Source organism: uncultured Aggregatibacter sp. (genome assembly GCF_938046485.1).
Classification (GTDB): Bacteria; Pseudomonadota; Gammaproteobacteria; order Enterobacterales; family Pasteurellaceae; genus Aggregatibacter.
This window is the reverse complement of sequence record NZ_CALIWN010000054.1, coordinates 1-50,281: the sequence shown is the minus strand read 5'-3', so window position 1 is coordinate 50,281 and position 50,281 is coordinate 1. Positions and strand designations below refer to the sequence as shown.

Here is a 50,281-nt window from a genome sequence, read left to right as displayed (position 1 = left end):
ATTTGGCTCCTCCTGCGGGACTCGAACCTGCGACATATGGATTAACAGTCCACCGTTCTACCGACTGAACTAAGGAGGAATAGTGGTGCCTCGAGGCGGAATCGAACCACCGACACGGGGATTTTCAATCCCCTGCTCTACCGACTGAGCTATCGAGGCAACTCATCAGTGGTGCGTATTAAACGTTTTTTTCGATTTCAAGTCAACACCTATTTTAAAAAAATGTGAAATAATTAATTCATTTGCACGTTTAACAAACAAAATGTATATAAATTATACACTTATGCGTTTTTTATGATCATAAAAATGCCCACAGCACATTTATTCTGTGGGCATTAACATTTTATACTTGTGAAAATTCTTTAACGTCTAACACGATAACTTTTTTGAGCTTTATCGACTTTCAATAAATAATTACGCGCCTGCGCAGAGGGGTGGCTTGTCGTCAACATGCGATAAACCTGCTCCGGATACAGTTGATTAATTTGCATAATCGCAGCATCTTTATCGTCATTGAATACGCGCAATACCGCACCGGCACCGCTGTTATAGGCTGAAATCATGGCAAAGCGTTTTGATGTCGGGTTTGTAATGCCATCTAAATATTTATTTTGTAGCAACCACAAATAAGCCGCGCCGGCATCAATATTCTTCTCAGGATCAAACAAATAGTTTTTACTTGGTTGACCACTCATGCCTTTCATTTGGAACACATCGCGTCCTGCAGTATGCGGTACGACTTGCATTAAGCCCATGGCGTTCGCATAACTAATCGCATACGGGTTAAAACTCGATTCTGTTTGCATAATCCCAAGGATCAAGCTCTCATCCAATCCATAACGACGTGCCACTTTACGCACAATCGGAATATATTTCTGCGCACGCACTTCCACGTGGTTGGCAATCATTGGAATAACAACCAACTGTACTTGGTTACCATTCGCTAAACGGCGGGTTTGTAACTTATTTTGAATCAAATACGTAGCAAAGTTACTCGCCGTCAGCTGATCGGCAATTGGACCACCAAGATGATCAATCACCTGCCCCATCAAAAAGGGACGAGAACTGATCGGCACATCACCAGAAGCAAATAAATCAATGCCATTCGCATCCGATCCCATCAATAATGTATGCACAATCGCATTATGTAAACGGTTTAAATCTGCCTGCGTTTCGATAGTAATCAAACCTTCATCAAAACTTACATGGCTACGGGTAAAGTAACGATCCGTATATTTCACATAGTCCTTACGACTGGCAACCAACAGCTCATTCACCCCCCAAATGCGGTCGATATTATTGGCAAATTGCCCGGTTAAAATATCTAAACCGCGGGTATCTTTCGCAAAGGCTTCATCAAAGTCTAGCCCGCGATGATGTGAACCTCCGCCGCCACACGCATACAAAAAGGGAATTAATGCCAGAATTAAATACTTCTTCATTTTACTTCGCTTCAGGTGGAGTATAGCCTTCAATGTGTACGTCTTTACCTTCAAACAGGAAATTCACCATTTCCTGCTCCAATAACTTACGATGTTCCGCATTCATCATGTTTAATTTTTTCTCATTCACCAACATGGTTTGTTTTTTCATCCACTCTCCCCACGCTTGTTTGCTAATGGAATCAAAAATACGTTTACCCAATTCTCCCGGATATAGTTGAAAATCCAAGCCTTCCGCTTCTTGTTTTAAACGTTCACAAAATACCATTCTTGCCATAACGATTCCTTACATACTGAGTTAATAAATTTTTCACCGGCGTCGCAAGGCCGATGGATCCGAGATTTTGCGGATCATACCAATATTTGACCGCACTTAATAGCGCAGATTCATTTGGATTTTTCTTTTCCGCGACTTTTATCCACGAGGAACGATTTGCCTCAGATGACGCAGAGATGTCATCAACTCGTGCATAAATGGGATAAATCTCCAAATGAAAATGGCTGAATGTATGACGAAATGCCGGCCATGGCTGATAGTGCCGAATACCATTTGCGTCCAAATACGCCAGCAATTCTTCTTTATCGGTAAATTGCGGAAAACAATATAATCCGCCCCACAAACCGCTATTTTCCCGTTGCTCTAATGCAACTTTACCGTCTTTTTCCAACAGCAAAAAATAACCTTCCCGCACCGGCAATACTTTCTTCGGCTTTTTCCCCGGATACGCCTGCCAATTTTGTTCAGCATTGGCTCGACAAGTTAACTGTAACGGACAAAGGCTACATTTGGGTTTAGAACGGGTGCACACCATTGCCCCAAGATCCATCATTGCCTGATTAAAATCCGCCACCTGTTCCGTTGGTGTCACCTGTGCTGTCAATTTCCACAAGCGATCTTCTGTTTTCTTCTCGCCCGGCCAACCGTCCACGGCAAAATAACGGGATAACACCCGCTTCACGTTACCGTCCAAAATGGGATAAGGCGCATTTAAACAAGAGGACAAAATCGCTCCTGCCGTACTTCGCCCTACGCCGGGCAACGCCAACACCTGTTCAAATTCTGTCGGAAATATGCCGCCGTATTGATCACGCATGATTTGCGCGGCTTTATGCAAATTTCGCGCCCGCGCGTAATAACCCAAGCCCGTCCACAAATGCAGCACCTCATCTAACAGAGCATCAGCAAGTGCGGTCAAATTAGGAAACGTTTTAACAAAACGCTCAAAATACGGAATGACCGTTGCCACCTGCGTTTGCTGCAGCATCACTTCTGACAACCAAACGCCGTATAAGGTTTTATTTTGTTGCCACGGCAAATTTTTCCGCCCGAACTTGGCATACCATGTTAATACAGACTGCGCAAAAGGCGCATGGGGAGTGGATTGAGCCAGCATAACGTTCTAATTATTCAATACCGAATTATGTAATAAAAGTGCGGTGGATTTTGTCAGTTTTTTCCAAATTACACCACATGAAAATGCCAAAGTTTAACATAAAGCCAAGGGCTTGTTGATTCCCGGTGCCGAAATTGCCAAGGGTAAGGAAACCGCCTATAATCAGCAGCGACTTTTTAGGACATTCTATTTTCGTTATCCCATAAATCACAAAATTTCATGTTAGACACACAATCTCAAGAACAACTTCCAACGACTTTTGCTGATCAAAAACGCAAAACCGTTGAATCCGCCGAATTTACCTCCGATGGTCGTTACAAAAGAAAAGTACGCAGTTTTGTGCTACGCACAGGTCGCTTAAGCGATTATCAAAAAAACGCCATGAACCAAAACTGGGCGGCATTCGGTTTGGATTATCAACCACAGCCATTTGATTTTAAACGTATTTATGGAAATGAGAATCCTGTTATTTTGGAAATCGGCTTTGGTATGGGCAGTTCCCTTGTGGAGATGGCAGCACAAAATCCCGACAAAAACTACCTCGGTATTGAAGTGCATACGCCGGGCGTTGGCGCTTGCATTGCCTATGCGGTGGAAAAAGGCGTAACGAACCTACGCGTCATTTGTCACGATGCCACCGAAATTCTACGTGACAGCATTGCCGACCAAAGCCTTGGCGGTTTGCAATTGTTCTTTCCGGATCCGTGGCACAAAGCCAGACACCACAAACGCCGTATCGTACAACCGCACTTTATTGACCACTTATTAACTAAATTGCAAGCCGGCGCATTCATTCACATGGCAACTGACTGGCAAGATTATGCTGAACAGATGTTGGCGGTGTTGCAGCAATATCCGCAGTTGCGTAACACCTCTGCCAGCAACGACTATATTCCACGTCCTGATTTTCGTCCGTTGACCAAGTTTGAACAACGCGGTCAACGCCTAGGACATGGCGTGTGGGATTTATATTTCATCAAACCGTAACATAAAGGAAACACATCATGGCGATCAAACGTAACCAAAGACAACGCAAAAAAATGCACCTTGCCGAATTCCAAGAATTAGGCTTTTTAGTGAAGTGGCAATTTGCCGAAGGCACCTCTGTAGAACAAATCGACAGCACTGTTGACCGCTTCATCGCTGAAGTTATTCAACCGAATGGATTGGCCTATGAAGGCAGTGGCTATTTACACTGGGAAGGCTTGGTTTGCTTAGAAAAAATCGGTAAATGTGATGCCAAGCATCAAGAATTAGTGAAAAATTGGTTAAGCCAAAATGGTTTACAACAAATTGAAATCAGCGAACTATTCGATATTTGGTGGGATTACCCGACAAATGCATAACTCATCTAAAGCGCCCCCGTCCCTCAATGGGGGCGTTTGTTATGCGGAAATGACCATATAGGCAAACACGGAGAAAAGCATGGAAAAACCGGTCATACAAGTTGCTGCCGGCATTATTCGTAACGAATTCGGACAAATTTATCTCACCCGACGATTAGAAGGTCAAGACTTTGCGCAATCGCTGGAGTTTCCCGGCGGAAAAGTCGCACCCAATGAAACGCCGGAACAAGCGTTAAAACGAGAATTAGAGGAAGAAGTCGGTATTTTGGTTTCTCATGCCACATTGTTTGAACGTTTTACCTTTGAATATCCAACAAAAATTCTGAATTTTTATTTCTACTTAGTGGATGAATGGCTAGGCGAACCTTTTGGCCGTGAAGGACAAGAAGGTTTTTGGCTGGAACAAGAGGAATTGGATATGGAACAATTTCCGCCGGCAAATACAAAACTCATCCAACGCTTGCTCGCTGAAAATAAAAATTCGGCCTCACACGGCTAATCGCAACAACACCAACACTTCATAATGCGCGGTATGTGGAAACATATCGAACAGTTGAATTTTTTCCAGTTGATAATGGGTCAAAGATCGCAAGTCTTTACCCATGGTTTCGGCGTTACAGCTGGAATACAAAATAAAGTGCGGTCGCATTTCATTGAGAAATTCGGCGAGTGTCTTGCCTATACCACGACGGGGCGGGTTAACAATGACCAAATCCGGTTTGTCTGCTTGAGCCAAGGCAAAATTTGCCGCATCTAACGACTGAAAATGAACTTGCTTGTCCAATCCGAGTTGCTGTGCCGATAATTTCGCGGCGGCGATAGCTGAGGCGGAAATTTCAATGCCGGTGAGGTGAATTGGTTGTTCCGGGTTCTGCATTTGCAACGCTTTCAAGCAATGTAGCCCGAAACCGCCCACACCACAGAATAAATCCCAAAGTTGACGAATAGGCAGGTCTTTTATCCATTGTTGTGCCGTGCCGTATAACCCTTCAGCAACCTGCGGGTTGGTTTGAAAGAACCCCTGCGGGCGAATAAAAAGTGGAATGCCATTAAAAGTCTCAGGCAACGTGTGTTGCTCCGTCAGGAAAATCTCTTTTTCTCCCTCGAGAATCGCGGCATTTTGCGGTTGGATATTGACGCTAATGACAGCAAGTTGCGGCAATTTTTGACGTAATCCCGCCAGTTCCCGTTGAATCAACGGCAATTTGGCTTCCGAACGTAACACAAAGCGCAACATGAGTTGGTGGCTGTGTTGGCTTTCTGTCAATAAAAGATGTTTCAATTCGCCTTTTTGTTTTGCTACGTTGTACGGCACAAGGCCTGCGCGTGCGATGAAATCTTTAAGAAGAGGAAAGATAGCTTGAAAACGTTGTGGATAAAGTGGGCAATCGCATAAATCCACCGCACTTTGCGGATCTCGCAGATCCGGTAGAATCCCCAAAATGGGGCGTTCAACTGCGCCACTGACAACCATTTTGGCTTTGTTGCGAAACCCTTCTTGGGCTGATTGAAAGGGGGCAAACCAAATCAAATGAGACGTTTCTAACCCCTGCAACTGCTGTTGCAAGTGTGCTGTTTTCTGTTCCAGTTGAGCGGCATAGGGCAATTCCAACCATTGACAAGAACGACAATCGCCTCGTTGATAATGTTCACATTGCATCATATTAATTTTTCGCTGCCAGCCATTGCTGTTGAAGTGCGGTCAGTTTTTGACGATTTTCCAACCAACGGGGCGCGCGTTCCAGTTCCGACCAAGTCAGTTTTTTACGTTTGAAGAGACTTTGTAAGCGTTGTTGCTGCAACAAGAAGCACGATTGTTTTTCTAAGAGTTTTAGGTTATCCAACACTTGAATCACCCCGTCCCGTTCATTACAAAGCAACAACAGATCACAACCGGCATTTAAGGCTTGTTCGCTACGCGCCACAAAATCCCCCATGAATCCCGCCCCTTTCATGCCGAGATCATCAGAGAAAATGGCACCGTTGAAATTCAGTTGAACACGCAAAATGTCTTGTAACCAATATTTAGAGCCACTCGCCGGTTGGTTGTCACATTGCGAATAAATCACATGGGCCGGCATAATGGCTTGTAGCAGATTTTGTTCGATAAGTTGCTGGAACGGCTGAATATCCTGACTGAAAATAGTTTCCTGACTACGATCGTCATAAGGTGTCTCTAAATGAGAATCAGCAATCACATGGCCATGCCCCGGAAAGTGTTTTCCCGTTGCCGCCATGCCGGCTTGGTGCATACCGCGAATAAAATTGCCGGCTAAATCCACCGCACTTTTTACTTCGCAACCAAAACTGCGATCGCCGATGGCTTTGCATTGGTGTCCTAGATCCAACACCGGTGCAAAACTCAAATCGATATCAAGTGCGGTCATTTCTGCCGCCATTTGCCAGCCGGCTTCAAATGCCATCTTCCGTTGTTCAATAGGATCTTCAATCAGTGCGGAAAATGCCTGCATTGCAGGAAGTTGGGTGAAGCCGTCACGAAAACGCTGTACTCTGCCACCTTCTTGATCCACTGTAATCAACAAGGGCTTTTTCACCTTTTGTCGCACAGATTGAATCAATGTTTGTAATTGCGCACGGTCGTGAAAATTACGCGTAAAGAGGATCAATCCCGCCACGAGCGGGTGTTCCAATAATTCAATTTCTTCTTGTTCCAGCTCGTAACCGGCTAAGTCAATAAATAGTGTAGACATTTTAGTTCAAGCGAAGATATAAGCGGTAATTGACGCTATCCGCCGTTGGTCGAGCCAATGTGAGCGGTTGTTTTTGTAGCGGTTGCAATGCCAACCTATGCCAAATAGCAGGCTCTTCAGCCGTCACGGTCACCCCGTGTTTGTCATACCAAAACAAGCGATAAGCCAAGTTGACCGGCTGTTCGGTTTTATTTTTGATCCACGCACTGTCGCTCTCCACGCCCGCTTCCAGCCTTTCTGCTGCTGGGGCTTCAATGTTTAAAATCGGGCTTTGCGTATTTAATAAGGTTGGCACCTTTGCGCTACATCCCGCTAAAAGTGCGGTCGCAAAAAAAAGGGAAATAGACTTTTTCATTATTTATCCAACATTTTTCCTAAAGGCTCACCGCCAACGAGATGCATATGTAAATGGAACACTTCTTGTCCGCCGTGTTTGTTGCAGTTGACAATCAAACGATAACCGTCTTGCGCAATGCCTTCTTGTGCAGCAAGTTTAGCGGCAACCGTGAACAGACGACCTAAGGTCACTTCATCTTGTTCGGTCACATCGTTTACAGTTGGAATGAGCTTGTTTGGAATGATTAAAATATGGGTTTTTGCTTGCGGTGCAATATCGCGAAATGCGGTGACAAGTTCATCTTGATACACGATATTCGCAGGAATTTCTTTGCGGATAATTTTGCTGAAAATGGTTTCTGCTGCCATGATTTTCTCCTTAAAAAATATTGCGTTTTGTGACCGCACTTTTTAACAGAAAACCGCTAAAATAGCAATTTATCAGGCCATCTTTGATGTTGTCGAGAAAGGTTTTTTATTACACCGATCTAATTATTGACAAAGAACAATATTTTTGCATTAAAAAGGAGAAATATTTTTACTTTACGGGGAAAAGAAAATATAATTAACAAAAATTATAAATTTTCAAATTTTTTTAAGTTTCTAGGTCTTTTCTTGTAATACAGCGTTGTGAACGGCGATATTTAGGGGTCAAATAATGAAAGGGAATTCTGAAATGAATACCGAAACGTCCAAAACAACGTGTATGGTCTCTCCGGCGGGAATGAGCCAAATTGGCGAAGATGTCGGCGTTTATAAGGCCACTAAGAAACAGATTTTATCCTTTTTCTCTGCCATTCCGGCGGGCGCGTTTATTGCTTTAGCGTTTGTTTTTTACACCACAACACAAACAGGAAATGTTGGTGCTTCGTGGGGGTTAACCAAACTGGTCGGCGGAATTGTATTCTCTCTTGGCGTGATTATGGTCGTGGTTTGCGGCTCTGAATTATTCACCTCATCAACCATGACAACTGTCGCCCGTGCAAGCGGACGAATTAATACTTTTCAAATGCTGCGAAATTGGATTGTGGTTTATTTCGGCAATTTTGTCGGCGCACTTTTTATTGTTTTTCTTATTTGGTTTGCAGGTCAGACAATGGCTGCCAATGGGCAGTGGGGACTCACCATTTTAGCGACCGCTCAACATAAAATTCACCACACATGGTTTGAAGCTTTTTGTTTGGGGATATTGTGTAATGTAATGGTGTGTATTGCCATTTGGATGAGCTACGCAGGAAAAACATTAACAGATAAAGCATTTATTATGATTTTACCGATTGCTTTGTTTGTTGCGTCAGGATTCGAGCACAGTGTGGCGAATATGTTTATGATCCCAATGGGTATCGTTACTGCGCACTTTAGCGTCCCGGAATTTTGGCAAGCCATTAATATGGATTCTCAGCAGTTCACAGATTTAAATCTTTATCATTTTATCGTGAAAAATTTGATTCCGGTGACATTGGGGAACATTGTTGGCGGTGGTTGTTGTATTGGATTGGCCTTATGGTCAATCAACCAACCTCATTAATCGGTTCACAAAAGGAAGGAAACCTAAGTCGTTCGTTTCCCTCCTAAACAGGTTTATTTTTATCAATAATCTAAAAGAGGAATGTTATGACTCAATTAACAGAAGCTCAACAAAAGGCTTGGGAAGGTTTTGTCGGTGGTGATTGGCAAAATGAAGTCAACGTGCGTGACTTTATCCAAAAAAACTATACACCGTATGAAGGTGATGAATCTTTCTTAGCTGATGCAACCCCTGCAACAACTGCGTTGTGGGATAAAGTCATGGAAGGCATCAAAATCGAAAACAAAACGCACGAGCCGTTAGATTTTGACACAGACAACCCATCAACCATCACTTCTCACAAACCTGGCTATATCAACAAAGAATTAGAAAAAATCGTTGGTCTTCAAACTGATGCTCCATTAAAACGTGCCATTATGCCATACGGCGGTATCAAAATGGTTAAAGGGTCTTGTGAAGTTTATGGCCGTCAATTAGATCCTGAAGTAGAACATATTTTCACTGAATATCGTAAAACCCATAACCAAGGCGTATTTGATGTATATACACCGGATATCCTTCGTTGCCGTAAATCAGGCGTGTTAACCGGTTTGCCGGATGCTTACGGTCGTGGTCGTATTATCGGTGACTATCGTCGTTTAGCCGTTTACGGTATCGACTATTTAATGGCCGATAAGAAAAAACAATTCGACTCACTCCAAGCAAGATTAGAACGGGGTGAAGACATTCAAGCGACTATTCAGTTGCGTGAAGAAATTGCTGAACAACATCGTGCATTAGGCAAAATGAAAGAAATGGCTGCCTCTTATGGTTTCGATATTTCTAACCCGGCGACTAACGCACAAGAAGCGGTTCAATGGACTTACTTTGCTTACTTAGCCGCGGTGAAATCACAAAACGGTGCGGCAATGTCTTTCGGTCGTATTTCTTCCTTCTTAGATATTTATATCGAACGTGATTTGAAAAATGGCAAAATTACCGAACAAGAAGCACAAGAATTAATCGACCACTTAGTCATGAAACTGCGTATGGTGCGTTTCTTACGTACACCTGAATACGATCAATTGTTCTCCGGTGACCCAATGTGGGCAACCGAAACCCTAGGCGGTATGGGCTTAGACGGTCGTACATTAGTGACCAAAAACAGCTTCCGTATTTTACATACCCTTTACACTATGGGTCCGTCTCCGGAACCTAACTTAACCATTCTTTGGTCTGAAAAATTACCTGAAGCCTTCAAACGTTTCTGTGCCAAAGTGTCTATTGATACTTCCTCCGTACAGTATGAAAACGATGACTTAATGCGTCCGGATTTCAACAGCGATGACTATGCGATTGCTTGTTGCGTATCCCCAATGGTAGTGGGTAAACAAATGCAATTCTTCGGTGCCCGTGCGAACTTGGCAAAAACCTTGTTATACGCAATCAACGGCGGTATCGATGAGAAAAACGGTATGCAAGTCGGTCCGAAAACCGAGCCAATCAAAGATGAAGTGCTTGATTTCGACACCGTAATGACCCGCATGGACAGCTTCATGGATTGGTTGGCAACACAATATGTGACCGCCTTGAACATCATCCACTTCATGCATGACAAATATGCTTATGAAGCCGCATTAATGGCATTCCATGATCGTGATGTTTACCGCACTATGGCTTGCGGTATCGCAGGACTTTCCGTTGCTGCCGACTCTTTAGCCGCAATCAAATACGCGAAAGTCAAACCAATTCGTGGCGATATCAAAGATAAAGAGGGCAAGGTTGTGGCATCTAATGTCGCTATTGACTTTGAAATCGAAGGTGAATATCCGCAATTTGGTAACAACGATGCTCGTGTAGATGATATCGCATGCGACTTAGTTGAACGTTTCATGAAAAAAATTCAAACGCACAAAACTTATCGCAACGCAACTCCGACACAATCTGTGCTTACTATCACTTCTAACGTGGTATATGGTAAGAAAACAGGTAATACGCCGGACGGTCGTCGTGCAGGAGCGCCATTTGGACCGGGTGCAAACCCAATGCACGGTCGTGACCAAAAAGGTGCAGTAGCGTCTTTAACGTCTGTGGCTAAATTACCGTTTGCTTACGCGAAAGACGGTATTTCTTATACCTTCTCTATCGTGCCAAATGCGTTAGGTAAGGAATACGAAGCACAAAAACGTAATCTTGCCGGTTTAATGGACGGTTACTTCCACCACGAAGCGGAAGTGGAAGGTGGTCAACACTTGAACGTTAACGTGATGAACCGCGAGATGTTGTTAGATGCGATGGAAAATCCGGAAAAATATCCGCAATTAACCATCCGCGTTTCCGGTTATGCTGTACGTTTTAACTCGTTAACCAAAGAACAACAACAAGACGTTATCACCCGTACATTTACACAATCCATGTAATTTAGTGATAAAACTGTGTTAATATTTCAGCCGCTTGCCGTAAGGTAAGCGGTCTGATTTTTTTAGGGATATCCCAATTTTGTAAACATTACTAGGTCATTAAAAACATTTACAAAAACGGCCGCACTTTTAACGAATAACGTGACGATTTATTGAGGAATACATGTCAGTTGTAGGAAGAATCCACTCTTATGAATCCTGTGGCACCGTTGACGGTCCGGGAATTCGTTTTATTCTGTTTTTACAAGGCTGTTTAATGCGCTGTAAGTATTGCCACAACCGCGATACTTGGGATGTCCATGGTGGCAAAGAAGTTACGGTGGAAGAACTGATGAAAGAAGTGGTCAGCTATCGTCATTTTATGAATGCGTCAGGCGGTGGTGTAACAGCTTCCGGCGGTGAAGCGATTTTGCAAGCAGAGTTCGTGCGTGATTGGTTCCAAGCCTGTAAAAAAGAAGGCATCAGCACCTGCTTGGATACCAACGGTTTTGTGCGTCATTATGATCATGTGATTGATGAACTCATTGATGTGACGGATCTGGTTTTGCTTGATTTGAAAGAACTCAACGATCAAGTGCATCAAAATCTTATTGGCGTACCGAACAAACGCACGCTTGAATTTGCCAAATATTTGCAAAAACGTAACCAACCGGTTTGGATTCGCTACGTGGTCGTACCGGGCTATACAGATTCTGACCATGACGTACATTTACTCGGTCAATTTATCGAAGGTATGACAAACATTGAAAAAGTAGAACTCCTTCCTTATCACCGCCTTGGCGCACATAAATGGGCAGCAATGGGCGAAAAATATGAATTGGAAGACGTAAAACCCCCAACAAAAGAATCGCTTGAACACATAAAAGCCATTCTTGAAGGCTACGGCCATGTCGTCAAATACTAATGCCCTCTAGGCAGAATCGCTTAAAAATACGCAAAAACAAACCGCACTTTGAAGAGACGCTCAAGTGCGGTTTATTTTTACCGCGTTTTTAACTCGCTCGCCGAATTAAACGCGGATACACACTGGAAATTAATGTGGTTGCAATAACCGCCAAAATCCCCAACCAAGACAGTGGGCTAATATGCTCGCCTAACAGTAATACCGCCAACAAAATCGCAAATACCGGTTCGAGTGAAACCAAAATGCCTGCTAAATTAGAATCGACGCTATTAATTCCCTTATTCCATAAATAATACGCCAACCAGCTACAACCAACGCCAATATAAAGTAACCCTGCGATGCCTTGCCAATTCCAATGAATTTGCCAGCTTTCCGTCAGCCAAAGGGTGAAAGGAAGGCAAGTTATCGTGCCAAACACAATGCTACTGGTGGTATAAACTTGCGCCGTGAGTTGCACGATGACTTTTTGCGTCCAACGCAAACACGAAGCAAAAACAACGCCGGCAATCAGCACTAAACTACAGCCAAACAGGCTGATATTGCCCGTTTCTTCACCGCCATAAATTAACAAGGCGACCCCAAGAAACGCCACTAAACCAAAGATCCAGTGATGGGTTTGGGCTTTGTCGCCAAAGAAAAAATGCCCGATCAGCACCACCAAGAAGGGCTCTAACCCTAACATCGTTGAAGCACTGGATGCCGAAGTGTGGCTTAAACCAATAAATTGCAATAGAAAGATCACCGGATAATTTAATAATCCCAACCACCACACTTGCGGACGTAAGCCTTTAGGAATGCGCTTCCAAACACGCATAAACATCGGCAGCACAATTATGGTGGCAATCAACAAACGCAATTGCACCATCAACACCGGATCCAACATGGTGTAGGTGTATTTACCGGCGACAAAAGAACTGCTCCATAAAAATAATGCGATGAGAATGTAGCGCATGAGATTCCTTAAAAAAAGAAGGGAGATTAAACGATTATTGTAGTGCGCTTTTCACGCAGCGTAAACGAAAGGAGACAGGTTTATTTTTAGGAAGCCTTTACAACACTATTTACCCTCTCTTCATCTTGCATTAGAATGCGACGTTTTTACTCACCTCATTTCATTAGGAAGTCTATTATGGAAGAATCTCAATCCTTAGAAAAATTACCTAAAGTTGTTACCGGTATCCTCAAAATCGTGCTCAGCAGTGCATTAATTGCCTTAGCTGTGGTGTTGATCATCGCGCTGGCTAAAATCACGTATTCACTGGCGATGATGGTGTTAAACACCTCCAGCGTAGTGCCTTATGACGTTGCGGAACGAGCGGTTATGTTTTTCCTGTATTTCGGATTTATCGGCTTAATCGTGCAATATTTTAAAAGCGGCTATCATTTCCCACTGCGCTATTTTATTTACGCTGGGATAACAGCGATGTTGCGCTTGATTATCGTCAACCATGAAAGCTCCGTTGATACCATCTTATTTGCCGGGGCAATTTTGATTATGGTGATTGCGCTTTGCCTCGTACTCTATTCTAATAAATTGCGGAATCTTTAATGAAAGTGCGGTCGTTTTTGACCGTATTTCCTCGATAACAAAAGACCGATAGCGTAAAAACTCTCGGTCTTTGTTTATTAGTTGAATCGTAGCGTGCAACGTGTTGCACGAAATGAACAACACTCTTGACGGTTGATAATACGTTGGTTGAAAAAACACTCGCAAAAATCACCGCACTTTATTTCGTTCTGTGCGCGGCTTGGTCGTGCATCAAGATGCACGCTACCAGAAAATCATAAATTGTAGCGTGCAACTTGTTGCACGAAATGAATAACGCGCTTGACGGTTGATAATACGTTATTTGAAAAAATACACGCCAAAATCACCGCACTTTATTTCGTTCCGTGCGTGGCTTGGTCGTGCAACAAGTTGCACGCTATATACGAAATCACGAATTACACATCGAGGTTAATCATTCGTGCAACACGTTGCACGCTACGAGGGGGTAAATAAAAGACCGATAGCGTGAAAACTATCGGTCTTTGTTTATTGCCAAACTTTCGTTTTGTTGATTAGTTAGCAATGCGTTTTGGTTTAAAGAAAACCATGGTGAAAATTTGCCAGAAGAATGCAAGCGCACCAAAGATGAATACGACGTCACCGACTAAACGTACCCAACGCAAGGTGTCGAATAACGGTTGTTGCATGAATTCTTCGCTACGAGCATACCATAAACCTTCAGAGATACTCGCGTAACCTTGAATGATACCGATTGGTAATAGGCTGGAGACGATCATTAAGACCAACCCGCTGTTAAGCAACCAAAAGCCCCATTTCATCAATTTGTCGTTGAATGGTGTGTTTGGACGTAAGTAACGTGCGATTAAGAACACGAAACCTAATGCCAAGAAACCATATACCCCGAACAATGCAGCGTGTGCATGAACAGCTGTAGTGTTCAAGCCTTGGATATAGTAAAGCGAAATTGGTGGGTTGATTAAGAAACCAAATACACCTGCACCTAACATGTTCCAGAATGCCACTGCAACGAAGCAGTAAAGAGGCCATTTTAAGCGTTCCATCCAAGGTGTTTTTTGTTGCATTGCCCAGTGTTCCCAAGCTTCATGACCTAATAACACTAATGGAACCACTTCAAGTGCTGAGAATGACGCACCTACTGCGATAATTGGTGTGGTTGCACCGGCGAAGTATAAGTGGTGGAACGTACCAGGAATACCGCCGATTAAGAATAATGCCGCTTCAGTAATGGTTGCCACAGTCGCAGTACGACGTGAAACTAACCCTAAACTTACGAAGATGAATGAGAGCGCCGCTACAGAGAATACTTCGAAGAAGCCTTCTACCCATAGGTGAACTACCCACCAACGCCAGTATTCCATCACGGATAAGTGTGTGTGTTCGCCGTAGAATAATGCCGGACCATAGAATAAGCCGATAGCGATAACAGAGGCGAAGAATAAGGCAAGTAAGTTTTTGTCGCCCGGTTGTTTGAACGCATTCACGGTGCCGCGTAGCATTAATACCAACCAGAACAAGATACCGGCGAATTTCACTGCTTGCCAGAAACGACCTAAGTCGATGAATTCATAACCTTGGTGACCGAACAAGAAGCTCCATTCTTCAGGGATGATGTGCGCGATGGCCAAATAGCTACCAGTGAAGGAGCCTACGACTAAGACAACCAATGCCCAGAAGAGAATATCGACGCCAAGTTTTTGGTATTTCGGATCTTTCCCGCCGTTGATAATCGGTGCAAGGAATAAACCACCGGCCAAAAATGCCATGGCGATCCAGAATAATGCCGCTTGAATGTGCCAGGTACGCACTAAAGAATATGGAAGATATTGGGAAATATCCAAGCCATAGAATTCCTGACCTTCAACCGTGTAGTGTGCCACAATCGCCCCTAAATTCACTTGCACGAAGAAAAGCGCAAGTACGGTAAACAAATATTTACCTAAGGCTTTTTGTGATGGCGTTAATTGCAATTTGGTTAGCGGGTCAACTTCCGGTGCAACAGGATCTTTTTCATCTTCACGACGTTTAAATGACCAAATCCACACCACAAAACCGATACCGGCAATGAGGAAGACGATACTGGCGATAGACCAAATGACGTTTTCCGGTGTCGGCACGTTATTGATTAACGGCTCATGTGGCCAGTTGTTAGTGTAAGTGGCATGGGTATTCGGGCGCTCTGCGGAGGCAGTCCATGCTGTCCAGAAGAAGAATTTTGCTAAATCTTGACGGGCTTCTAAGCTAGGCAAGGTATTGTCTTTCATGGCGAAGTGTTCACGCGTTGCTTTGCTCGCGGGATCATCACCATATAAAGAAATATAGTATTGCGCCGTTTTATCTATTGCCGCTAAACGGTTGGCGGAAAGCACCACGGTGCCATTTTCATCAACTTTACTGCCGCGGTATTCTTTGGTTAAACGGTTTTTTAGGATAGTTTGTTGGTCATCATTTAAATCGGCGAAGTTTTTGCCGTATTCTTGATTTGCAACAATGTCTAGCCAGTTGGTTAATTCGCGGTGTAACCAGTCGGCGGTCCAGTCCGGTGCTTGATATGCGCCATGGCCCCAAACGGAACCTAATTGCATACCACCGGTGGTTTGCCATGCGGTTTGCCCGTGTAAAATATCGTCATGTGTAATCACCGGTTCGCCTTTTTCCGTCACATATTGTTTTGGAATCGGTGGCGCTTCACGGTAGATTTCAAATCCGTAGTAACCGAGAATAGAGAATGCCCCTATTAATACGGCGACTAACAGGTACCAGAACTTTTTGTACTGTCCCATTTGATCACTCCTTGAGAAAATAAAATATTGATAACTTAATAATTTGTGTCAGACACATTGAGATTTTACGATTTAAGCAAAATACCTGACTAATTATATCGGATTTAAAAAGGCGATATATTACCTAATAGTAGGTAAATGTGAGATATTCAAAGTGATGAAATAAACACAAGGAGAGAAAGAAACTGACACACTACTCTATTTTAGATTTAAAAATGACCGCACTTTGATCTGAATTTCAAAATTTGGACAGATCGCTTTTATCCCCCATTCACTTAATCAAGATAGCCTTTGACTTTATGTAGTGCTGTAAAATAGGTAGAAACAAAAAACTCCCGATGGCGGGAGTTTTTTATTAAGGATGAGACATTATAAGTTGAACACGGCAAATAGCACGATGACGCTGTAAAGTGTCGCCAAGCCGTAGAAAATAAATCCGCCAGCCGGTACATGAACTTTAATATCATGCATACCGTGATGAACGCGGTGTAACCCTCCCCACATTGGAAAAATGGTGAGAGCTAAAATAATTAATTTACCCAACCAATGATGTGCAAAGGCAATGATATTCTCCGGACTAACGATACCGAAAGGCAATAGGAAGCCGAGAATAAGAATTAACACTGGGAAAGCCAAAGCACTTACCATGCCACCCGCACTGAACATTAACCAGACAGGTGGTTCGTTTGAACGTTTTGGATTTTGATTAACCATGACTTCCCCCTAGATAAAGACTAACACTAAAGCCAATACGGTAACGGCGACAAACGCGCCACGTAAAGCATTTTTAATGAGTTTTGCCGGCAAACCGGTAGTACCTGACATCACTTCACCTGTCATATCAAATAAGGTGACGGCATGGAGCAATAAAGCCGCTAATGAAATGATGTTAAGAATCACGACAATTGGATTTTGTAGGAACGGAATGAAGTTCATCACAAATCCGTCCGCTTTGCCTAAACAAATCACGCCATAAAGCAATACTAAGCTGAACCAAACCGTTGGCACCGCTGTGGCTTCACGTAGCATATAGAATTTGTAGAAATCCCAACTTTTCCACCAAGTCGGCGTAATTTCACGAACGTATTTTTTACGTTTACTTACTGTTGTTGTCATAATCTTTCCCCTTACGCCTTTGGTTTAAGCATGGAAATGAGGTAATCTTTGGCGCTTTCTAATTTGCCCTGGTTAATGGCGGTGGCCGGGCCCACGTGTTTTGGACACACTTCGGAACAGGCACCTACGAAGGTACAAGACCAAACGCCATTTTCACCATTCATGATTTTCATCCGTTCTGCTTTGCCGTGGTCGCGGTTATCTAAGTTATAACGATGACCTAAGGTTAATACAGCTGGACCAACGAATTCAGGGTTTAAGCCGAATTGCGGACAGGCGGCATAACATAAACCACAGTTGATACACATCGAGAATTGGCGATATTTTTCCAATTGAGCCGGCGTTTGTTTAGTACGGCTTTTCGCTAATTCTTTCGATGGATGCGGTTTACCGTCTAGCTCAGGCGCTTGGTTACCGATCACATAAGGTTTGATGGCTTCTAAGCTTTCGATGAAGTGGCTTAAGTCCACGATCAAGTCGCGTTCAATCGGGAAGTTTGCTAGGGCTTCAATACGCATATGACCACTGTAGTCACGTAAGAAGGTTTTACATGCCAATTTTGGAATGTTATTTACCATCATGCCGCAAGAACCACAGATCGCCATACGGCATGACCAGCGATAAGAAAGTTCCGGTTCAAGCTTATCTTTAATGTAACCTAACGCATCAAGTAAGGATGTTTGGCTGTCATAAGGCACTTGATAGGTTTTTAAGTGCGGTTCCTTATCAACTTCGGGGTTATAACGTAGAACTTCAACGTTCATGATTGATTGTTCGGCCATATTATTTTACTCCTTACCCGCTTGAGCTTGTTCTTTTGCTTTGGCGGCTGCTTCTGCTGCTTCTGCTTCTGCACCGTAAACACGTTTTGCCGGTTGTGATTTCGTGATTTTCACCGGGCTGTATTCAATGCGTGGTGCACCGTTTTCGTTATAGAACGCCAAGGTATGTTTCAAGTAGTTCACATCATCACGTTCAGTGTAATCCAAACGTTGGTGCGCACCACGAGACTCTTTACGTTCAATCGCAGAGTTCGCAATAGATTGCGCCACGTCCAAAATGTAACCCAATTCAACGGTGTATAATAAGTTGGTATTAAACACGCTAGAACGGTCGGAAACATGAATACGTTTATAACGTTCTTTGAGTTCGGCAATTTTATCAACGGCTTGTTGCATACTTTCTTGCGTACGATAGATGCCGCAGCCTTCTTCCATGGCTTGACCCATTTCATCACGAATTTCAGACCAAGATTCCGTGCCTTCTTGAGCGAATAAGTCATTTAAGCGTTTAACGACATCTTGCGCTTGTGCATCAATCGCATTTTGGTTGCCTGATTTGGCTTCGACGGCACGTTGCGCCGCATATTCACCGGCAACGCGACCTAACACCACTAATTCGGCTAAGGAGTTAGAACCTAAACGGTTCGCACCATGTAAACCGGAAGAAGCACATTCACCTACGGCAAATAAGCCTTTAATTCGGGTTTCGCTGTTGAAGTCCACTTCGATACCGCCCATGGTGTAGTGTACGACCGGACGCACAGGAATTGGCGCTTTCACCGGATCCACACCTTCATAGGCTTTCGCGAGTTCGCAAATGAATGGTAAACGTTCATGTAAATATTGTTCACCGAGATGACGTAAATCCAAATGCACCACATCCACACCTTTGGCAGTTTTTAAGGTATTGCCTTTGCGCCATTCTTGCCAGAACGCTTGGGATACTTTATCGCGCGGACCTAATTCCATGTATTTGTTTTGTGGTTTACCGATTGGCGTTTCCGGTCCCAAACCGTAGTCTTGTAAATAGCGATAGCCGTCTTTATTGACTAAAATACCACCCTCACCACGACAACCTTCGGTCATTAAAATACCGGTATTCGGCAAGCCGGTTGGGTGATATTGTACGAATTCCATGTCGCGCAATGGCACACCATGGCGATACGCCATTGATAAACCGTCTCCGGTTACAATGCCACCATTCGTATTGAAACGGAAAGCGCGGCAACCACCACCTGTGGCGATCACAACAGCATTAGCATTAATTTGAACTAAAGAACCTTCCATCATGTTCATGGCAACCATACCGCGAGCATGACCATCATCCACTAAAATATCAAGAACGAAGTGTTCATCGAAACGTACAATTTGCGGGTATTGAATAGAAGTTTGGAAGAGCGTATGCAATAAGTGGAAACCGGTTTTATCGGCAGCGAACCAAGTGCGTTCGATTTTCATGCCACCGAAACGGCGTACGTTTACGTCACCATCAGCCTTACGACTCCAAGGACACCCCCAACGTTCAAGCTGGGTCATTTCTACCGGTGAGTGTTCCACGAAATATTCGACAACGTCTTGTTCACAAAGCCAGTCACCACCTGCGACGGTGTCCTGAAAGTGTTTGTCATAAGAGTCTTCCTCTTTAATGACCGCCGCTGCCCCCCCTTCTGCCGCAACCGTGTGGCTACGCATTGGATAAACTTTTGAGACTAACGCAATTTTAAGGTTGGGATTAGCTTGCGCTGCAGCAATCGCCGCCCGTAAACCACCGCCACCGGCGCCAACAATGGCGATATCAACATTCACAGTTTGCACGATATTCCTCCAAGTAAAGAAATGACAATAATAAAAACACCAAATAGCTCTTTGGCGCTGTTAGGGTAAGGTCATTTTGCCATTATTTTTTATGATGAAAATCTTTTTTCTCAACTTTGTTACAATTTTGTGATCCACCTCAAAAAAGTTAACGCACGACGCGAATTGTTCATCTTTTGTCTTTAAAATAACAAGTAATTAACAAAGATTTAACTAAAGACCAATAAAAGTGCGGTAAAAAAAGGATTCGTTTATGCATTTTGATTCACTTGCTTTAAAATGCGCAATCACGCTTTCGCAATTATCTTTAATAAAGGGATACCGATGTTTGAACAAACTCAATGGCAACCTAGCGCCTCCATTAAAAATTTGCTAACTCGCGCAAAATTAATTGAAGAAATTCGCCGATTTTTTACCGATCGTGGTTTATTGGAAGTGGAAACGCCGGTGTTGAGCGAATTTGGGGTGACCGATGTGCATCTCGCCACCTTCAGTACAGAATTTATTTCACCTTTTGGTGAGCAGTCGAAAACTCTGTGGCTTTCTACCAGTCCGGAATATCACATGAAACGCCTGCTGGCGGCAGGCAGCGGTCCGATATTTCAAATCGGCAAAGTGTTCCGCAATGAAGAGGCAGGCAATCGACACAACCCTGAATTTACCATGCTGGAATGGTATCGACCGCACTTTGATATGTATCGCCTGATTAACGAAGTGGATGATTTGCTACAACAAATTTTGGAATGTCCGCCGGCAGAAAGCATGAGTTATCAATTTGCTTTCCAACAATATGTTGGCTTGGATCCGTTATCAGCTGATCTCTCCGAATTGGTGGAAAAAGCCAAAAAATACCAGTTAATGGGCGCAGAAAATGAAAGTCGCGACACCTTGCTGCAATTTTTATTTAGTGCAGTCGTAGAGCCGCAAATTGGGCAGGAAGCGCCTGTCGTGGTGTATCATTTTCCGGCAAGTCAGGCGGCTTTAGCGCAAATCAGTTCGGAAGATTTGCGCGTGGCAGAACGCTTTGAGTTTTACTATAAAGGATTGGAACTCGCTAACGGTTTCCACGAATTGTCTGACGCGCGTGAACAATTAAGACGCTTTCAGCAAGATAATCTGCAACGAGAAAAAATGGGGTTACCTGTGCGCGCCATTGATACGCGCTTATTATCCGCCTTGCAGGCAGGCATTCCGAATTGTTCCGGTGTTGCATTAGGTGTGGATCGCTTATTGATGATTGCCATGGGCGCAGAACACATTAAAGAGGTGATCTCTTTTGCTATTGATAATGCCTAGCTTGATCACGCGTAAAAGTGCGGTCATTTTTCTGAACGTTTGTGCGGTGCATACAAAATCGCTAGATTAATGAAACCGAAATCAGTACAATCGCACCCTTATTTTTTCTATTGTTTAAAATATAACCAAAAATTTCGGTATCCGCCGTAATGTGTAATAACGAGGCTCCATGTCAGAACAAACAGTATCAGCGCAAGCTGTTGCCGAACCGGCAAAAAAAGTCAATTTAATGGATTTAACCCGTGCGCAAATGCGTGAATTTTTTGCCGAATTAGGTGAAAAACCGTTCCGTGCAGATCAGTTGGTGAAATGGATTTACCATTTTGGTGAAGACAATTTCGACAATATGACCAATTTAAATAAAAAGTTACGGGAAAAATTAAAGTCCGTGGCAGAAATTAAAGCGCCGGAAGTGGCGGTGGAACAGCGTTCTGCCGATGGCACCATTAAATGGGCGATGCAGGTCGGCGATCAGCAAGTGGAAACCGTATATATTCCGGAAGCAGATCGTGCCACCTTGTGTGTTTCTTCACAGGTTGGTTGCGCGTTGGCTTGTACCTTTTGTTCTACCGCGCAACAAGGGTTCAATCGTAATCTAACCGTGTCGGAAATTATTGGGCAAGTGTGGCGTGCATCGAAAATCATCGGCAATTTTGGGGTGACAGGCGTGCGTCCGATTACCAATGTGGTGATGATGGGCATGGGCGAGCCGTTGTTGAATGTGGCGAATGTGGTGCCAGCGATGGAAATCATGCTGGACGATTTCGCTTACGGTTTATCCAAACGCCGCGTGACATTATCAACGTCCGGTGTGGTGCCAGCGCTCGATAATTTAAGCAAAATGATCGATGTGGCGTTGGCGATTTCCTTGCACGCACCCAACGATGAATTGCGTGATGAAATCGTGCCACTAAACAAAAAATATAATATCAAAACCTTAATTGATTCGGTGAATCGCTATTTAAGCGTTTCCAACGCCAACCATGGCAAAGTGACCATCGAATATGTCATGTTGGATCATGTAAATGACCATGTGGAACACGCCCATCAATTAGCAGAAGTGTTAAAAAATACGCCATGTAAAATCAATTTGATTCCATGGAATCCGTTCCCGGAAGCCCCTTATGCGAAAAGCTCTAATACGCGTATTGACCGTTTCCAAAAAACCTTGATGGAGTACGGTTTAACGGTGATTGTACGTAAAACCCGTGGTGATGATATTGATGCTGCTTGCGGACAATTAGCCGGCGATGTCATTGACCGGACTAAACGTACTGCACAGAAAAAACGTTTTGGCGAGGCGATTGCCGTTCAAGTTCAATGAGTTGATAAGTAAGAGAGGAAAAATTATGCGCCCTATTCAGTTTATCTTTTACCGTTTTGCGATCTTTATTTTTCCTTTTTTACTTTCTGCCTGCGTCAGCCATTCCGACACATCCGATTTTGATAAACAGGCGGCGGCAAAAGCCCGTGTAGAACTGGCATTAGGTTATTTACAACAACAAAACGGCAGCCAAGCGAAATTAAATTTAGATAAAGCCCTTTCTTATGCCCCCAAATACTCTTTGGTACACGCTGCGTTAGCCTATCTTTATCAACAACAAGGGGATGTGGAACACGCTAAACAAGCGTATTTAACGGCGATTAAATTGGATGATACACAAGGGGATGTCTTGAATAATTTCGGTGCGTTTTTGTGTGCGCAAGGAGAATATCAGGCGGCCTATAAACAATTCACACAGGCATTAAATAGCCCGCAGTATTATCATCAAGCGGATACTTACGAAAATCTGGCACTCTGCGCCTTATCTGCGAAAGATCAGAAAATTTACCAAGAAAATCTGACCGCACTTGAGAAGATCGCACCAGAACGTGCAAAGAAATTCGCTCAATTCACAAAATAGTCTGATAAATTACCGAAAAAGTGCGGTGAATTTTTCCCCTGTTTTTGTTGCTTGTTCATTCGCTTCTTTTTAAGCGTATTTTCCGCCTTTATTTTTTCACCCAAAATGCTTAACAAATTCTCTCGTGGCGCAGAATCACGCTATATAACAGTTGCAAAAGACGCCTGACAACCTTAAACTTTACCTGTTAAATTTTAGTAAAAAAACCTTTCGTTTATGAATACACAAGAATGCCAAACCGATTCACCTGAAATAACACTCGGTGATAAATTTCGTATCGCGCGAGAAGCATTACACCTTTCTTTGGAAGAGGTCGCCGAAGCTATCGCATTACGCCCATCAATCTTAAAAAGTCTTGAAGAAAATCAATTTGTGAATGCAGCCATTCCGGCGACATTCATGCGAGGTTATGTGCGAAACTATGCTAAATTTTTACGCATTCCGGAATCTGAATGGACAAATTTAGTACATTTTGGTCATGACCAAGAAAATGATTTAGGCAAAAATGCGAGAGCGACACATGCTGTCAATCAATACACATCACATCATCGTTGGGTCGGTTATTTAACTGCGTTGGTGGTGCTTGTCGTGATCGGCATGACAGGAATATGGTGGTGGGAAAATCATCAACATGCCAATGAAGAGCGTGATAATTTAGTCAACGCCTACACCCAAACCATGGCAACCACTTCAACGCCTGCTGCAGTATCCAATGACAAACCGCAAGATGCTACCGATGTTATTACCGCAACAAGTTCTACTGCGAACAGCCCAGCAATAAGCGCCCCAGCAACGCCATCGGCGAATGAATCTGTTCGACCAGTGCCAACCAATGCATTACAAGCGGAAATGGATAAAATCACCGGTACCAAACCGGTACCGACTGCAGAGACAACCACGGCGCAGCAACCGCAACAGCCGCAACAACAAAGTGCGGTGGAAAATTCAAGTGTTTCTGCGGCTGCAACAAAAGATGCTTTATTCATTGAAGTTCTCGGCAATTGCTGGATCAGTGTGAAAGACAAGAACCGAAAAGTGTTAGCGCAAAAAGAATATAAGCAAGGCGATGTCCTCAATTTCAGCGAAGGGGAACCTTATTCTTTAATTATCGGTGCGCCGGCAAACGTGAAAATTACATATAAAGGCGAAGCTTTCCCGTTAACAGTGGATGGGCGTGTCGCGAAATTTAAATTACCTCAATAATGGGCGAACAATGTTAGAAAAGCCAAAAATTCAGCGTAGAGAATCCACGAAAATTTATGTGGGGAATGTCCCCATCGGGGGTGATGCACCGATTGCGGTACAGTCTATGACCAACACAAGAACGACCGATGTTGAAGCCACGGTCGCGCAAATCAAATCGTTAGAGCGCGTGGGTGCCGATATTGTACGGGTGTCCGTGCCAACCATGGAAGCGGCGGAAGCGTTCAAATTAATCAAACAGCAAGTGAACGTGCCATTAGTCGCTGATATTCATTTTGATTATCGCATTGCGTTGAAAGTCGCCGAATATGGTGTGGACTGCTTGCGCATCAATCCGGGTAATATCGGACGTGAAGATCGTATTCGCGCCGTAGTGGATTGCGCGAAAGATAAAAATATCCCCATTCGTATTGGGGTGAATGCCGGCTCACTGGAAAAAGACATTCAGGAAAAATACGGTGAACCGACGCCACAGGCATTGTTGGAATCGGCATTGCGCCATGTTGAAATTTTAGATCGTTTGAACTTCGATCAATTTAAAGTGAGCGTTAAAGCCTCCGATGTGTATTTGGCGGTGGAATCCTATCGTTTACTGGCGAAAGCCATTAAACAGCCCTTGCATTTAGGCATTACTGAAGCCGGTGGTGCGCGTGCCGGTGCAGTGAAATCTGCCATCGGATTAGGGATGTTATTGGCTGAAGGGATCGGTGACACTCTACGAGTGTCTTTAGCCGCCGATCCGGTGGAAGAAATCAAAGTCGGTTTTGATATTTTAAAATCACTGCGTATTCGTTCTCGTGGCATTAACTTTATTGCTTGCCCAACCTGTTCCCGTCAAGAATTTGATGTAATTGGCACAGTGAATGCACTGGAACAACGTTTAGAAGATATTATTACGCCGATGGATGTGTCAATTATCGGCTGTGTCGTTAATGGCCCGGGAGAAGCGTTGGTGTCGGATTTAGGTGTCACCGGGGGCAATAAGAAAAGCGGCTATTATCTTGACGGTGAACGTCAGAAAGAGCGTTTTGATAACGACGATTTAATTAATCAATTAGAAGCAAAAATCCGCGCCCGTGTTGCGCAGCAAGATCCTAAAAATCGTATTCTTTAATTTTTAATAAACACAGGAAGTTATTGTGGCAAAAACTATTCAGGCAATTCGTGGAATGAACGATTGCTTACCAACAGAAACCCCGCTATGGCAATGGGTTGAGAATAAAGTGCGGTCGGTTTTAAGTGCGTATGGTTACGCGGAAATCCGTATGCCAATTGTGGAAAGCACGCCGTTATTCGCCCGCGCTATCGGTGAAGTCACCGATGTGGTGGAAAAAGAAATGTTTACGTTTGATGACCGTGATGAAGAAAGTTTGACTTTGCGTCCGGAAGGCACGGCAGGTTGTGTTCGCGCCGGTATCGAGCACGGTTTGTTGTACAACCAAGAACAACGTTTATGGTATATGGGGCCGATGTTCCGTTATGAACGTCCGCAAAAAGGTCGTTATCGTCAGTTCCATCAAGTGGGCGTAGAGATTTTTGGGATTCCTAATCCGGAAATTGATGCGGAGCTTATCGCCTTAACCGCCCGTTTATGGAAGGATTTAGGCATTTTTGATCATGTGACGCTTCAACTTAACTCCATCGGTTCATTAGAGGCGCGTAAAAATTATCGTCAAGCCTTAGTCGATTTTTTACAAAATCACATTGATATTTTAGATGAAGACAGCAAACGTCGTTTAACCACCAATCCGTTACGGATTTTGGACAGTAAAGATCAACGTGTTCAAGAAGTGCTAAATGATGCACCGAAATTACACGATTATCTTGATGACGATTCCCGCGAACATTTTGCGCAATTATGCGCCTTGCTGGATAGTTTAGGCATTCAGTACGAAATCAATCAAAAATTGGTGCGCGGCTTAGATTATTACAACAAAACCGTATTTGAATGGGTGACTTCCGCTTTAGGCGCGCAAGGTACCGTCTGCGGTGGTGGTCGTTACGATGGGTTGGTTGAACAGCTAGGCGGTCATGCCACAAGTGGTGTTGGCTTTGCTATGGGCTTGGAGCGTTTGGTCCTGTTGGTACAGGAAGTGAATACACAGATTACCTTGCCAAGTGCGGTGGATGTTTATATCGTTTATCAAGGCGAAGGCACTACCGTGGCAGCCTTTAATTTGGCGGAAAAACTTCGTTCAGAATTACCGCACTTACGTACGCTTTTACACTGCAGTGGCGGGAATTTCAAAAAACAATTTAAACGAGCCGATAAAAGTGGTGCGAAGTTAGCCTTAGTCATCGGCGAAGATGAAGTGAAAAACCAACAAGTGGTAGTAAAAAACTTGTTGCAACACAGCGAACAAGCGGTTGTGGCATTAACCGACATCATCAATCACATTCAAAACACATTCAAATAAGGAAAAAACATGGCGTATACCATTGAAGAAGAACAAGAACTCAGTGCGATTAAGGCGTGGTGGCAAGAAAACTATAAGTTTATTATTGCTTGTTTTGTGATTGCCTGTGTTGGCGTATTCGGCTGGAACTATTGGCAATCTTATCAGCTACAAAAAATCCACAATGTTTCTGCTGAATACGAGCAAGTGTTGTTTAACTATAAAAAAGATCCACAAGCACAAGAAGCGCAATTTGCTCAATTCATTAAAAATAATGAGAAAACGGCCTACGCGGTGTTAGCCTTGTTAGATAAAGCCAAAATTGCTGTTGAAAAACAAGATTTTACGCAGGCTGAAGACGCGTTAAAACAGGCGGTGGCGCAATCAACGGATGATGTTTTATCTTCTGTGAGTGCATTACGTTTGGCTGCGGTGCAATTCCAGCTTGGGCAGTTTGATCCTGCGTTAGAAAGTTTGAAATTAGTGAAAGATCAGGCTTGGAATGGTGCTAAAAATATCTTAGTTGGCGATATTCAGTTGGCAAAAGGAGATAAGGAGGCAGCGAAAAGCGCTTATCAACAAGCCCAACAAAATGCCACTCCGTTAGAGCTACAACTCATTCAAGTGCGGTTAAATAATTTATAGTTTTTAAGGCTTGGGAAAACCAAGCCTTTCTTTTAACAATGAGGAATATCATGGCGAATAATCAACGCAAAATCCCTATTCCACCCCCATTAATTTTTGTCTTCTGTGCTTTGCTAATGAAAATGCTCCCACCTGTTTGGCAATTTCCATCTTCATTGTGGTTGGTGATTGTACTTGGCGGAATGGGTTGCGTGATCGGCATGGCGAGCGTCTTACAATTTTTATTCGCTAAAACCACGATTGATCCACTAAAAATCGAAAAAACCTCACAATTAGTGACGAATGGAATTTATCAATACAGTCGTAATCCAATGTATTTAGGCTTAGCCTTTGTTTTATTGGCGTGGAATGCTTACCTTGGCTCGTTGTCAGCCATATTAGGTGTGATGCTATTTGTGTGGTATATCACCGAATTTCAAATTAAGCGGGAAGAGGAAAATTTACGAAATATTTTTGGTGATGCATTTATGGCGTACTGCCAACGTACCCGCAGATGGTTGTAACAGCAATTATAAAGATAAAATTTCTTTAACGAAGGGAATCGTTAGTTTACGTTGCGCCTGTAATGAGGCCTGATCGAGTTTTTCTAACGCATTAAATAAGGTTTTCATATCCCGTTCTAAACGTTTGAAGAGAAAATTAGCGGTTTCGTCAGGCAATTCAATGCCGCGTTGATGTGCGGCCAATTGTAAGACCGCGATTTTTTGTTGATCATTTAACGGCATTAATTGATACACCTCTCCCCATGTGAGACGAGACGCCAAATCCGGTAAATGGACCGATAAATTGATCGGCGATTGATCCGCGCTGATTACTAAAAGCGTTTTTCCGGTTTCTCGGATTCGATTGATTAAATCGAAAATGGCCAGCTCCCAATCCGGATTTCCTATCACCTCTTGTAAATCATCCAAACATACTAATTCTTGTTGCTCTAGATTTTCCAGTACTGCCGGAGAGAAATATTGTGCTTTATTCAAAGGCACGTATAAGGCCGGTCGCTGATGCGTTAAGTAATGATGACAAATGGCTTTTAATAGATGGCTTTTCCCACAACCACGCTGCCCCCAAAGATAGAAAAAAGGTTGGCTAAGATGAGAAAAGTTTTTTTGTAGCGAGCTGAGCAGAAGCTGATTGTTTTCCGCGTAGAAATTTTCCAGGGTGTCATTATCAAATTGATGAATGGGAAGAGGAAGTTGGAAATGTGGCTCGCTCAAATCAAATACCGAAAATGCTGAAATAAAGTGCGGTAAGAATAAACGAAATTTTTAAAATTAGAAAGTCATTAGCGGATATTTTTACTTTCCGCTAATGACTTAAGAATGCGTTTTATGCGGCTTCATTTTTTGCTTTTGGTAATACCAAGTTCAAAATGATAGCAACAACGGCACAAAGGCTGATCCCTTTTAAGGATACGCCGCCTACATCAACGAACATGTTACCGATACCGAACGTCATCACCACAGCAATGATGCAAAGGTTACGCGCTTCGGTGACATCGACTTTGGCGCGAATTAAGGTGCTCATACCGACAACGGCAATGGAACCGAATACTAACATCATGATACCGCCCATCACAATGGTTGGGATGGTAGATAAAAAGGCACCGACTTTTCCACAGAAGGAAATAGCAATTGCCCAGACCGCCGCCCAAGTCATGATATTGGGATTGAAATTACGGGTGAGCATGACCGCACCGGTGACTTCTGCATAGGTTGTATTTGGTGGACCGCCTAATAAGGAAGCGGCACTGGTTGCAATACCATCACCCAACAAAGTGCGATGTAAGCCCGGTTTTTTGATGAAGTCTTTGCCGGTGACGGAACTAATCGCCATAATGCCGCCTACGTGCTCCACGGCGGGTGCAATGGCAATTGGCAGTAAATATAAAATGGCTTCTAATTTAAATTCCGGTGTGGTGATGTTTGGCAAACTAAACCAAGGCGCATCTAAAACCGGTTGGAAATTAATGAGTCCCATGAAAAGACATAGGATATATCCCACCGCAATACCGAACATAATCGGGATAAGTTTCATTAGCCCTTTGGAGAAGACCGCCACGCACAAGGTGGTGATGAGGGTGACCATAGACACTAAAACAGCATCATTGTATTGGTAAGCGCTATTTTTACCGAGTGCCATATCGACAGCGACCGGCGCTAAGCCCATACCGATGATAATAATCACGGGGCCGACAACCACCGGAGGGAAAATGCGTTCCAATGCCGCTGCACCACGTAATTTAACTAAAGTACTCAGTGCCAAATAAACCAAGCCAGCACAGGCTAAACCGCCCATGGTGACAGGAATCCCCCAGGTAGCAACACCGTATTGGATCGGCGCAATAAAAGCAAAAGAAGATGCCAAGAAGATTGGGACTTGTTTGCCGGTGCAAAGTTGGAATAATAAAGTACCGATACCGGCGGTAAGCAAGGCGGTATTGGCATCTAATCCGGTAATTAACGGTACTAAAACCAATGCGCCAAAGGCAACGAATAGCATTTGTAAACCCACAAATGCTTGTTTAACGGAACTCTGTTGCTCCGTAATTGGAGCTTGTGTTGTATGTGTCATGTAAGTTTCAACTCTCTGTCTGAATTAACTTAAAAGTGCGGTTATTTTTCGAAACATTTTCATTTCTTTTTGCCGCAAAAGAGGCGGATAAAAATCCGCCTAACCTGTTAATAAAATTTCCGGTTTAGGATTATTTCGTACCGAAAATTTTATCGCCTGCATCACCTAAACCCGGAATGATATAACCGTTTTCGTTTAAGTGATCATCAATTGCCGCGGTGTATAATTCAATGTCCGGATGCGCTTTTTCTAATGCAGCAAGACCTTCCGGTGCGGCAACTAATACTAACACTTTAATGTGTTTGCACCCTTTTTGTTTTAGCAAATCGATGGTTGCAATCATGGAACCACCGGTTGCTAGCATCGGGTCAACAACGATAGCTAAACGTTCATCTAAATCGCTGGCTAATTTTTGGAAATAAGGTACCGGCTCAAGGGTTTCTTCATTACGGTACATACCGACAACGCTGATACGCGCACTTGGAACATGCTCTAACACACCGTCCATCATGCCAAGGCCTGCACGTAGAATCGGTACAACAGTGACTTTTTTACCTTTGATTTGGTCAATCTCAACCGGACCGCACCAACCGTCAATAATGACTTTTTCCGTTTCTAAATCGGATGTCGCTTCATAAGTTAATAGACTGCCGACTTCTGTTGCCAATTCACGGAATTTTTTCGTGTTAATTTCTGCAGCACGCATTAAACCCAATTTGTGTTTCACCAATGGATGTTTGACTTCGACTAATTTCATTTTTTATCTCCTTCATGTTAAACGGTTCACCTCGAAAAGAATCGCGATGAATACATTAAAGCATACAGTTTCTTAAATTTAGCTCAAAAATAATGCCTATGACATCATAGGCATTACGCTTGATTATTGCTCTTGGTTAATAAACGAGTCGTTTATCTCAATTTTCGCTTTGGCACGTAGCGCATTTAATAGGCTATTTTGCAAACTGATGCGATCGGTTTGTTCTAATTGTGCTGCAAATTGTTTTTTCTCTGATGCAGTTAACTTACCGTCCTCAACGTTATCCAATGCCACAATCACTACGCCACCTTCTGCGTTTTTAGCGGCTTTATAAGTCACGCTGCCATCAGCCGTTTTTTTCATTGAGAAAATAACGTCTCCAAGGACAGGATCTTTCGTTTCGGCAAAAACCCATGTTTGTGCTTCACCAAAATTTAATCCATCTACGGCTTTCCCAGCCGTCAAATCTTGTACAAACTTATCCGCCTGCGCTAACACAATGGCTTCAGCTTTTTGGTGTTTTAATGTTGCTGCAATTTCGCCCTTCATATCCTCCAAGGATCGGGTGGACTGCGGTTTATGATCAAGCACACGTACCACTAAAGAATGTTGCTCACCTACACTCATCGGCTCAGAATTGCTACCGCCTTGAGAAAGATCAGAATCAAAAATTGCCGAAGTGACATTCGGATAATTTAATTCTGACGGCACATCCTTACGAGAAAAATAGCCGGTTTCCTGAACTTTTACGCCAGCCTCATCTGCTGCAGCTTTTAATGAAGACGCATCTTCAAAAGCTTTATCCGCGACGCGTTTTTCAATAGAAAAGAATTGGTTACCCATTAAATTTTGACGAATTTGTGCCGCGATTTCGGCTTTCACCTCGTCTAAAGGTAACACTTTCGCAGGTTTGCGTTCTTTCACTAAAATAATATGGTAATTGCCATCCACTTTTATCGGTTGACTATATTTTCCAACCTCTAACGCATTTGCCGCCTCTTCAAAAACGGCAGGAAATTCACCCGCACTTACCCAACTTAAATCACCGCCCTTTTCTGAACTGGTTGGATCGATAGAGTGATTTTTCGCTAACTCCTCAAAGACAGCCCCTTGTTGTAATTGATGATATAAATCCTGCGCTTGTTGCTCAGTTTTTACTTGAATATGGGCTAAATGTTGCTGACCTTGTGTCGTAAATTGCGCTTTATTATCTTGATAATACTGTGCAATTTCTACATCAGTCACATTCATATTTTTTTCCATGTTCGCACCGGATAAGTCAAGATATTGCACCTTAACCTGTTCCGGAAGGGTAAATTCCGCTTTATGTGCCTCATAGTAAGCTTGAATTTCCTCATCGGTTACGCTTTGTTTCTCAATTTCATCCAAAAGCGATAACTTCGCAAAACGCACTTGACGACGTTGGAAAAATAATTTTTCCAATGCTTCCTGTTGCACCGGAACGCTAAACATTGTGGCTGCCAACGCATTTTGAAGCTGCTCTAAACGCAATGCTTCTCGTACATAGCCGGCATAGGTTTCAGCAGAAATGCCATTACTTTGTAGCATTTGCTGATAGAGGGTATTGTCAAATTTTCCGTTATTTTGGAAAGACGGTGTCGTCACGATCTCTTGTTTAACACGGTCGTCACTGACACCTAATTTAAGATCATTCGCATATTGGCGTAATAATTCTTGGTTAATTAAAGAAGCTAAAATTTGTGTTTTGAGCTGAGTGATTTGCGCCGGCGAATCGGCATCTTGCGGGCTTAAATTACGGGAGGCAGCATTATATTGATTTTGAAACGTGTGCTGTGAAATCTCTTCTCCATTGACTTTTGCCGCAGAATTATCAACGCGGGTATAAAGATAGCCTGCCATCGAACTGATAACAAATGTGACAGTAATAAAACCAAAAAGAAACTTAGAAGCCCAGCTGGTTGAAGCTCCGTGTAGTTTTTCCATTACCATGAAATGTATCCTATAAAAATAAAGCAAAAAATCCTTGCGATTATAATCTAAAGCACTATTTCCCGCACTAACAAAAGTAAATTTTTTACCGTTTCTCTTGAAACACCTCGGCTTTTACGCTAAAGTTCGCACGATTTTTTAAAGGGAAGATCGTCGTTTCCGGTGAAGCGGCAGGACTTCAAATCCTGTTGAGGCTGCCAGCAGTCTCGGGTAGGTTCAACTCCTACGATCTTCCGCCAATGCCTCTTACCTTTATCTTGCCTTCTTATTAAAAGCGCTATATTTTACGCCGGATTATCCATATCCTTAAATTCAACATCCAATCCGTATTCTTTTGCTAACCATTCTCCCAAGGCTTTGACCCCATACCGCTCGGTCGCATGATGACCAGCCGCAAAAAAATGGATGCCCTGTTCTCTTGCACTGTGGATGGTTTGCTCGGACACTTCACCGGTAATAAAGGCATCACAGCCTTGTTGCGCTGCGAGATCAATATAACCCTGTCCGCCACCGGTACAGAGACCAATTTTATGAATAAAGTGCGGTCCGTTTTCCACACAAATTAACGGCTGACGATGTAATACTTGAGCAATGCGTTCAGCAAATTGTTCACCTGTTAAGGGATGTTTTAAATTTCCCCACATAGGAATGCTGGTTGCCCCTTGTTCTAACGGTTGCAAATTTTCAATGCCTAATAACGCTGCAAGTTGTGCGTTGTTACCTAATTCAGGGTGAACATCCAAAGGCAAGTGGTACGCATATAAATTGATTCCATGAGTTAATAAGGCACGAATCCGATTACCTTTCATGCCACGAATACAAGGATCTTCGTTTTTCCAAAAATAGCCGTGATGCACCAGCAAGGCATCGGCGTTTTGTGCTATGGCATAGTCAATTAGCGCTTGGCTAGCGGTCACTCCCGTAATAATTTTTCGGATTTCCGGTTTGCCTTCAACTTGAAGCCCATTGGGGCAATAGTCGGCAATCAATCGGCTATTTAATTTTTGATTCAGTCGTGTTTCGAGCTCAAGATTATGCATAAATGTATCTCTAAAAAGAAGAAAGAAGACTTTAATAGTAAAGCTTTTGAGGGGGAATAAGAAGAAAAAAATGGCTAGTACAAATATCTTTCAAAAAGACGTGGGGGAGTGTTTGTACTAGCCCTGTGTTTAAGTATGACGACAATCTTAACATTAAACAAACGAGTTCATTATATACTTAATTATATAATGATCAAGTTTAATTTCGATTATTTCGTCAAATCAATTTGATACACCGCAAAGCCCACTTCATCAGTACCCACCTGTTTCATCGGGTATTGCGCGTTTTCTTTAATAAATTGTGCCGCCTGTTCGCTTGGTGACGTTTCAAAGCGCACATCTAATTTATCGTTGCCTTTGATCGGCACGAAACGCCAGTTTTTGTCGGCGCTAGGGTTCACTGCACCGTCTTTTTCACTGGTGGCTTTGATGTAATCCGCCAATACTTGGCGGTTTTCATCCGGTGACGCGTAAACAATGTGCTTGTCGCCGGTGCCCGGGAATTTATTACCGTAAGCACGGTAGTTATTGGTCGCGATTAAGAATTCCGCTTTCGGATCTACCGGTTTGCCTTGGTAAGTCAGATTCACCACGCGGTGGGCATCCGGATTGATTAACTTGCACTCGCCGTCATAACGTGGCGGTTGGGTTAAATCGTATTCATAATTGACACCGTCGATCACATCGAAGTTATAGGTGCGGAAGCCTTCCCAGTCCAATAAAGATTGTGGTTTATCGCTTGCCGGATCGATTTGTTTAAACATCCCTGCACTGCATTCCAACCATTCTTTCAGCTGTTCGCCGCTGACTTTCACCACCACCAAGGTATTCGGATACAAATACAAATCTGCCGCATTGCGGAACGTTAACTCGCCTTTGTTCACCTCAGTGTAGCCTGTCGGATCATTTTTACGTCCGCCCGCTTTAAATGGTGCACCCGCACTTAAAATCGGCAATCCCGCCATTGCCGGTACGCTTGGAGCGACTTTTTCCACATAGGCTTTTTGCGCTTGGTTAACAATTTGAATAGTTGGGTCATCTTGCACCAATGCCAAATAGCTATACATATTATCGGTAGCTTTACCAATCGGCTGTGATACGAATTTACGGGTCGCTTCATGAGTTTCTTTTAAAAGTGCGGTAATTTCTGAGTCATTTTCTGCCAACGCCTTTTTGTTTTCCGCATCATAAATCGGACGCAATACCGCTTTGCCGTCAGTGACAATCCATTTGCCGTTATGCTCGCTCAATACTAAATCCACGACACTGATATTGTTCGCCCAGTAACCTGCCATGCTTTCCGGCACGCCTTTTACGGTGCCTTTGGTAATATCCGCATTTGGTGATTTGGCAAATTCTTTATTCGGGAACAAGCGGTGGGAGTGACCGAAAATCACCGCGTCAATGTGCGGCACATCGGCAAGATAGAATGCAGAGTTTTCTGCGCCTTCATGGTACGGCTCATCGGATGGTCCGGTATGCGCCAACGCCACGATAATATCCGCGCCTTTTTTCTTCATTTCCGGTACATACTTTTGCGCACTTTTTACGATGTCACGGGTTTCCACTTTGCCCGTTAAATTGGCTTTATCCCACACCATAATTTGTGGCGGTACAAAACCGATATAACCGATTTTTAGCTTATACGACTTGCCTTTGTTGTCCACCACCGTTTTTTCCTGAATCACATAAGGCGTGTAATAAGGCTCCTCAGTTCCTGCTTTCACCACGTTGGCGTTCACAATCGGGAACTTCGCCTGTTTGATGGCATCAGCCAAATAATCCAAACCGTAGTTAAACTCGTGGTTACCCAATGTGCCTACTTCATAATGCATGGCATTTAAGCAATCTACCGCCGGGTTTGGCTTACCTTCTTTATAGCCCACTGCCGCTTGATAATCGGCAATCGGGTTGCCTTGAATCAAATCGCCGTTATCCACCAACACGCTGTTTTTTACTTCCGCACGAGCCTGGCGAATCAAACTTGCCGCACGGGTAAAACCGAATTTCTCTGTCGGCGCGTCTTTGTAATAGTCAAAATCCGTCAAGAAACCATGAATATCGGTGGTACCGATAATGCGTAAATCGACTTGGTTATCGCTTTTCGCGAACGCCATACGGTTACAACTAAGCGCCAGCACACTGCTCGCGCCGATTTGAATAAAACGTCTTCTGTTCATCATAATAAATGCCTCCTGTTAGGTAATTAGCGGGGTTATTGTAAAAGAAATTAAGCGCAGGGTAAAAGGCAAGCGATATATCAATCTTACTCACCTGGTTGTAGTATGAAGATCATCGCTCACCAAGTACAACCGCAAAAAACACCTAACACCGTAAATGCTGTTGTAGTTGCGCGACTGAAGTGCGGTCAGTGTTGGATGAATTTGGGATGAATTAGCAGAAGGAAAAATAAACATAATAAAAGGGCATTCAGAATAAAAAATGACTGTAATTAAATCGCCAAAATTTGAATACCCAAAAAGGTTGTTACACTTAAACAAACAACAACGCCCTGTTTTCACATAACAGGGCGTTTTCATGAAGGCGTTTAGTTATTTATACTCGACCACGACGTCTGCTTCCGTAATGGCATCGCCATAAATTGGCTTTAAGGTTTTTTCGTAGGCTTGTTTTAACACGCCTTGTTTACCTAGTTTTTCAATTTCAGCATTTAACCAGTTCAACAATTCGGTATCCCCTTTTCTCACTGCTGGCGCAATGAAATCTTGATCACCTAAATTTTTCACGCCCACTGTAAAGCCCGGATTTTCTTTCGCCCACGCGAACAATAATGTGTTATCATGGGCAAGCGCATCACCACGACCATCACGTAAAGCTTCGAAAGTTTCGGTATTTTGCTCAAATTTCAACAATTTGATGTCAGGATAATTTTTAGTGAAATACGCATCTGCGGTAGTGCCCTTATTGATTAACAAGGTTTTGCCTTTTAATTGGTTCACATCGGTAATCACTGCGCCATCTTTCGACACAACACCCAATGCCACTTTCATGTAAGGTTTCGCGAAATCCACCACTTCTGCGCGGGCAGGCGTGACGGTGAAGTTGGCAAGGATAATGTCTACTTTATTGGAGGTGAGATATTCCACGCGGTTAGCCGCTTCAACTAACACATATTCCGCTTTATTTTCATCACCCAATAAATCTTTGGTGATGGCTTTGGCAATTTCCACGTCAAATCCTTGGCTTTTGCCTTGACTGTCCACATAGCCGAATGGCGGTTTGTCGCTGAATACGCCGATACGCACTTTGCCGGCTTGTTTGAGTTGCTCAATCGTTGACGAGGTCGCCGATTCCGTTTTGCCTTCTTTATCATTGCAGGCAGTTAAGCCTATTGCCAATAATGCGGTGGCGAAAAGTGCGGTCACTTTTTTAAATGTTTTGTTCATAGTTAACTCCTCTTGGTTCGTAATTTAAAATGTTAAGAAAGGTTTTCGCACGGTCGGTTTGCGGGTTGGTGAAGAAATCCGATGGCGAAGCCTGTTCAACGATTTGCCCTTTATCCATAAACACAATACGGTTCGCTACTTGGCGGGCAAAGGACATTTCATGGGTCACAATCAGCATGGTCATGCCGTCTTTCGCTAAGCCCAAAATCACATCCAGCACTTCGCGCACCATTTCCGGGTCAAGTGCGGCGGTAACTTCGTCAAACAGCATAATGTCGGGATTCATACACAAAGAACGCACGATGGCGATGCGTTGTTTCTGTCCACCCGATAACTCGCGCGGATAGGCATTTTTACGTTCAAACAACCCGACCCGTTTCAACAACATATCGGCTTGCGCTTCCACTTCGGCACGTTGGCGTTTCTGCACTTTGAGTGGTCCGAGTAAAATATTGTCAATCACCGACATATGCGGAAATAATTCATAGCTTTGGAACACCATGCCAATATGTTGTCGCGCCTTCACCCAAGGCAAATCTTTGCCTAATACGCCTTCATTTTGCAAAATTAATTGACCGCTCTTTATCTCCTCTAAGCCGTTAATACAACGTAAGAGCGTACTTTTACCGCAGCCGGATGGGCCTAAAATTACCACCACTTCGCCTTTTTCAACGGATAAATTAATTCCATTTAAGGCAAGGGTGTCGCCGTAATATTTCACTAAATCGTTAATTTCTAATAAGGGCATATACACCTTCTATTTTTCCCAATAGGTTTCTAAATAACGTGAAAATAAAGATAACGGATAGCAAATCACAAAATATAACAAGAAAATCACACCATAAATCCACAAGGCAGCGGAAGGTTCCGTAAACAGAGAGGTTTCAATAATCTGCTGCCCGACTTTAATCACTTCCAATACACCGATTAACATAGCAAGCGAGCTGGTTTTCACCATGCGTGTAAACAAGTTAATGGCGCTTGGTGTGACACGTTTTAAACTTTGTGGCAATAAAATATAACGAAACGTTTGTAATGGCGTTAAACCCAAGGCATAAGCAGATTCTGTCTGATGTTTTTCAATAGACGTCAAGGCACCACGCACTAAATCTCCCATTTCTGCGGTTCCCCAAAAAATGAAGACCCAAATACATACGGTAACGCCATCAATATGCGTATTGAACCATTTCGCCACGCCAAAATAGGTAATAAAAAGTAGGACCAACAAAGGAATAATGCGGACAAATTCCAAATAAAAACGGCAAACAGCACGAATCAGGCGATTTTTGCTTGTCATCAACAAGCCGAGAAGAATACCGAGAATGCAGGCGAAGAAAACGGAGACAAAGGCAATTTTTGCTGTTACCCAGAGACCACCCAACAACCGTTCAAAATTGCTCCCTTCAAATAACACATTAAGCCCCATATTTTGCTCTCCGTGTACGACGTTCCAAGTAAGTGATAAACAATGACACCGGCAATAAAATCAACAAATAAAACACCACTAATAAAAAGAGCGCTTCATTCGTTTTGTAATCCATACCGATAATCTCTTTTGCCATAAACATTAACTCCGCAATGGCAATCGCGCTGACCACCGAGGTTTCTTTCATTAAAAATAAACTGTTAGCGCCGATCGCCGGTGCAGCAACCGCAAAGGCTTGGGGGAATAAGACATAACGAAAGGCTTGTGCCGGCGTCAACCCTAAACTTAACGCTGATTCCAACTGAGCACGGGGAATCGCCTCCAAACCACCTCGAATGGCTTCTGACATATAACTTCCCCCTAAAAACGCAAGACCAATCACAGCACAAGTAAAGCCGTCTAATTTGATACCGACCTTAGATAAGCCGAAATACAGGAAAAAAACCTGAATCAACAAAGGCGTGTTGCGGGAAAGTTCAATATAAAATTTCACAATGGGGTTGAGCATACGCACTTTATATGTCGTCACAATGGCGCAGAAAAAACCGATGAACAACGAAAGGACAATCGCCCAAAAAGAAAGCTGCAACGTTATCCAAGTCGCATCAATAAAACGTGGTAATGTGTTCCAGATATATTGCCAATTCATATGTAATTCAAAACGAAACAAGATTTTCGTGCATTATAAAAAGAAGACAATTTTTTAAGGAAAGAACGGTTTTTTATATGTTATAACCAGAAATCATGGCGAACGATGCCTGATGCCGTCATCTTCCATGCTAAGTGCGGTCTGTTTTTGAAATGTTTTTACTCAAAGAATCAGGTGGCATTTTTCTGATAAGCAATGCCATGCATAAAAAGCTGTAACACATCTTTAAAGAGTTGCTGTTCTTTGCCGGCATAATGTTGTTGTAAGACGGAAGAGTGAATCATTTCATCCATTTTTTGAATCAACACATCAATTAAAATCACAGGAAAATCATCACGTACGCTTTTGCGTTGTTGTAACGTACTGAAAAAATAGTGCATATAGAGATATTTTTCCTGTGCCATTTGCCGAAAAAAAGCCTGTAAGGTTTCATCTTGATCATGATTTAAATCATGTAATACGGCGGTGGAATACAGAGTAGTCATGGATTCTTGCTGCATCGTCAAAATCTGCTGGATCACCGTGGCTAAATCTGCCTCTGTGGCTAACAGCCTGTCAAATTCCTGCCGCATATTATTTTTTTGTTCTTCGAAAATACATTTCACTAAATCTTGCTTGGTGGGGAAATATTTATAAAACGTCACTCGACTTACCCCTGCCGCCCGACAAATTTCTGCGACAGACGTTAATCTCCAGCCTTGTTGATAAAACAGTTCAGTGGCAACCTGTTTCAAAAAAATATCTTTTTTCATGGTTCGCTCCTTAAAGGGCAATAACATAGCCGAAAGCCTTTAATTGTCAAATGTCAAATTTGAGAAAAATTCTTATTTACTTTCGTATTGTGATTGTGTTAGGTTTACATTATTAATCAGTTAATGTAAAAAGTGTAAACTTTAAACCAAAATAAAGCCTAGGAGAACCCATGAACAAGTTATCCCCACGACTCAGCCTCATTAGCCTTTGCCTGATGAGTGCCTATTCTGTTTCTAGCCATGCCGAAGAAAGTCATCAGACCACGGTACTAGACGAAATCACTGTCACCGGTGAAAAATTCGAGCGTAGTCAATCCTCTACCGGTTCAAGTACCTCCGTGGTAACCGCCGAACAACTCAAACGAGAAGCCAATTTACTGTCTGCAACCCAATTATTAAAACGTCATGTGAATATTTTAGACACCGGCTTAGGCAATGACTTACCTACTGTGCGCGGCATTGACGGATCCGGCCCAGCGGTAGGTGCGGTGGCATTTTTTGCGGGTTCGCGCCCACGTTTGAATATGCAAATTGACGGCAGAACCTCCAGTTATAACGAATTGGCATTCGGTACAAAATCCCTGTGGGATATGAAACAGGTAGAAATTTATCGTGGCGCGCAAAGCTATGCCCAAGGGCGTAATGCCATTGCCGGTGCAGTGGTCATGACCAGCAATGACCCAACGCAAGAATGGGAAGGTGCCGCGAAATTAAATATGGGAAATCATCGATTGGCACAAACAGCCGCCCTGATTTCAGGCCCTGTGGTGAAAGACGAATTAGCGTTTCGTTTAAGCGTAGATCATCAACAACGCGAAACGGCTGTGGATTTACCGCATTATGATCCCGTTGGTAACCCACGTTGGTTTAAAGCCACCAATACCCGCGCCAAATTACTGTGGACCCCGTCTGCCTTGCCGGACCTCTATAGCCGTTTAACGTTCAATCATTTAAACGCGCGAGCGCCACAAAGTGAAACGGAATTACAACCTAATTCACCACGTTACACGCCGGAACGCCCGGTATTCCAAACTCGCTCTGCCAGCACCATTTGGGACATTGGCTATCAACTCTCAGATCGTTGGAAATGGGAAAATAAATTGGTTTATACCCACTTTATTCACGATAGAAAAACGACCTCACCATTCAACACCGCATTGCCGCCAAATCGTCGAGGTGTTCCGGCTCGTGTTGATGGCAATGAATTCCAAATTGAACCCATTGTAAAATACGAAAACGAAAAATACCGTGGGTTATTCGGTTTGTTCTATTTCAATGCGAAACAAGATGAAAGTGTTACGATGCTTAATGGACGCATTGCTCGCACGCCGATTACGACAAATTTTAATGATAAAACAAAAACCAAGGCGGCCTTTGGTGAAATTACCTTCACGCCTGATATTCCGTTTGAATTCACACTTTCCGCCCGCTATGAACAGGAACATCATCAGCGTAAAGGCAAAAGTGCGATGTTTTCCATCAATCGGGATAAAAAATACAATGTCTTCCTGCCAAAAGCAGACATTGCATGGAAAATTAACGATGATCAACGCTTAGGCTTTAAAGTAGGCAAAGGTTACAACCCGGGCGGTGCCGGTGTGACTTTCGGTGTGCCGTACACCAGCTATGAATATGACGCGGAATATGTCTGGAACTACGAACTTTATCATCGTTGGACATCCGCAGATAAACGCCTACGCATTAACAGCAACCTATTCTATAACGACTACAAAGACATGCAGTTACCGTTTACCCTTGGTCCAAATTCCATCGTGATCCGCAATGCCGATAAAGTCGCCACCTATGGTGCGGAAATCAATACCGAATGGCAGACCACGGAGAAACTGGTACTTAATGCGGGCATCGGGATGCTAAAAACCGATATCAAACGTTATCCAAACAGCGGCATTGAAGGGAATAAACTCGCTCGTGCACCAAGTTTTAGTGGAAAAGTGGGGGCCAATTATCGTCTTCTTGACCACCTAGAAATTGGCACCAATTACAGCTATAACAGTAGTTATTATTCCACTGCCGACAACTTAGCCAATGGTAAAGTAGGGCATTATGACCAACTTGATGTTTATTTAGCGTACGACTTTAAGCATGCCAGAATCACGCTTTATGCCGATAACGTGCTTAACTCACGCAAAGATATCTTAGTCGTACCGCGCTCTGGCGACATTACTCGTCAGCCGGAACGTCAAATTGGACTATCCACCGAGTTAAGATTCTAAGCAATGAGTCAGCAACACCAACAAATTTGCCAACCTGTTGCCGCGCAATTACGCGCCTCAATGTGGTTGGCAACCTTCGCGCAAGGCTTAAAAATCGGGATTTGGCTTTTGATGATCCACATTGTGTTCACCGTCAGCCAATCTCTTACGTTTCCTTATTGGCAGATTTTCGCGCTGCTTGCCATTTCTATTTTGTATTACACCTGCAAAATTAAAGCGCACGACAAATCTCATTATGCGGCCTTTGAATTGGAAAAAATGCTACGCCAACAGCTTGCGAAAAAAATCAGTCAATTATCGTTAGGCAAAGTCAATGAAATCGGTTCAGGCGGTTTAACGAAAGTGCTGTGCGATGACGTAAACGAATTGCACACCTTTGTTGCCGATGCGCCCCCTCTTAAAGCGGAGGCTTATTCCACACCGATTTTCGTGTTGGCGGCATTGTTTTGGTTAAATTGGCCCATGGCATTGGCTGTGCTGATTTTCCTTGTCGTGTTGTTTACGATTCTGCAACGTTTAATGCAAAAAAGTCGATTGAATTATCGTGATTACGGTGCTGCCGTGAGCCGAATCAATAGCGCGATTATTGAATATATTCAAGGTATGAGCACGATTCGCACCTTTGATGCGGGACAAAGTTCGTACAGCCGTTTTAGCACCGCATTGGAAAATTTTAATCAGGTTATCTTCGCTTTTTTAGCCAAAGTGGGCGCACCAACACGTCTTGCCCGTTCGCTCTTTACGCCAATGCCGATTATGTTGTTTTTGATTGTGTTAGGCGTGTATTTACACTCGTTTGCGCTGCTTTCCACTTTTGGCTTTTTTGCCTTTTTAGTGTTAGCCGCCGGGTTAATTGAAACCATGCATCCGTACATGGGACTGTTTCATTTGTTGGAACGCTCCCGCGCCGCCATTGAACGCATTAACGAAATAAAAACGCTGGAAAATGCCACCGCACTTTTGCCGTTACAAACGCCGAAGGGATATGCTGTTCAATTTGAACAGGTCAATTTCAGCTATGCTGCCGACAAAAATACGCTACAAGATATTGACTTTATTGTGCCACAAAATAGTTTTACAGCCATTATTGGCACTTCAGGCTCCGGCAAAACCACCTTACTCAATTTGCTGTTGCGCTTTTGGGATGTCGATAGCGGAAAAATCACCTTAGGTGGTGCGGATATTCGTCATATGGAACAGGATCAACTCATGAAATATTGTTCGGTCGTATTTCAGGATAATTTCTTATTTTCTTGCTCTATTGCCGAAAACATCGCTTACGGCATAGAAAATGTGGCGGAAGAAGCCATTATCAATGCCGCCAAACAAGCCCGTATTCACGACTTTATTATGACCTTGCCGGAGCAATATCAAACGAAAGTGGGTGAACGTGGACAATTATTGTCAGGCGGACAAAAACAACGTATCAGTATAGCCCGAGCCTTTTTACAAAATCGCCCGATTTTATTGTTAGACGAACCCACGGCTTTTTCCGATGCGAAAAACGAGGCGGATTTAATGCAGGCATTTCATGCGCTGATGCAAAATAAAACAGTGATCATGGTGGCGCATCGCCTGTCTAGCATTACCCAAGCCGACCAAATTATTTATTTAGAGAACGGCAAAATCATCGCTCAAGGCAACCACCAAGCCTTGTTGCAAACCAATGTCGCCTATCAAACCCTTTGGGCAGAATATCAACAGGCAAAATCTTGGACGATACATTAGAGAATGTTATGCAATCTTACTTTAATCCCGAAACTCAACGTGTAAAAAGCCTGTGGCAAACTTATCACGCCTTATTTGCCGCCGCCCAACAGCAACAAAGCGCATTCTTACGCTGTCTTGCTTTTGCGGCACTGTCTGCAACTTTATTCGGCGTGGCTATCGGCTTGCTGTATCCGCTGCTTTTAGCATTAGAACAAACTGAAGCAGGACAAAGTGCGGTCATTTTTTGGAGTGTTTTATGTGGCGTGCTTTTCGTCGCCAGCCTCCTTTTCCGCATTTGGGCGGAATATTATGACACCAAAGGCGATTCATTTTTGGCGACATATCAATTAAGACGTCAACTGGGCGAAAAACTCCGCCGCGTATCTCTTGCCGTCCTCAGTGGATTTCGTGCAGGCGAACTCAGTGCCGTTGCCATCCAAAGTATTAATGAAGCGACGAATTACGCTTTCAGTTTAATCAGTATTCTAATTTACGGCATCGTAACACCGGTGTCTGCCGCCCTTTGTCTTTGTTTCTTTGATTACCGCTTTGGGCTGCTGATCTTCATTATTTTTCCGCTTATCGTGCCACTTTATTTATGGCGGAGAAAAGCTTTCCGTCGTGGATTTAGTATTTTGGCAGAAGCTAATCAGCGACTTAAAGGCGAAACCATTGAGTTTGTGCAAGGCTTGGAAATTCTGAAATCAACAGGGCAGACAGAAAACAAACAACATATTTTCAACCGTGTGATTGAAGATGTGGCAAACATTCAACGCATCGGCACAAAAAAAGGCGAACGTCCGAATTTGATTATTACCTCAAGCATTCAATTCAGCCTGATTGCCGTATTAATTGTTGGCACATTTTGGGTGATTTCCGGTAGCGCCCATTGGGTATTGTTAGCCACGGTACTGATTTTAATTGCGCGAATTTCAGATGTATTGAACTTCTTTGTGCAAATGTCTTCGCTCTTAGAAATTTTTGTGATTAGCTGTGAAAAATTTGAAAAACTGATGGCATTGCCTGAATTGGCGGAAAATCATGGCAGCAGATTACCCACAGATTATCGTATTCGCTATGAGCATGTCCTCTTTGGTTATAATGCTGAAAAAACCATCCTAAACGACATTAATCTGGACATAAAACCTAACAGCCTCAATGCTTTTGTGGGCACCAGCGGTTGTGGTAAAACAACATTACTCCGCTTGTTATTGCGTTATGCTGATCCACAATCAGGGCAAATTACGATCGGCGGTATCGATATTCGGGATGTTAGCCAAGAACAGCTCATGCGCTTAATTTCTGTGGTGTTTCAAGACGTGTATTTATTCCAAGACAGTGTATTAAATAACATCCGAATGGCAAAACCCAATGCCACCGATGAAGAGGTGATTCACGCCTGTAAACTTGCCCAATGCCACGATTTTATTCAGGCATTACCACAGGGGTATCAAACGCAAGTTAATGAAATTGGGAGTAATTTTTCCGGCGGTGAAAAGCAACGACTTGCGATTGCCCGCGCGATTTTAAAAGATGCACCGATTCTCATTTTAGATGAACCGACAGCATCGTTGGATACCCGCAATGAGCTGGCAGTGCAAAAAGCGTTGGATCAGCTGGTTAAAGACAAAACCGTGTTGATTATCGCTCACCGACTTTCCACCATTGTGGGCGCGCATTGCATTTATGTGTTGGAAAACGGCAACATTGCCGAACAAGGCACGCATCAAACACTCTTAGAACAAAAAGGACGTTATGCAGCGTTTTGGCAATGCCAACAAGGCAACATCACTCACTAAGCAGGATTGGGCAATCCTTGCCACGACCGCCGGCTTTAAATTCTGCATAGTGGCGTTTTATATGATTGGTCTCATCACCATGTTAAAAGAGATGGGGTTCGATCTTAAACAGCTTAGTTGGTTCTATTTGCTTGGTGGGATGGAAATGGCGAAATTCATCGTTTCGCCGTTAATTGAACGCTATCGTCTCAAGCGTATCGGGCAATTTCGCGGCTGGCTATGCCTTTCCTCGCTAATCATTTTTATTGCCTTATTCATGTTGCATTTCATCCAACCGCAACGGGATTTTACACTGCTTATGGTGGCGTGTGTACTATTGAACCTAAGCAGTCTATTTTTCGGTTGCGCAACGCTAGGATTGACCTGTGCCATCCTGCCTTTTGAGCAACGTGGCTTTGGCGGTGTCATTCAGGTAATCGCAGGACGCGTGGGTAAAATGCTTGGCGGCGGTTTAGTGTTACTGATTTATCATCATTACGGCTGGCAAAGTGCGGTGGATTTAATCAGTGTTTTTGCACTACTGCTGATCCTGCAAATCAGCCTATATTCCGAGCCTACAGTTGCCGCTGAACCGCAAAATCCGCCATTGCGTTTTTTATTCACACGCTTTTTCTATTTTTGGCAACAACCGCATATTTCATTTCGTTGGTTGATTTTATTGTTATTTGTGTTTATTCCTAGCGGCATGGTGGTCAGTAGTTTCATTCCGCGCCTAAATGCCTTGGGCTGGAGCAGCCAACACATTGGGCTATTACTTTCAGTATTCGAACCCCTTTGTGCTATCGCCTTTGCTCCGCTCAGTGGTCTATTACTCAAAAAATATTCTCGGGTTTCTGTCACCCAATGGATATTATTTAGCCAAATTTTTGCCTTCTGCTTATTTATTTTATTTGAATATGTCGGCACGGATTTTCCTTATCTTATCGCCGTACCAATCTTATTATTAAGTATGACTTACGCATTACTTGTTCCGTGTTTGCTCGCCATGATTATGGACAAATCCACTCAAACTTACGCCACGCTCGACAGCGCATTGCAATTCTCCGTCGCCCTCTTAGGTGCCTACCTAGCAGGCTTTGTCTCCCTCCGCCTCGCGCATGCCTTTGGCTATCTCACAGTTTACCTCGCCGCCACCTTCATTGCCGTTGGAATATGGCGCTTTTTTGGATGCCGAAAAGAAGCATTCTGAGCTTCAGAATAGATTCCACGCCCTACGGCAGACAAAATACGCATAAAAAAATCTGCACCTTACACAGCTTGACTCAGCGCCAATGTGTAAGGTGCAGATCAAACAAATCTACTCTGATAATTCAAACTTTATCTTTTAGAATGTTCTCGTCGCTTCTATAACCATTTGATTTTTATCATATGTATATAGAGAAATATTACTGTTCGTTTTAGTATAAATCCACGTTAAGCGCGGCGTGAACCCAGCATAATGAATTTTTTTATTCCAAATGGAGATGGAAGCATTATATTCATTATTCTTTTGTTTTCCTAAGAAAGACGCTTCTTTATAATTTCTTTTTGCAATACCAAAGGATGTATTAGTAGAAATACCTAAAGGCCATTCTTGTCCCCAGCTTAAGCGCGTACCAATGCGGTCAAACGAATTTGTTTTATCTGCTGCATATTTCTTAGATAAATCAAGTGATAGTGACCAATATTGAGATGAACTAGGCAAATACATTATGGAATTAGTTAACGCATGAATCGCTCCGTTATAACTTTTCTTATCAACTACACGATCATATTTTTCATAACCATAGTTATAATAATTTGAATACTTAAAACTTTGATTTAACCAATAACTAGATGAAATACTAACGCCATATCTATTTGAATATTCTTTTAGAGCATCACTTCCATTCAAGCCACCACCATACCAACGTTTATCTATATATGGTGTTAATTGAATATCAAATCTAGCATCAGAATACCCAACGCCTAAACCTAGGTGAGCATTAAAGTCATTATAACGCTTATTATTCCAATAATAATGGTTAGATACATTGCTCTCTAATGCTAAATATTTTCCACCATCCATTCCCCAACGTTTATCGGCTCCTAACCACAAGGATACCCCCTGACCTTTTTGACGCCGTGAGTTATATGTAACAGTGTTGCCATTAGGCAATTCCATTTTTGTGCCTTCTTCTGCAGCATTTGCTAAGTTTTTATCATTCAGAAAGCTCATTCCAAACGAAAAATTCCAATCATCTTTTTTATTAATAACATCGAGGAAACGGTCAAAGACAGCGATATCCTGCGGGAGTACTGATGTAGCTCTTAATCTTTGAAATTGATCTTTAGCTGCTTCATATTGTTGATTATAAAATAGGGTTTCAGCTAATTGATAACGAATAAAATTATTATTAGGGAAGCTTGAAATCAATTTACGGTAAGAAGTGATAGATTTATTTAAATTTTCCTCTCGTTCTAAAATAGCTGTTGCCCAATCAATCAAGGATTGATCTCTATTTGGCACCTGTTGATAGAGTTTAATATAAGTAGGTAACACAGCTTTATTTGGGTTAACTAAAGCATCAAGAAAAAGCTTTTCTAAAATATCTGGTCTATCAAGTAGTTCTCTTCCTGTATAACGAATAACATTATTTTGTTTCGCGTTTTTTGCTGATACAGATTGTTCAGATAACTTTTGTTTTCTCAACAAATCTTCATCTAGATTCTGTTGAGAAAGCTTTGGACTTCTATCTTCAACTTGTGAACCATCTCTAATCAGAGCAGGTGCTGGGTTATCCGCATAAGTCACTACTGATGTTGCTATTGCTGTTAAAACAAATAACAGCTTTGTATTTTTCATATGATACTCTTGCTTTCCGTATTATCTGAGAGAAAAAACAGCTCACCGAGATGAGCTGTTCATTTATTGAGTTATAAAGTAAACACCAAATTACTTACTTGTAGTATTTGGATTGTTTACGTTACGTTGGTCTGTACTTTCACCCCAAGCTGGAACATCTGGAGTTCTTGGTGCAACCGTATGAGGCTGATTTTGAACTTTAGCACCAAATGCTGCGCCCCAGTTATTAGTAGTGTCAGTACTTGCAAGGGTACCACCTAATTCTTCTGCACGACCACCAAATAAGCCTGCTTGTAATACACCTGCAGTGTTGTCAAATTTAGTTGCAGTACCAGAGATGCTACCATTATTAGCTAATGTACCAGAGAATTTTGCTAACTCAACATTGTGGTATTTAGTTGTTTGTTGAGAGTTTTCTTCTTGCCATACATTATAAAGATTACCGGTTACAGCTTTAGTCGCTAAATCAATGTTAGCATTTACGTGCGTACCACTTACTAACTTATAGTCTGCACCTAAAGCATTTGGAAGACTATCCGCAAGTCGGTAATCACGATCTAGATTATAAGTTACAGCATGACCACGATAGTTTAAAGTACCGCCAGCGGCTTCTGAACCAAAGTAAACATTTTTAAGATCAGCTGCTAAAGTTGCGCTATATGGTGTGTTATTTACGCCACGGTAGAAGTAGTTATCTTCAGTACCTTGCTCGCCATATTGACCATAGCTTGCAACTTTAGTACCGTATTGAGCAATGTTTTTACCATCTTTTAAGTGAGACGGCTCTACAGCGTGTAATTTAGAAGTTACTCGACCATATTGAACATAGCTTAACTTAGAACCTGCAGTGTAACGACCTTCAGCATCTTTTGCTGTAAATGGTGCGTTAGCCAAAACTGTATCATCTTGTGCGTTGTTTACAACTTCTGAATCACCGGTAAGGAATGTTCTATGTCCATACACTTCAGCAACAGACTTAGCTAAATTTTCATCAGTACGAGCAACTCTAGGATCAACAACGTTACGGCCAGCTTCTTTACGAGTATAGTTTAAACGACCATCTTCATAAACATATGCTAGACCTGTATCTGAACCCTTAGTCTCAGTTTTAGTAGAAGTCTCGCCATCTGTGCGCGCTGCACCAGCTAAGGTAGAACCGTCTTTTGTTTTATAGATATGTTGTAAAGTGTGCTCACCAGTCGTGTTAGAAGTATTACCACGGAAGTCGAAATCTTCTAAGTATGCTTGAGGTGCAGTTGTATTTACACTACCATCAGCATTTAATGGAACAGCAACAACAACTGTATCTAAGCTTGGGTGCAATTCAACAGTCATACTTGTAACAGACTTAGATGATTTGCTGCTAATTTCAGTACCTTCGCCTACATTTAGGTTAGATGCAGTTTTCTTAACGAATTTAGCACCAACATCAGTCGTCTTCGATATTAAAGCTTCTTGAGCTGCTGCTTCTTTCTCAGCTGCTGCTTTTTCTGCTGCTGCTTTTTCTGCTGCTTCTTTCTCAGCTGCTGCTTTTTCTGCTGCTGCTTTTTCTGCTGCCGCTTTTTCTGCTGCCGCTTTTTCTGCTGCCGCTTTTTCTGCTGCCGCTTTTTCTG

At 43.0% G+C, this 50,281-nt stretch carries 45 protein-coding genes and 3 tRNA genes; 20 read left to right on the top strand and 28 right to left on the bottom strand.

From position 1 onward, the window contains the following. Window positions 1–3: 3 nt before the first annotated feature. The 5 genes from Q0203_RS07240 to mutY all read right to left on the bottom strand — a co-directional run bounded on the left by Q0203_RS07240 (window position 4) and on the right by mutY (window position 2,836). A tRNA-Asn gene (locus Q0203_RS07240) sits at window positions 4–79 on the bottom strand. 4 nt (window positions 80–83) lie between these two features. Next, window positions 84–159, bottom strand: a tRNA-Phe gene (locus Q0203_RS07235). 203 nt (window positions 160–362) lie between these two features. Further along, entirely contained in the window at window positions 363–1,442 is a 1,080-nt protein-coding gene (mltC, locus tag Q0203_RS07230) for a membrane-bound lytic murein transglycosylase MltC (protein ID WP_021616011.1), read from the bottom strand. A 1-nt stretch (window position 1,443) separates the two neighbouring features. After that, the gene (locus Q0203_RS07225; protein WP_033002507.1) at window positions 1,444–1,719 is read right to left on the bottom strand and encodes an oxidative damage protection protein; all 276 of its coding nucleotides are present in this window, start codon (window positions 1,717–1,719) and stop codon (window positions 1,444–1,446) included. Next, on the bottom strand, window positions 1,697–2,836 hold the full coding sequence (mutY, locus tag Q0203_RS07220; protein ID WP_297930915.1) for an A/G-specific adenine glycosylase: 1,140 nt from the start codon (window positions 2,834–2,836) through the stop codon (window positions 1,697–1,699). Before mutY ends, Q0203_RS07225 begins: the two co-directional genes overlap by 23 nt. 219 nt (window positions 2,837–3,055) lie before the next feature. Between mutY and trmB the strand changes: the two genes are divergently transcribed. From trmB to mutT, 3 genes are all read left to right on the top strand, one after another. Continuing rightward, window positions 3,056–3,823, top strand: coding sequence for a tRNA (guanosine(46)-N7)-methyltransferase TrmB (gene trmB / locus Q0203_RS07215; RefSeq protein ID WP_297930912.1), 768 nt, complete (start codon window positions 3,056–3,058; stop codon window positions 3,821–3,823). Between the two features lie 17 nt (window positions 3,824–3,840). Next, on the top strand, window positions 3,841–4,182 hold the full coding sequence (locus tag Q0203_RS07210; RefSeq protein ID WP_021616006.1) for a YggL family protein: 342 nt from the start codon (window positions 3,841–3,843) through the stop codon (window positions 4,180–4,182). A 79-nt stretch (window positions 4,183–4,261) separates the two neighbouring features. Further along, window positions 4,262–4,681: an 8-oxo-dGTP diphosphatase MutT gene (mutT, locus tag Q0203_RS07205; RefSeq protein ID WP_297930909.1), complete on the top strand. Its 420-nt coding sequence runs from the start codon at window positions 4,262–4,264 to the stop codon at window positions 4,679–4,681. Here the strand turns inward: mutT and rlmC are convergent. From rlmC to hinT, 4 genes are read right to left on the bottom strand one after another with little or no spacing between them, the layout of a single operon-like run. Then, on the bottom strand, window positions 4,670–5,845 hold the full coding sequence (gene rlmC / locus Q0203_RS07200) for a 23S rRNA (uracil(747)-C(5))-methyltransferase RlmC (RefSeq protein ID WP_297930906.1): 1,176 nt from the start codon (window positions 5,843–5,845) through the stop codon (window positions 4,670–4,672). The genes mutT and rlmC overlap by 12 nt on opposite strands. Before the next feature lies 1 nt (window position 5,846). After that, the gene (nagZ, locus tag Q0203_RS07195) at window positions 5,847–6,893 is read right to left on the bottom strand and encodes a beta-N-acetylhexosaminidase (RefSeq protein WP_297930902.1); all 1,047 of its coding nucleotides are present in this window, start codon (window positions 6,891–6,893) and stop codon (window positions 5,847–5,849) included. 1 nt (window position 6,894) lies between these two features. Then, the gene (locus Q0203_RS07190) at window positions 6,895–7,248 is read right to left on the bottom strand and encodes a DUF1425 domain-containing protein (protein ID WP_297930900.1); all 354 of its coding nucleotides are present in this window, start codon (window positions 7,246–7,248) and stop codon (window positions 6,895–6,897) included. Then, complete coding sequence (hinT, locus tag Q0203_RS07185) at window positions 7,248–7,598, bottom strand: purine nucleoside phosphoramidase (RefSeq protein WP_032997967.1); 351 nt, start codon at window positions 7,596–7,598, stop codon at window positions 7,248–7,250. Before hinT ends, Q0203_RS07190 begins: the two co-directional genes overlap by 1 nt. 307 nt (window positions 7,599–7,905) lie before the next feature. On the opposite strand from hinT, the gene focA reads away from it, so the two are divergent. The 3 genes from focA (at window position 7,906) to pflA (ending at window position 12,060) form a co-directional block, all read left to right on the top strand. Continuing rightward, the gene (focA, locus tag Q0203_RS07180) at window positions 7,906–8,757 is read left to right on the top strand and encodes a formate transporter FocA (protein WP_297930894.1); all 852 of its coding nucleotides are present in this window, start codon (window positions 7,906–7,908) and stop codon (window positions 8,755–8,757) included. 86 nt (window positions 8,758–8,843) lie between these two features. Next, window positions 8,844–11,156, top strand: a complete 2,313-nt coding sequence (pflB, locus tag Q0203_RS07175) for a formate C-acetyltransferase (RefSeq protein WP_297930891.1) — start codon at window positions 8,844–8,846, stop codon at window positions 11,154–11,156. Window positions 11,157–11,319: 163 nt separating this feature from the next. Continuing rightward, window positions 11,320–12,060: a pyruvate formate lyase 1-activating protein gene (gene pflA, locus Q0203_RS07170; RefSeq protein WP_297930888.1), complete on the top strand. Its 741-nt coding sequence runs from the start codon at window positions 11,320–11,322 to the stop codon at window positions 12,058–12,060. 88 nt (window positions 12,061–12,148) lie between these two features. Here the strand turns inward: pflA and Q0203_RS07165 are convergent, their stop codons facing one another. Next, window positions 12,149–13,012, bottom strand: coding sequence for a DMT family transporter (locus Q0203_RS07165; RefSeq protein ID WP_209364421.1), 864 nt, complete (start codon window positions 13,010–13,012; stop codon window positions 12,149–12,151). A 177-nt stretch (window positions 13,013–13,189) separates the two neighbouring features. Here Q0203_RS07165 and psiE point away from each other — a divergent pair, with 177 nt between their 5' ends. Continuing rightward, window positions 13,190–13,609 carry a phosphate-starvation-inducible protein PsiE gene (psiE, locus tag Q0203_RS07160; protein WP_297930885.1) on the top strand — a complete coding sequence of 140 codons (420 nt, stop codon included), beginning with the start codon at window positions 13,190–13,192 and terminating at the stop codon, window positions 13,607–13,609. 512 nt (window positions 13,610–14,121) lie between these two features. On the opposite strand, the gene Q0203_RS07155 is transcribed toward psiE, so the two are convergent. The 5 genes from Q0203_RS07155 to frdA form a co-directional block, all read right to left on the bottom strand. Then, on the bottom strand, window positions 14,122–16,371 hold the full coding sequence (locus Q0203_RS07155) for a nitric-oxide reductase large subunit (protein WP_297930882.1): 2,250 nt from the start codon (window positions 16,369–16,371) through the stop codon (window positions 14,122–14,124). A gap of 369 nt (window positions 16,372–16,740) precedes the next feature. Then, window positions 16,741–17,085: a fumarate reductase subunit FrdD gene (frdD, locus tag Q0203_RS07150; RefSeq protein WP_295973733.1), complete on the bottom strand. Its 345-nt coding sequence runs from the start codon at window positions 17,083–17,085 to the stop codon at window positions 16,741–16,743. Between the two features lie 9 nt (window positions 17,086–17,094). Beyond that, window positions 17,095–17,487 carry a fumarate reductase subunit FrdC gene (gene frdC / locus Q0203_RS07145; RefSeq protein WP_021615989.1) on the bottom strand — a complete coding sequence of 131 codons (393 nt, stop codon included), beginning with the start codon at window positions 17,485–17,487 and terminating at the stop codon, window positions 17,095–17,097. Window positions 17,488–17,498: 11 nt separating this feature from the next. After that, entirely contained in the window at window positions 17,499–18,269 is a 771-nt protein-coding gene (locus tag Q0203_RS07140; RefSeq protein ID WP_297930836.1) for a succinate dehydrogenase/fumarate reductase iron-sulfur subunit, read from the bottom strand. Window positions 18,270–18,275: 6 nt separating this feature from the next. Then, complete coding sequence (gene frdA / locus Q0203_RS07135; protein ID WP_297930834.1) at window positions 18,276–20,084, bottom strand: fumarate reductase (quinol) flavoprotein subunit; 1,809 nt, start codon at window positions 20,082–20,084, stop codon at window positions 18,276–18,278. A 324-nt stretch (window positions 20,085–20,408) separates the two neighbouring features. On the opposite strand from frdA, the gene epmA reads away from it, so the two are divergent. The 8 genes from epmA (at window position 20,409) to Q0203_RS07095 (ending at window position 28,031) form a co-directional block, all read left to right on the top strand. Next, window positions 20,409–21,380 (top strand): elongation factor P--(R)-beta-lysine ligase, encoded by a 972-nt coding sequence (epmA, locus tag Q0203_RS07130; RefSeq protein ID WP_297930832.1) that lies wholly within the window; start codon window positions 20,409–20,411, stop codon window positions 21,378–21,380. Window positions 21,381–21,549: 169 nt separating this feature from the next. After that, the gene (locus tag Q0203_RS07125) at window positions 21,550–22,704 is read left to right on the top strand and encodes a bifunctional tRNA (adenosine(37)-C2)-methyltransferase TrmG/ribosomal RNA large subunit methyltransferase RlmN (protein ID WP_297930829.1); all 1,155 of its coding nucleotides are present in this window, start codon (window positions 21,550–21,552) and stop codon (window positions 22,702–22,704) included. 25 nt (window positions 22,705–22,729) lie between these two features. Further along, the gene (gene pilW, locus Q0203_RS07120; RefSeq protein WP_297930827.1) at window positions 22,730–23,284 is read left to right on the top strand and encodes a type IV pilus biogenesis/stability protein PilW; all 555 of its coding nucleotides are present in this window, start codon (window positions 22,730–22,732) and stop codon (window positions 23,282–23,284) included. 216 nt (window positions 23,285–23,500) lie between these two features. Continuing rightward, a complete protein-coding gene (locus Q0203_RS07115; protein WP_297930825.1) occupies window positions 23,501–24,487 on the top strand; it encodes a RodZ family helix-turn-helix domain-containing protein in 987 nt (328 codons plus the stop codon). Between the two features lie 10 nt (window positions 24,488–24,497). Next, window positions 24,498–25,601 (top strand): flavodoxin-dependent (E)-4-hydroxy-3-methylbut-2-enyl-diphosphate synthase, encoded by a 1,104-nt coding sequence (ispG, locus tag Q0203_RS07110; RefSeq protein ID WP_209364411.1) that lies wholly within the window; start codon window positions 24,498–24,500, stop codon window positions 25,599–25,601. A gap of 25 nt (window positions 25,602–25,626) precedes the next feature. Next, window positions 25,627–26,904: a histidine--tRNA ligase gene (gene hisS, locus Q0203_RS07105; RefSeq protein ID WP_297930822.1), complete on the top strand. Its 1,278-nt coding sequence runs from the start codon at window positions 25,627–25,629 to the stop codon at window positions 26,902–26,904. A 9-nt stretch (window positions 26,905–26,913) separates the two neighbouring features. Then, on the top strand, window positions 26,914–27,528 hold the full coding sequence (locus Q0203_RS07100; protein WP_297930819.1) for a YfgM family protein: 615 nt from the start codon (window positions 26,914–26,916) through the stop codon (window positions 27,526–27,528). A 50-nt stretch (window positions 27,529–27,578) separates the two neighbouring features. Further along, a complete protein-coding gene (locus Q0203_RS07095) occupies window positions 27,579–28,031 on the top strand; it encodes an isoprenylcysteine carboxylmethyltransferase family protein (protein ID WP_295973755.1) in 453 nt (150 codons plus the stop codon). Between the two features lie 6 nt (window positions 28,032–28,037). Here the strand turns inward: Q0203_RS07095 and hda are convergent, their stop codons facing one another. From hda to ppiD, 4 genes are all read right to left on the bottom strand, one after another. After that, window positions 28,038–28,742 (bottom strand): DnaA inactivator Hda, encoded by a 705-nt coding sequence (hda, locus tag Q0203_RS07090; protein ID WP_297930815.1) that lies wholly within the window; start codon window positions 28,740–28,742, stop codon window positions 28,038–28,040. Window positions 28,743–28,854: 112 nt separating this feature from the next. Beyond that, on the bottom strand, window positions 28,855–30,099 hold the full coding sequence (locus Q0203_RS07085) for an NCS2 family protein (RefSeq protein ID WP_297930812.1): 1,245 nt from the start codon (window positions 30,097–30,099) through the stop codon (window positions 28,855–28,857). 130 nt (window positions 30,100–30,229) lie between these two features. Beyond that, window positions 30,230–30,856, bottom strand: coding sequence for a uracil phosphoribosyltransferase (upp, locus tag Q0203_RS07080; RefSeq protein WP_006719274.1), 627 nt, complete (start codon window positions 30,854–30,856; stop codon window positions 30,230–30,232). A gap of 123 nt (window positions 30,857–30,979) precedes the next feature. After that, the gene (ppiD, locus tag Q0203_RS07075) at window positions 30,980–32,827 is read right to left on the bottom strand and encodes a peptidylprolyl isomerase (protein ID WP_297930808.1); all 1,848 of its coding nucleotides are present in this window, start codon (window positions 32,825–32,827) and stop codon (window positions 30,980–30,982) included. Between the two features lie 144 nt (window positions 32,828–32,971). Between ppiD and Q0203_RS07070 the strand changes: the two genes are divergently transcribed. After that, window positions 32,972–33,066: transfer RNA gene (locus Q0203_RS07070), tRNA-Sec, on the top strand. Between the two features lie 45 nt (window positions 33,067–33,111). Here the strand turns inward: Q0203_RS07070 and Q0203_RS07065 are convergent. The 7 genes from Q0203_RS07065 to Q0203_RS07035 all read right to left on the bottom strand — a co-directional run bounded on the left by Q0203_RS07065 (window position 33,112) and on the right by Q0203_RS07035 (window position 40,101). Further along, complete coding sequence (locus Q0203_RS07065; RefSeq protein ID WP_297930806.1) at window positions 33,112–33,867, bottom strand: Nif3-like dinuclear metal center hexameric protein; 756 nt, start codon at window positions 33,865–33,867, stop codon at window positions 33,112–33,114. Between the two features lie 209 nt (window positions 33,868–34,076). Beyond that, window positions 34,077–36,050 carry a 2',3'-cyclic-nucleotide 2'-phosphodiesterase gene (cpdB, locus tag Q0203_RS07060; RefSeq protein WP_297930803.1) on the bottom strand — a complete coding sequence of 658 codons (1,974 nt, stop codon included), beginning with the start codon at window positions 36,048–36,050 and terminating at the stop codon, window positions 34,077–34,079. 369 nt (window positions 36,051–36,419) lie between these two features. After that, window positions 36,420–37,274, bottom strand: a complete 855-nt coding sequence (locus Q0203_RS07055; protein ID WP_297930801.1) for a cysteine ABC transporter substrate-binding protein — start codon at window positions 37,272–37,274, stop codon at window positions 36,420–36,422. Continuing rightward, a complete protein-coding gene (locus Q0203_RS07050; protein WP_297930797.1) occupies window positions 37,258–38,022 on the bottom strand; it encodes an amino acid ABC transporter ATP-binding protein in 765 nt (254 codons plus the stop codon). The genes Q0203_RS07055 and Q0203_RS07050 overlap by 17 nt, the downstream gene beginning before the upstream one ends. 9 nt (window positions 38,023–38,031) lie before the next feature. Beyond that, window positions 38,032–38,700, bottom strand: a complete 669-nt coding sequence (locus Q0203_RS07045; protein WP_006719332.1) for an amino acid ABC transporter permease — start codon at window positions 38,698–38,700, stop codon at window positions 38,032–38,034. Next, window positions 38,690–39,349 (bottom strand): amino acid ABC transporter permease, encoded by a 660-nt coding sequence (locus Q0203_RS07040; protein WP_021615968.1) that lies wholly within the window; start codon window positions 39,347–39,349, stop codon window positions 38,690–38,692. Before Q0203_RS07040 ends, Q0203_RS07045 begins: the two co-directional genes overlap by 11 nt. Window positions 39,350–39,519: 170 nt before the next feature. After that, entirely contained in the window at window positions 39,520–40,101 is a 582-nt protein-coding gene (locus Q0203_RS07035) for a TetR/AcrR family transcriptional regulator (RefSeq protein ID WP_297930793.1), read from the bottom strand. A gap of 170 nt (window positions 40,102–40,271) precedes the next feature. Between Q0203_RS07035 and Q0203_RS07030 the strand changes: the two genes are divergently transcribed. The 4 genes from Q0203_RS07030 to Q0203_RS07015 are packed head-to-tail and all read left to right on the top strand — an operon-like array spanning window position 40,272 to window position 47,033. Continuing rightward, on the top strand, window positions 40,272–42,335 hold the full coding sequence (locus tag Q0203_RS07030; protein ID WP_297930790.1) for a TonB-dependent siderophore receptor: 2,064 nt from the start codon (window positions 40,272–40,274) through the stop codon (window positions 42,333–42,335). Window positions 42,336–42,338: 3 nt separating this feature from the next. Continuing rightward, window positions 42,339–44,063 (top strand): ABC transporter ATP-binding protein, encoded by a 1,725-nt coding sequence (locus Q0203_RS07025; protein ID WP_297930788.1) that lies wholly within the window; start codon window positions 42,339–42,341, stop codon window positions 44,061–44,063. 8 nt (window positions 44,064–44,071) lie between these two features. Continuing rightward, on the top strand, window positions 44,072–45,844 hold the full coding sequence (locus Q0203_RS07020; protein WP_297930785.1) for an ABC transporter ATP-binding protein: 1,773 nt from the start codon (window positions 44,072–44,074) through the stop codon (window positions 45,842–45,844). After that, window positions 45,801–47,033, top strand: coding sequence for an MFS transporter (locus tag Q0203_RS07015; protein WP_297930782.1), 1,233 nt, complete (start codon window positions 45,801–45,803; stop codon window positions 47,031–47,033). Before Q0203_RS07020 ends, Q0203_RS07015 begins: the two co-directional genes overlap by 44 nt. Before the next feature lie 135 nt (window positions 47,034–47,168). Here Q0203_RS07015 and Q0203_RS07010 read toward each other — a convergent pair whose 3' ends face one another. Together Q0203_RS07010 and Q0203_RS07005 are read right to left on the bottom strand one after the other, a co-directional pair. Further along, window positions 47,169–48,668 carry a surface lipoprotein assembly modifier gene (locus Q0203_RS07010; protein ID WP_297930779.1) on the bottom strand — a complete coding sequence of 500 codons (1,500 nt, stop codon included), beginning with the start codon at window positions 48,666–48,668 and terminating at the stop codon, window positions 47,169–47,171. A 90-nt stretch (window positions 48,669–48,758) separates the two neighbouring features. Beyond that, window positions 48,759–50,281: transferrin-binding protein-like solute binding protein (locus Q0203_RS07005; RefSeq protein WP_297930777.1), on the bottom strand; the 1,523-nt coding region annotated here is incomplete at its 5' end.

Coding starts and splice junctions, on each gene's coding strand:
- Q0203_RS07225 (WP_033002507.1), bottom strand. CDS start 1,719: ATGGCAAGAATGGTATTTTGTGAACGTTTAAAACAAGAAGCGGAAGGC.
- ispG (WP_209364411.1), top strand. CDS start 24,498: ATGTTAGAAAAGCCAAAAATTCAGCGTAGAGAATCCACGAAAATTTAT.
- cpdB (WP_297930803.1), bottom strand. CDS start 36,050: ATGATGAACAGAAGACGTTTTATTCAAATCGGCGCGAGCAGTGTGCTG.
- Q0203_RS07030 (WP_297930790.1), top strand. CDS start 40,272: ATGAACAAGTTATCCCCACGACTCAGCCTCATTAGCCTTTGCCTGATG.
- Q0203_RS07210 (WP_021616006.1), top strand. CDS start 3,841: ATGGCGATCAAACGTAACCAAAGACAACGCAAAAAAATGCACCTTGCC.
- Q0203_RS07010 (WP_297930779.1), bottom strand. CDS start 48,668: ATGAAAAATACAAAGCTGTTATTTGTTTTAACAGCAATAGCAACATCA.
- Q0203_RS07050 (WP_297930797.1), bottom strand. CDS start 38,022: ATGCCCTTATTAGAAATTAACGATTTAGTGAAATATTACGGCGACACC.
- Q0203_RS07045 (WP_006719332.1), bottom strand. CDS start 38,700: ATGGGGCTTAATGTGTTATTTGAAGGGAGCAATTTTGAACGGTTGTTG.
- pflA (WP_297930888.1), top strand. CDS start 11,320: ATGTCAGTTGTAGGAAGAATCCACTCTTATGAATCCTGTGGCACCGTT.
- Q0203_RS07100 (WP_297930819.1), top strand. CDS start 26,914: ATGGCGTATACCATTGAAGAAGAACAAGAACTCAGTGCGATTAAGGCG.
- pilW (WP_297930827.1), top strand. CDS start 22,730: ATGCGCCCTATTCAGTTTATCTTTTACCGTTTTGCGATCTTTATTTTT.
- rlmC (WP_297930906.1), bottom strand. CDS start 5,845: ATGATGCAATGTGAACATTATCAACGAGGCGATTGTCGTTCTTGTCAA.
- Q0203_RS07035 (WP_297930793.1), bottom strand. CDS start 40,101: ATGAAAAAAGATATTTTTTTGAAACAGGTTGCCACTGAACTGTTTTAT.
- Q0203_RS07165 (WP_209364421.1), bottom strand. CDS start 13,012: ATGCGCTACATTCTCATCGCATTATTTTTATGGAGCAGTTCTTTTGTC.
- Q0203_RS07155 (WP_297930882.1), bottom strand. CDS start 16,371: ATGGGACAGTACAAAAAGTTCTGGTACCTGTTAGTCGCCGTATTAATA.
- ppiD (WP_297930808.1), bottom strand. CDS start 32,827: ATGGTAATGGAAAAACTACACGGAGCTTCAACCAGCTGGGCTTCTAAG.
- Q0203_RS07140 (WP_297930836.1), bottom strand. CDS start 18,269: ATGGCCGAACAATCAATCATGAACGTTGAAGTTCTACGTTATAACCCC.
- focA (WP_297930894.1), top strand. CDS start 7,906: ATGAATACCGAAACGTCCAAAACAACGTGTATGGTCTCTCCGGCGGGA.
- hinT (WP_032997967.1), bottom strand. CDS start 7,598: ATGGCAGCAGAAACCATTTTCAGCAAAATTATCCGCAAAGAAATTCCT.
- mltC (WP_021616011.1), bottom strand. CDS start 1,442: ATGAAGAAGTATTTAATTCTGGCATTAATTCCCTTTTTGTATGCGTGT.
- Q0203_RS07125 (WP_297930829.1), top strand. CDS start 21,550: ATGTCAGAACAAACAGTATCAGCGCAAGCTGTTGCCGAACCGGCAAAA.
- Q0203_RS07115 (WP_297930825.1), top strand. CDS start 23,501: ATGAATACACAAGAATGCCAAACCGATTCACCTGAAATAACACTCGGT.
- Q0203_RS07085 (WP_297930812.1), bottom strand. CDS start 30,099: ATGACACATACAACACAAGCTCCAATTACGGAGCAACAGAGTTCCGTT.
- Q0203_RS07095 (WP_295973755.1), top strand. CDS start 27,579: ATGGCGAATAATCAACGCAAAATCCCTATTCCACCCCCATTAATTTTT.
- psiE (WP_297930885.1), top strand. CDS start 13,190: ATGGAAGAATCTCAATCCTTAGAAAAATTACCTAAAGTTGTTACCGGT.
- frdC (WP_021615989.1), bottom strand. CDS start 17,487: ATGACAACAACAGTAAGTAAACGTAAAAAATACGTTCGTGAAATTACG.
- Q0203_RS07025 (WP_297930788.1), top strand. CDS start 42,339: ATGAGTCAGCAACACCAACAAATTTGCCAACCTGTTGCCGCGCAATTA.
- pflB (WP_297930891.1), top strand. CDS start 8,844: ATGACTCAATTAACAGAAGCTCAACAAAAGGCTTGGGAAGGTTTTGTC.
- upp (WP_006719274.1), bottom strand. CDS start 30,856: ATGAAATTAGTCGAAGTCAAACATCCATTGGTGAAACACAAATTGGGT.
- frdD (WP_295973733.1), bottom strand. CDS start 17,085: ATGGTTAATCAAAATCCAAAACGTTCAAACGAACCACCTGTCTGGTTA.
- Q0203_RS07190 (WP_297930900.1), bottom strand. CDS start 7,248: ATGAAAAAGTCTATTTCCCTTTTTTTTGCGACCGCACTTTTAGCGGGA.
- mutY (WP_297930915.1), bottom strand. CDS start 2,836: ATGCTGGCTCAATCCACTCCCCATGCGCCTTTTGCGCAGTCTGTATTA.
- mutT (WP_297930909.1), top strand. CDS start 4,262: ATGGAAAAACCGGTCATACAAGTTGCTGCCGGCATTATTCGTAACGAA.
- Q0203_RS07055 (WP_297930801.1), bottom strand. CDS start 37,274: ATGAACAAAACATTTAAAAAAGTGACCGCACTTTTCGCCACCGCATTA.
- nagZ (WP_297930902.1), bottom strand. CDS start 6,893: ATGTCTACACTATTTATTGACTTAGCCGGTTACGAGCTGGAACAAGAA.
- Q0203_RS07065 (WP_297930806.1), bottom strand. CDS start 33,867: ATGCATAATCTTGAGCTCGAAACACGACTGAATCAAAAATTAAATAGC.
- Q0203_RS07040 (WP_021615968.1), bottom strand. CDS start 39,349: ATGAATTGGCAATATATCTGGAACACATTACCACGTTTTATTGATGCG.
- trmB (WP_297930912.1), top strand. CDS start 3,056: ATGTTAGACACACAATCTCAAGAACAACTTCCAACGACTTTTGCTGAT.
- Q0203_RS07020 (WP_297930785.1), top strand. CDS start 44,072: ATGCAATCTTACTTTAATCCCGAAACTCAACGTGTAAAAAGCCTGTGG.
- Q0203_RS07015 (WP_297930782.1), top strand. CDS start 45,801: ATGCAGCGTTTTGGCAATGCCAACAAGGCAACATCACTCACTAAGCAG.
- epmA (WP_297930832.1), top strand. CDS start 20,409: ATGTTTGAACAAACTCAATGGCAACCTAGCGCCTCCATTAAAAATTTG.